Raw genomic sequence first — 57,671 nt, 5'->3', positions numbered from 1 at the left:
CAGATTTCTTTAAATCCTCAACTTCCAAAAAAATGGAAAAGAATGAAATTTTCTGTTCGTTATCGCGATATTTGGTTTAACATTGAGATTACACGCAAGAAAGTTGTTGTAAGGCCAGAGCTTTTAAAGAAAATTTCATTGCAGCGAGTATCAGAAGTTTTTATTGTTGTGAATAATAAAAAATATAAATTAACTCCAGGCGGAAAGACAGTCATTCTTTTAACTAAATGGCTTCCAATCAAATTTTAACTCCTATTTATATTATTGACGGTGCGCGCACTCCTATTGCGAGCACGTATAAAAGTCTAAAAACTTTTTTAGCGGCACAACTTGCCAGTTTTGTTATTGACGAAATTTGCAAAAGATATCCTCAAATTAAAGAAAAAATTAATCAAGTAATTTTAGGTAACACTGTTTCAGCTGGAACAGGCCAAAATATGGCGCGGCATGCTGTTTCATTGTCTATGCTGGATATCAGCACGCCTGCTTTTGTGATTAATAGTGTTTGTGGATCAGGATTGGAATCTGTTATTGTTGGAGCTCAGGCGATATTGAGCGGTCAAGCGGATTTGGTTTTAGCTGGTGGGACAGAAAGTGCGTCGCATAATCCTCAAATTATTAAGAATCAAGACGAGTTAATCGAGAGTCTTCTTTCAGATGGGCTTTGGTGCGTGATGTCAGATTTTCATATGGGTCAGTTGGCAGAAAATTTGGCTGAAGAATTTAATGTTTCAAGAGAGGCGCAAGATCAACTTGCACTTGAAAGTCATCAAAAAGCGTTTAAAGCACAAGAGCAAGGAAAATTTGATGAGGAAATCGTTCCAATTAAGAAAGAAAATGGTGAAATATTTTCAAGGGATGAGCGCATTAGAAAAAATATTAGCTTAGAAAGAATGACAAGACTCCCAAGTTCTTTTAAAGAATCTGGGACGGTAACGCCTGGTAACGCGTCATCAGCGGCGGATGCCGCAGCTCTTGTTTTGTTGGCAGGTGAGCAGGCAATGAAGAAATATGGATTTAACCCTAAGGCAAGAATTTTAGGATATTCATCTGTAGCGCTTGAGCCAAAGAATTCTTTTTTAGGTGCAATTAAAGCAGCCGAAGAATGTCTTAAAAAATGTAATTTAAAGAATGATGATATTGATCTTTTTGAGATCGGAGAATCTTTTGCTTCTCAAGCTGTTTTGACAAAAGAGAGACTAAATATTAAAGATTCAAAATTTAATATTTTTGGTGGAGATATCGCTCTGGGTCATCCTTTGGGATCGACAGCGACGAGAATCCTAGTGACATTGCTACATGCCTTAAAAGATCAAAATAAAAAGATTGGTTTGATGAGTATTTGTTTTGGTGGTGGTGGAGGGGTTTCGATGATTATTGAAAGATTATAAAAGGTCTTTTACCATTTCAGCGATTGCTAGGCACGATGTAAGACCTGGCGATTCAATTCCAAGTAAATTAACAAAACCTTCAAGTCCGTTATTTTTTTCATGTGCGATAACAAAGTCCCTAAATTTATCTGTTGGGGATTGGAGTTTTGCACGAATGCCACATGTGTCAGGAGCAAGATCTTCTTGGGATAAACCTTCAAGAAATCGAGAAACAGAGATCTGAAATTTTTCTTTATCTCGTTCGTTAATAGCGTAATCAATGCAATCAACAAATGCAGCATCTGGACCAAGGCGAAGACCACCGGCAAGATCAGGCGTGATATGAATACCTAGATCAGTTGCACTTGGTGGCGGATAAATAAGATGTTTGATATTAAATTTCTTAGGATTGTTAATACGAAAATACTGACCTTTGCTGTAATAAATTTTGTAGTTATTTTCTTCAATATCAATGCCAGCCATTGAAGCAATTTGATCAGCATAAAATCCTCCTGCATTGATAATAATGTTTGTCTCAAAAGAGAAGAGCTCCCCAGAAGGCTCTTTAACGGTGATTTTGTATTTTGAAGTTTTTTTCGTGATATTGACGACTTTTATGTTGTAAGCAAAATCAACGTTATTGCGCTTTGATTCTTCAGAAAAAAAGTGCATAAGCTTGTGTGAGTCGATGATTCCTGTGTCAGGACAAAGAAGCGCTTTTTTGGCTTTAATATCTGGTTCTAGAGTGTCAAGTTCTCCATCTTTTAGAAAACGAAGATTTGTAACACCGCTTTCAATTGCATTCTTTCGAATGTGCTCAATTGTTTTTTCTTCGTTATTATCACAGGCGATTAGAATCTTTCCAAGTTTTTTATGAGGGATATTATGTTTTTGGCATAAATCATAAAGCATTGTTTTCCCTTTAATGCAAAGTTTTGCTTTAAGGGAATTTTTTGGGTAATAAATGCCAGCATGGATAACTTCAGAATTGCGAGAAGATGTTTCGCGTCCAAAAGAATCATGTTGTTCAATGATAAGAATGTCTTTATATTTTTGTGACAATATAAAGCCTGTGGCAAGACCGCAAACACCGGCTCCAATAATTGTAATATTTGTTTTATCCATAACGGGTTTTATTTTACACTTGCCTTTCAAAAAGTCCAGAGGCAAATTAATGGATAGAAAACAGCTTTTTTTTATGATAGCATAAATACGTTATTCTTTTAATAGGGGGATGTATGATTGAAGAAAATGAAATAAAAGAACAATCACTCAAAGATATTGCACAAAAAATGATTATAGCGGCACGCACGGCTCCTAAGGGGAAAGGGGTTGATACGTTTGTTTTTAAGATCGCAGAATTTAAAGACATCAAGACTCTTTCTGATAAAACAAGAGAAATGGGCGAAAGGTATGATGCTCCGGGATTTTTAAGAGACGCGCAAAATATTCTAAATTCTTCTATTATGATTTTAGCTGGCACAATAATTAAGCCAATGGGTTTAAAGAAGTGCGGTATGTGTGGTTTTAAGGATTGCGCAGAAAAAGATAAGCATAAAAATATTCCATGCGTTTTTAATACAGGAGATTTAGGCATTGCGATTGGTTCTGCTGTGGGTGTGGCTATGGATCATCGCGTTGATAATCGTATTATGTATAGCGTTGGACAAGCAGCTCTTGAGATGGGGATTCTTGGAAAAGATGTCAAAGTTGCGTATGCAATCCCATTAAGCGCAACATCAAAGAGTCCGTTTTTTGATAGAAAATAAATAAAGGAAAAAAAGAAATGAAACATTCCATTCAAAAAGGTTTTAGCTTTGGACTTAGTTCAGGAATTATTACAACTTTGGGGTTAATTGTTGGTCTTTATTCAGGAACAGGATCTAAAATGGTTGTGATTGGCGGTATTATAACGATTGCGATTGCAGATGCTTTTTCAGATGCCCTTGGCATTCATCTTTCGGAAGAGGCTGAAGCTGTTCATACGGAAAGAGAAATTTGGGAAGCAACCATATCGACTTTTGTTGTTAAGTTTTGTTTTGCTATGATTTTTGTTATTCCGATTATTTTGATGGAAATGCTACCCGCTGTATTTGTAAGCGTTGCCTTTGGGTTGTTAGTTTTAGGTGTTTTTAGCTATTATATTGCTAAAAAAGATAAGACAAATCCTGTTAATGTTATTTCTGAGCATTTATTGATCGCTGTGATTGTTGTTATTGTGACGTATTATGTTGGAATATGGGTGTCGAAAGTTTTTAAATGAGCACGCAATCTTGCGGAGCAAGGCGAACGCAAGTTGCTGTGCGAATTTACCTCGCCCTTGAAACGTGTTGAGGGTAATGAGATTGTCTAGTTGTTTAGAAGTTCTTTTATTTTCTCTAGCAAGGAAGGAATGCTGACAGGTTTTATTAAGTAAGCATCTGCTCCGACATCGCGACCGATTTCGATATCTTTTTCTTTATCGCGGGATGTTAAAAGAATAATGGGAATATCTTTGTGTTTAGGGTCATTCTTAATAAGCTGACAAAGATTGTATCCATTTATAATAGGCATCATAACATCTAGAATAATTAAATCTGGATATTTGTCCATGGCCATTTGGAGACCCGTGGCCGCTTGAGTAGCTGACAAAACAGAGTATCCATTTTCTGGAAGCTTCGTCGCCAAAAGTTTTGTTTGAACAGGATCATCATCAACAATTAAAATCTTTTTTTCCATATTGATATTTTAGCGTGTTTCCAGAGAAAAGGGAAGTTTTGTTTTTTTGTGTTAAAATATTCTCTAAGCTATTTATAAAAAGACCCTCAAATTGATTATGATTGAAAGAACGAAAAAAACGCAACCTAAGAAATCAGTGATTACTCAATCTCAGCAGATAGAGATTTTGAGTAAAATTGTTGATTTGACAAGTTCGGACCTTGATTTAAGCTTTATTTTAGGTGAGGTTGTTAGAATTATCAATACAATCACAAGAGCAGATTCTGTTTTTGTGTATCTTTTTGACAGTAAAAAGAAGGTCTTGACTTTGCTGGCGTCAAAAACGCCGCACAAAAAAGAGCTTGGCGCTGTGACATTAAAAGCTGGAGAAGGAATCACTGGTTGGGTTGCCAAAGAGAGTAAAATAGTTCATATCAAGAAAAATGCCTACAAAGATTCTCGTTTTAAGAATTTTGATGTTTTGCCTGAAGATAAATACGAGGCCTTTCTTTCTATTCCTATTATTTTTAAGAAATCGACTATTGGCGTTATTAATGTTCAGCATAAAAAAGAAAGAGATTTTTCAAAGAGCATTGTGACTTTAATTTCTACCATCGCGAAACAGGTGAGTGGTGTTATTGAAAATTCTCGTCTTTATGCGGAAGCCAAGAAAAAGGCCGCGCAGTTTGATCAATTGATGAAAGTCAGCCAGTCGATTACATCAGAAAGTTATTTGGATGAAATTTTAAATTTAATTGTTGTGGTGACGGCTGAAATGTTGGATTCTAAGATTTGTTCGGTGATGCTGTTAGACGAGAAAAAGCAAGAGCTTTCGATTAAGGCAACGCAGTTTTTAAGTGAAGATTATAAGAAAAAGCCTAACATCAAGGTTGAAAAATCTTTATCCGGCGAGGCCGTGAAAGCAAAAAAAGCTAAGATGTATTTTGATGTTCGCATGGAAGAAAAGTATGCTTATCGTAACCTTGCAGATAAAGAGCAGTTGAGTTCGATGCTTTCAGTTCCAATGATTGTTAAGGACCGCGTGATTGGCGTTATTAATATTTATACCAAGAGGCCTCATGCCTTTTCGCAAGAAGAGGTGAGCGTTCTTCAAATGGTGTCTAACCAAGCCGCGATTGCGATTGAAAATACAAAATTAGTTGAAGAGACGGTGAAGGCCAAAGAAGCGCTTGAAACACGCAAGCTGATTGAACGGGCCAAAGGTGTTTTGATGCGGATTCAAGGGTTGGCAGAAGAAGAAGCTCATAAAGTGATTCATAAGAAAAGTATGAATTCTTGTAAGAGCATGAAAGAGGTGGCGGAGTCCATTATTTTGATGGATGAGCTACAAAAGAAGCTGTAAGAAAAAGAAGGGATAAGGATTACGCCCAAAATGCTTTTGCCGGTCATGTATCAAACGCTTGCTAAGTTTATCAAATGTGAAATAGCAAGCAGTCAAAAGAAAATTGAGCGCACCAAGATTGCTGCCTATTGGAAAATAGGTGAGGCGATTTCAAAGCATTTGCTTCATTACAGCGATCGCGCTGGATATGGCGATCATATTTTTGAGAAATTGGCAACGGACCTTGAAATCGCGGAGACGACCCTTCGAGATTCCGTACGATTTCATCAAATGTTTCCAATTCCGCACGCGCGTACGGAATTGGGGTGGAATCATTATCGGGCACTGCTCACCATTAAGGATAGCGACAAACGTCTTGAGTGGCAGCGCCGTTGCGCGCAGAAATACCTTTCTGCGCGCGAGCTTAAAAGACAACTCGCGCTTAGAATTCCAAAGACAAAAAAGAAGGCGCCGAATTCTTCGGCGCCCACCAACCCAGCAAAAATTTCGACACTTGTCTTTAGCAGAGGGGAGTTGGGCACCTTGGGGGTGGCTGAAAAAGTAGCCATCGAACCCAAGAAAGAATCAATCTTTGTTGATTTTGGTTTTAATATCTTACGAGAGCTGCCGCGCACACAAAAACTTTCAGGAATGATAAATAAAAAACCGCAATATACTTTCAAGGCTTATGTGGAAAAGATTATCGACGGCGACACGCTTTGGAGTCAGATTGATTGTGGCTTTGGTACGTTGACGCGTCAAAAATTACGCCTTCGCGGGATTGATTGCCCAGAGTTAAACACGAAAGAAGGCCAAAGGGCTAAATGTTTTGTAACAGATGCCTTTGTTGATTGCGCGTTTATTGTTGTGCAAACGCATAAGAGCGATAAATATGACCGCTATCTCGCGGATATTTTCTTTTTGCCTCACGCGACGGATGCCAATGGTGTTGCCAGAGAAGGGAAGCTGTTGAATCAGGCACTGCTTGACGCGGGGCTGGCAAAAGAATATGATTGAGGTCTAAACTTACAGAAAATAATGACGTAAGTTTGTAGGCCGAATTTATTTTGTTTTTCGTTTGGTGAAAAATTAGAATTTGTGGCGAGAAGATCTTTAGAGGGTAAATATTTAACAAAGGAGATTTTTATGTTTTTTAAGAAATTCTTAAATCTTACCATTTTTCTGTTTGCGTTTTTATTTCTTTTCCCCCCCCCTCACTTGTTTTTGCCAATGGTCTCGCCATTGCCAATTTCGGTCCATCAAAAATTGACACAACCAACGACACGCTCACGTTTACTTTTGATATTACCTGGAACAATAGCTGGCGCACGGATGAAAATTATGACGCGGCCTGGGTCTTTATGAAATATTATTATAGTGGTGAATGGCATCATGCCACCATGGCTAGTATAGGTGTTAATCCTGCGGGATTTGTTGTGCCTCAAGGCAGTGAGATTGTTTCTCCTGATGGCATGGGATTTTTTATTCAAAAGGCTGTTAAAGGTGCTGGAACAGTAACTTTTGCTTCTGCAAAATTTGTCTGGGATTATGGTGCCGATGGACTCACTGATGCCAATGTGCAAAGCTCATCAACAACTTTCAAACTCTTTGGCATTGAAATGGTGTATATTCCTACCGGAAGTTTTTATGTTGGTTCTGGAGGAACAGAAACAGGCAGTTTTACCGATGGCTCTTGGGTCTCAGGCGCCACCATTCCTTTATCTATAATTTCTGAAGCCGCGCTAACCGTAGCACAAACCGCTGGGAACCTTTGGTATACGGCTTCAGGTAATTCTGGCGATCAGGCAGGCCCTATCCCAGCCGCTTTTCCTAAAGGCTACAATGCCTTTTATCTTATGAAATATGAAATATCCCAAGGTCAATACCGTGATTTTTTAAACACACTTACCTATGATCAACAAGAAACCAGAACAGCTGAGGCTCCGAGTTCAGCCCCAGGAACAGGGGCTTTTAGCGCAATGAATGTTCTTCGTTCTGGTCTTGATATTAAAACCGCTGGGACAGATAATACAGTTCCGGCTGTTTACGGATGCAACTTAGATGCTGATGCAAATTATGATGAAACAGTTGACGGACAAGGAATTGCCTGCAACTATTTATCCTGGGCTGATGTGGCGGCTTATTTGGATTGGGCGGCTTTACGTCCCATGACTGAACTTGAATTTGAAAAGGCCTGCAGAGGCCCGCTGGTACCCGTTGCCAATGAATATGCCTGGGGTAACGCGACTCGTGCGGACGCCGCGTATACGTTAGCAAATTCTGGCGCGGCAAATGAGAATACTTCCGCGAATTATAAAACCGATGGTAAGGGTAATTGCTTATATGTAACGACAGAGAATGATTTTAGCGGGCCTTGTCGTGTGGGAATGTTTGCCGGGCATGCAAGCAATACAGGACGCGTTACAGCCGGTGCTGGGTATTACGGCATTATGGAGTTGAGCGGTAATTTAATTGAGGCAGCAATATCTGTAGGTAATACAACAGGAAGAGCGTTCGCAGGAACTCATGGCAATGGAGCATTAGATAACACGGGCAACGCAGATGCTACGAATTGGCCGGGTATAGACGCCGTTGGCGCTGGGATGAGAGGAGGCGCCTGGTCTTTAGGGACCTTTATGGAAAGTTCTAATCGTGGTGCTGGAGTCCTAGGTACTGTTAATCGCGCCTCTTCTTCTGGCGGGCGTGGGGCGCGCACAGCGCCGTAAGAGTTGGCGAATACTCTATAATGGGGCATAAAAATATCAAAAAATAAAATCGAATCAAAAGAAATAGAAACAGTTCATAAGTTGGCTATTTTTAAGGGCAAGCAGATACGCCGGTTAATCCATAACGATGAGTGGTGGTTTTCGGTTGTTGACGTGTGTGGAGCTTTGACCGGAAGCCCTGACTCTGGGGCATACTGGAGAAAGCTGAAGCAACGCTTAAAAAAGGAAGGTAGCGAGGTCGTGACAAATTGTCACGGACTGAAATTAGAGGCTCCGGATGAAAAAAATATAATATGGATTGTGCGAAGACCGAGGGTATTTTCCGTATAATTCAGTCAATCCCCTCTCTCAAAGCCGAACCTTTTAAGCGGTGGCTGGCAAGGGTTGGATATGAGCGGATTAAGGAAATTGAAGATCCTGAGCTTGCCACTAAACGCACAAGAGCCTTGTATAAAGCAAAAGGCTATTTAGACGTTTGGATTGAGAAGCGCATGCAAGGCATTGCCATCCGCGAGGAATTAACGGACAAACGGCAGAAACGAGGCATTCAGGAGCAAGGAGATTACGCTATTCTAACGGCTGAGATATCCAAAGCGACATTTATTTGATATGACGCCTGCTGAATACAAAAAGTATAAAAAACTAAAGCGTGAGAATTTGCGGGATCATATGAATGATTTGGAGCTTATCTTCTCTATGCTTGGCGAAGCCTCAACAACAGAAATTCCCCGCAATAAAGACGCTCAAGGGATGCATGAAAATAAAGAATCCGCAAGGCTTGGCGGAAGTGTTGCCGGAAAAGCCCGCAAAGATTTAGAGAATAAAAGTGGTAAAAAAGTTATAAGTAAGAAGAATTATCTCAAAGTCTCGCAGGATCAAAAATTGCTCAAGGGCAAGTGCTCAAGGGCAAGTGCTCAAGGGCAAGTGTCAAGGGCAAGAAATGATTTTGTTGACAAATTTTAGAAATGTTGTATATTTAGGTTAGTAGTAGGGCAATGAAGTCCTCTTGATCCGATGAAGGGTTGAGAGGTTTTTTTGTTTGGGCAAAGATGTCCGACATTTTTCCGACGAGAATCGAAAGGAAGAAGTCGGGCTTTTTTAATGACGTCTTAATTTATGGAACATGAATTATTGACGGAATTAATTCTGCGATGCGAGCAGGATAATGATTTGTTTTGGGCAATGACGTCCTTGTGAAAAGCCATTGGTGGCATCTTTAGGCTTTAACTTTGAGGATTTTCTTTTTTAAGAAAGAAAATCCTTTAAAAAAAGGAGGGCGAAATGAACCTAATTGATTTAGCAAGCATGCGTACAGGGATTGATACCTTGTGGGTGCTTATCGCGGCTTTTTTAGTGTTTTTTATGCAGGCAGGATTCGGCATGGTTGAGGCTGGTTTTATTAGGGCTAAAAATACCTGTAACATTTTGACTAAGAATTTTCTTGATTTTTGTATGGCATCTTTAGGATTTTTTATTTTTGGATATGCCATTATGTTTGGGGTTGGCAATGGGTTTATTGGATTAAAGGGCTGGTTTTTAGTTGGAGCTGAATCTGGAGCGGATGTTCCTTTGTACGCGTTTTGGTTGTTTCAGGCTGTTTTTTGTGGCGCGGCTGCAACAATCGTAGCAGGCGGCATGGCTGAGCGTATGAAGTTTCAGGCTTATTTGATATATTCGTTCTTGATTTCTGCTTTTATTTATCCGATTGTTGGTCATTGGGTCTGGGGTGGCGGCTGGTTAGCTGATTTTGGATTTTTAGATTTTGCTGGATCAACCGTTGTTCATGCTGTTGGTGGAACAGCTGCTTTAATCGGAACCATGATGTTAAAACCGCGTATTGGGAAATATAATCCAGATGGAAGCGCTAATGCTATTGCAGGTCACAACATTCCGCTGGCTTCTTTAGGTGTTTTTATTTTATGGTTTGGGTGGTTTGGATTTAACGCAGGATCGACGCTAGGTATAGGGGACGGCAGTTTAATTGCACGCGTTGCGATTAACACGAATTTAGCAGCCGCCGCTGGAGGCATTATAGCTATGTTGGTTGTCTGGAAAATGTTCGGAAAGCCAGATCTTTCTATGGCAATGAATGGCGCTTTAGCTGGTCTTGTTGCGGTCACTGCTCCTTGTGCTTTTATTGATCCTTGGGCAGCCATTGTGATTGGCAGCGTTGGAGGCGTTTTAGTTGTTTTTGGAGTTGTTCTTTTAGACAAGCTTCACATCGACGATCCGGTTGGCGCTTTTCCTGTTCATGGGATTAATGGCATTTGGGGAACTTTGTCGGTTGGGCTTTTTGGCAAAGCAGCTTTAGGTGTTTCTGCGGATGGGTTGTTTTATGGAGGCGGTGTAACTCAGCTTGGTATTCAAGCGTTGGGAGTTTTTGCCGCGGTTGGTTTTGTTGGTGTCGTGATGGGAATTATTTTTAAGTTGATTGACGCCGCGATTGGCTTGCGTGTTAGCGGAGAAGAAGAGCTTAAAGGTCTCGACATTGGCGAACACGGAATGGAATCTTATACAGGTTTTCAGATTTTTACAACACAATAAAACAACTTATATTGACGGAGGAAAATATCATGAAACTAATTATTGCGATGATTCAGCCACACAAGTTACCAGATGTTAAGAAGTCATTATTTGAAGAGGGCGTACATAAAATGACGGTTACGAATGTTCTTGGCTGCGGCCAGCAAAAAGGGTATAGTGAGACTTATCGTGGTGTTGTGCATGAGGTGAATCTTTTAAAAAAAATTCGCTTAGAAATTGCTGTTAATAAAGACTTTGTCGAGCCAACGGTTCAGGCGATTATTAAGGGAGCTAAAACTGGTAATATTGGAGATGGGAAAATTTTTATTTTAGATTTGCCACGCTGTGTTCGTATTCGAACTGAAGAGGAAGGGCCTGAGGCAATAGGATAGCGAAGTGAGTTGTTTTTATTAAAGAAGAACTTTTTGAAATAATGATTAGGAAAGCTTAAAGAGGAGGAAAAATGAAAAAAGAAAAAGAAGTGCAAACAGTTGCTGATTTTTTTGGTGAAAATGTTTTTAGTTTAAAAACAATGCGTAATTATCTTTCAGAGAAAGCGCATAAGTCTTTGAGTCAAACAATTAGGACAGGGGGAATGCTAGATCCTACTATTGCAGATGAGGTCGCTGATGCGATGAAGACGTGGGCTGTTTCAAAGGGAGCAACGCATTTTACGCATTGGTTTCAGCCTTTAACCGGAACTACAGCAGAAAAGCATGATTCTTTTATCTCTCCAGACGGAGAAGATGGAATTATTTTAAAGTTTTCTGGAAAAGAATTGATTCAAGGTGAACCGGACGCCTCTAGTTTTCCGTCAGGAGGCCTTCGCTTAACGTTTGAGGCTCGCGGTTATACAGGATGGGATCCGACAAGCCCTGCTTTTATTAAAGAGGGTCCTGAAAGCGCGACGCTTTGTATTCCAACCTATTTTATTGGATGGCATGGTGAGTCGTTAGACAAAAAGACACCGCTTTTGCGTTCAATCAAAGCATTGTCAAAACAAGTTTGTCGTCTAGGCGAGCTGTTTGGTATTCAGTCTAAAGGCAAACAAGCTTACGCGACATTAGGCGGGGAACAAGAATATTTTTTAATTGATAGAGATTATTATTATCAAAGAATTGATCTTATTCAGACAGGGCGCACTCTTTTTGGAAAAGCGCCAGCAAAGCATCAGCAGATGTCGGATCATTATTTTGGAGCGATTAAAACGCGTATTATGGGTTTTATGGAAGAATTTGATCGCGAGATGTGGAGATTGGGCATTCCCGCAAAAATACGACATAATGAAGTTGCTCCTTCGCAATATGAAGTAGCGCCAGTTTTTGAAAGTCTTAATTTGGCGGTTGATCACAATATGATTTGTATGGAAATTGCCCAAAAGGTTGCGGAAAAGCACGGACTTGTTTGTCTTTTACATGAAAAACCTTTTGCGGGCGTTAACGGTTCAGGGAAGCACAACAATTGGTCTGTGGTCGGTCCTGATGGGAAAAATTGGTTAGCTCCAGGAGACAACCCACATGAAAATGCAAAGTTCTTAGTCGTGCTTTGTGCTGTTATTCAGGCCGTTGACAAGTATGCGGAAATATTGCGTGTTTCGATTGCGTCAGCGGGAAATGACCACAGGCTTGGTTCTCATGAGGCGCCCCCCGCGATTATTTCTGTTTTCTTAGGCGATCAACTTGCTGATGTTATTGAGCAAATTGAAAAAGGGGGAGCAAAAGTATCTAAAAAAGGCGGCGTGTTAGAGGTTGGTGTGGATTCTTTGCCGACGTTGCCACGAGACGCAACGGATAGAAACAGGACATCCCCGTTCGCGTTTACAGGGACTAAGTTTGAATTTCGGGCCGTAGGATCAAGCGCAAATTTAGCAGGACCAAACATTGTTCTAAATACAATTGTCGCCGATGCCTTAGACGAGATGTGCGAAACATTAGAAAAAGATAAAAAGGCTAAAAAAGACTTTAATGGATCTGTTCAGAATCTTTTGAAGAGTATTATTAAAGAGCATAAAAGAATTATCTTTAATGGGGACAATTATACAGAAGAGTGGGTTAAGGAGGCTAAAAAAAGAGGTCTTCCGAACTTAAAGAATACCTCAGAGGCTTTAGAGATTCTAAAGAAACCTGAAATTTTAGCGTTATTCGAAAGACAAAAAGTTTTAACTAAAATAGAGTTAAATTCTCGCTATGAAGTTTATAAAGAGACCTATGAGACCATTCTTGATTTTGAAGGTCGACTTGCGGCGGACATGGCCAAAACGATGATTTTACCTGTTGTTATTGAGTATCAGAATCAACTTGCCGAAACAATTAAGAGCGTTGAATTTGTTAATAAGACAAAATCAACGGCAACGCGTAAGCTGCTTAAAGAAATCACAAAGCAAGCAGAATTAGCTTTAGGTTTGGTTGACAAGCTAGAGGCTGTTGTCAAAAAAAGAGATGGTGTAAAAACCAGACTCGCCATGGAAGACTTGCGCGCGCCGATTGATGCTTTAGAAGGATTGGTTCCGGCAGACATTTGGCCACTTCCGTCTTATGCGGAAATGTTGTTTATGCTTTAATGACAAGACGATGATTCTTTTTTTAAAGCATATTAATATTGAAGGTCCAGGCTTATTGAAAACGTTCTTTGAAGATGAAGGGCTAGAAACAAAGACCCTTGAAGTAGACAAGTTCAGCGCAATGTCCGAAGATTTTTCGGGCATTGACGCTGTTGTGATTTTGGGTGGGCCAATGAATGTGTACGAAGAGGAAAAATATCCTTTTCTTATCTGGGAAGATAAGTTTGTTCGTCAGTTGGCAGAGAAACGCATTTTTTGTTTAGGAATTTGTTTAGGGTCTCAGCTTTTGGCTAAAACTTTGGGAGCTAAAGTAACAAAAGCTGAAACTAAAGAAATTGGTTTTTACGATGTTTCTTTAACCCAAGATGGGCTAGAAAATCCACTTTTTGATCGACTAGGACGTTCGCTAAAAGTCTTTCAGTGGCACGAAGACATCTTTGATATTCCTAAGGGTGGAAAACTTTTGGCTAGCTCTAAGGAATGTACAAACCAGGCGTTTTATTTTGAGCCAAATATTTATGGACTTCAGTTTCACGTAGAAATTGATCGGCCAATGATTGAAAGCTGGATCAAGGCGTATTGGGGAATTATAGATATTTCTAAAGACAAGAAAGCCCAGGAAATTCTAGAGGGATATGACAAAATCAGAACTTTACTTAGCTCTCAGGCACGTATTATTTGTAAGAATTTTATAAGCATTATTAAGGAAAAATAATATTTTTTTTAAAATTTGTTGTATAGAAAATAGGTAAGATGAAGAAAATCAGAATTGCATTAGCACAGGGGAATACGACGGTTGGTGATTTTGAAGAAAACGCCAAGGAAATCTTAGGCTTTATAGAAACAGCCAAGCAGATGGATAGCGATATTGTTGTTTTCCCAGAGCTAAGCATTACAGGCTATCCACCGGAAGATTTGTTGCTAAAAAAACATTTTGTTGATGATAATATAAAAGCACTGCACCGCGTAGCTTCAAGAATAAAAAACATTACAGCAGTTGTTGGTTTTGTAAATTGTGGCCGTGATAAAAAACTTTATAACGCGGCCGCTGTTATTTCGGGAGGCGCCATTAAAGGCATTTATTCTAAAGAATGCCTTTTGAATTACGGGGTTTTCGATGAAAAACGTCATTTCTCAAAAGGAGAAAAGAATTCTATTTTTTCTTTAAACGGAGTTTTGTTCGGAGTCAGTATTTGTGAAGATATTTGGGAAGAAAAAGGGCCGTGCGTTCAACAGGTTAAAAAAGGCGCTCAAATACTTTTAAATCTTTCCGCTTCTCCGTACTGTCGAGGAAAAACTATCCAGCGTCAATCACTTCTTGTTAAGCGGGCAAAGCAAATGAAATCTTTTGTTTGCTATTGTAATCTTGTCGGTGGACAAGATGAGCTTGTTTTCGATGGGGCGAGCGTTGTTATTAGCCCCAAGGGTGAGATTTTAGCAACAGGCCGACCATTTGAAGAAGATTTGATTGTTGTTGATGTTGAGGTTAAGGAAAAGAAAAGAGCTAGTTCTGTTAGTGTGTGCGCGTTTAAGCAAAGCGTATCCGAAGAAAAAGTTTTTGTTAAACCAAAGAAGAATAAAAAATTAAGTGCTAATGAAGAAATTTATAATGCCCTTGTTTGTGGAACGCGCGATTATATTATTAAAAATGGGTTTAAAAAAATTGTTCTTGGTGTTAGTGGCGGGATTGATTCGGCTTTAGTGGCTGTGGTTGCCAGCGACGCTATTGGCAAAGAAAATGTATGGGGTGTCTCTATGCCGTCACAATATACATCAAAAGAAACAAAAAAAGATGCTCAAAGATTGGCTAAAAATCTCGGAATTAATTTTATGGAGATACCGATAGGTCCAGTTTATCAAAGCTACATTCAAGCGTTGAGAAATCAATTTATAGGACAAAAAGAAAATATTGCCGAAGAAAATTTGCAGGCACGTATTCGGGGAAATATTTTGATGGCTCTTTCTAATAAATTTGGACATCTTGTTTTGGCAACAGGAAACAAGAGTGAGATTTCTGTTGGGTATTGCACTCTTTATGGAGACATGGCAGGGGGTTTTGCCCCGATTAAAGATGTTCTTAAGACAAAAGTTTATGAGTTGGTTGATTATCGCAATCACAAAGAAGGCTTTGATTTGATTCCGCAGAGCATTATCCTGAGGGCTCCTACAGCAGAGCTTAAAAAAGGACAAAAAGACCAAGACAGTCTTCCACCCTATGATATTTTAGATGCATTTTTAGAGTCTTATGTCGAGGGAGATCATGGTTTGAAGCTTTTAAAGCGAAAAAAAGGTGATGTTGCGTTGGGCAAGAAGATTATTAAGCTTGTTGATCAAATGGAATATAAGCGCAGACAGGCACCTTTGGGGGTTAGAATTACGCCAAAAGCTTTTGGTAGAGATCGTCGATTACCTGTTGTGAATAAATATGTGGAGAAATAAAAAAGGGATTTAATTTATGAGTGATAATTTTGTTATGAAAAAACAGGGAATGTATGATCCTTGTTTTGAACATGATAGCTGTGGCGTGGGATTTCTTGTTAATATTGATGGCAGAAAGTCTCATGATATCGTTGTTCGTTCAATCAAAGTTTTAGAAAATCTCCTTCATCGCGGCGCGACTGGGGGGGATGGTAAGACTGGTGATGGAGCAGGAATTTTGATACAGATTCCGGATGATTTTTTTCAAAAAGAATGTCAGGCGCTTAAGATTTCTCTGCCGCGGCAAGGTTGTTATGGGGTCGCGATGATGTTTTTGCCTCAGGCAAATGATTTACGTGGTATTTGTCAAGAAATGACGGAAGACATCACAAAACAAGAAGGTTTAAAATTTCTAGGTTGGCGAGTTGTTCCTGTTGACAGTGATGTTCTCGGTGAGAAAGCCAGACAAGAACAGCCTTTTATCGCGCAATGTTTTATTTCTGGAAAGAATCTTACTGCTGAAACTTTTGAACGGAAATTATATGTTTTGCGCAAAGAGATCGAGCATAAAGTTCAAGAAAAAATATCTAGGGGGGATCAATTTTATATTCCAAGCTTTTCTTGTCAAACAATTGTTTATAAGGGATTGATGATGGCAACACAGGTTTCTGATTTTTATAGAGACCTTGAAGATCCATTGTTTACGAGCGCTCTAGCCGTTGTCCATCAGCGTTATAGTACCAACACATTTCCTTCGTGGCAATTGGCGCAACCGTTTCGTTATTTAGCACATAATGGTGAGATTAATACTTTGCGTGGAAATTTGAAGCAGATGCAATCTCGAGAAAAATCTTTATCATCGGATCTTTTTGGTGAAGACATTAAAAAGATATTACCAATCATTGATTTTGGTGGCAGCGATTCGGCTTGCTTAGACAATGCTTTGGAGCTGTTAGCTAATGGGGGACGAGATTTGCCTCATGCCATGATGATGATGATTCCTCAGGCGTGGGGTGTTAGATATCCTATTGGTCCAGACTTGAGAGGATTCTTTGAATATCATGCGGGACTTATGGAGCCTTGGGATGGACCTTCAGCTGTTGCTTTTAGTAATGGTCATGTTGTTGGGGCTTTGTTAGATCGTAACGGACTTCGTCCTTGTCGATATACGATGACTAAAGATGGGTTTATGGTGCTGGCTTCTGAGGCTGGAGTTTTGGCGATTGACTCTAAGGATGTTGTTGAAAAAGGATCTTTGCGTCCGGGAGAAATTATTTTAGTTGATTTAAAGAAAAAACGCGTTTTAAAGAATACAGAAGTTAAGACTTTTTATGCTCGCTGTCAACCGTATCGAAGATGGGTTCAAGAGAACAAAGTTGGATTGCATGGATTTTTTAGTGACATTAGTCCTCTTCGGGTTGATCAGTCAACTTTGATATTGCGTCAGCGTATGTTTGGCTATTCGCGCGAGGATCTTAAGGTTATTCTTGGGCCTATGGCAGTCAGGGGGGAAGAGCCTGTGGGATCTATGGGATGTGATACGCCGCTAGCGATCTTATCTGAAAAACCGCAACTTCTTTATTATTATTTTAAGCAACTTTTTGCGCAAATTACAAATCCCGCGATTGATCCTATTCGCGAGGAGCTTGTTATGTCTTTGATGACGTTTATGGGAAGCTGTGGAAATATTTTAACGGAGGTTCCTCAAAACGCGCGTTTAATTAAATTGACGCATCCGATTCTTTCTAATGAAGATCTGGAGCGCGTAAGTTCGCTAAAATTAAAAGATTTTTGGGCAACGACTTTGCAAATGGGTTTTCCCCGTAAAGGAACCGGGGAGGATCTTAAAGAAGCGTTGGATCAATTGCGACACACCGCCGAGACCTCTGTGCGCAATGGATGTTCATTGATTATTTTAAGTGATCGTCATCTGCCGAAAGATGTGATGCCCATTCCGGCTTTATTGGCGCTTTCAGCAATCCACCAGCATTTGACTAATGAAGGGTTGCGTACTCATGTTGGCATTATTATGGAAACAGCAGAGGCGCGAGAAGTTCAGCACATAGCGCTTTTGTTAGGCTATGGAGCCACGGCGATTAATCCCTATTTGGCTTTCGAAACAGTAGCCGATATGGCACAACAAAAGATGTTAGAAAAAGAAGTCAGGACTACGAGGGCTTTAGAAAATTATATTCATGCGCTTTGCAAAGGACTTTTAAAAATTATGTCGAAGATGGGAATTTCGACTTTGCGTAGTTATCGAGGAGCGCAAGTTTTTGAAGCCGTGGGTTTAAATCGCGATATTATTGAGAAATATTTTACTGGCACGGTTTCTAACATTGAAGGCATTGGGCTTGATGAAATTGCCAAGGAGATAAGCACGCGTTATGAGCAAGCTATGCATGATTCTTTGGTCCTTGGTGATACGCTAGCCAATGGGGGTCAGTACGCGTTTCGCAAAGATGGGGAAAGACATTTGTGGACACCAGAAGCGATCTATAAATTACAAACAGCGACGCGTAATAATGACGAGAAAGTTTATAGAGAGTATGCCCAGCTTATCAATGATCAGACGAAAAAACAATACACGTTGCGCGGGCTTTTTAAATTTAAGGAAACAAAAGCTATTTCGATTGATGAGGTTGAGCCAATTTCTTCTATTATGAAAAGGTTTGTGACATCGGCTATGTCATTTGGGTCTATTAGTCGTGAAGCCCATGAAACATTGGCGATTGCCATGAATCGTATCGGCGCTAGGAGTAACAGCGGTGAAGGGGGAGAAGATCCTGCTCGTTATCAATTGCTTCCTAATGGTGACGATCGGTGTAGTGCCGTTAAGCAGATCGCGAGTGGTCGTTTTGGTGTTACGGCTGAGTATCTGGTTAATGCTAAAGAGCTTCAAATTAAAATCGCGCAAGGAGCTAAACCAGGGGAAGGGGGACAGCTTCCGGGTCATAAAGTTAATGAAGAAATCGCGCGAGTTCGACATTCAACTCCTGGCGTTACTTTGATTTCTCCGCCACCACATCATGATATTTATTCAATTGAGGATATTAAACAATTAATTTTTGATTTAAGGAATGTGAATCCGCAGGCACGCATTTCTGTTAAATTAGTTTCTGAAGCCGGTGTCGGCACGATTGCCGCTGGCGTAGCTAAGGCTCATGCCGATATGGTGCTCATTAGTGGTTATGATGGAGGAACAGGTGCTTCCCCTCTGACTTCTATGAAGCACGCGGGTGTTCCGTGGGAGCTGGGTCTTGCAGAAACTCAGCAGACACTTGTTTTAAATAATTTGCGCGGTTGTGTTCGTCTTCAGGCTGATGGTCAAATGAAGACTGGCCGGGATGTTGTGATTGCCACGTTGTTAGGCGCGGAAGAATTTGGATTCGCGACAGCGTCTTTAGTGGTTTGTGGATGCGTGATGATGCGCAAGTGTCATTTGAATACTTGTTCCGTGGGTGTTGCAACACAGGATCCGCAATTACGCAAAAATTTTAGTGGTAAGCCAGAGTATGTGGTAAATTTCTTTTCATTGATTGCTCAAGAAGTTCGAGAATACCTGGCCCAGCTTGGCATTAAGACTATGGATGAAATTGTTGGGCGTAGTGATCTTTTGGAAGTAAATGAGGCGATTGATTTTTGGAAAGCTAAAGGATTAGATTTCTCAAGAATTTTCGCTCAAATTTCTCATGAAAAGAATGTGGCTGTGCGCTGTCTGGAGTCTCAAGACCATGATATCGGAAATGTGCTAGATCACAAGCTTATTGAGCTATCACGGGAAGCTCTTGAAAAGAAAAAATCTGTTTTGATTGAGCTACCCATTGCGAATACTAATTTAACAACAGGGGCGATGCTCTCTGGAGAAATTGCAAAGCGTTATGGCCATGAAGGCTTATTCGAGGACACCATTGTTTGTCGCTTTAAAGGAGCCGCGGGACAAAGCTTCGGCGCTTTTGCCTCTCAGGGAATGACTCTTATTTTGGAAGGCGAAGCTAATGATTATTTGGGCAAAGGTTTGTGCGGTGGCAAGATCATTGTTAAGCCGTATTCAGAATCTACCTATAATCCTAGCGAAAACATTATTTGTGGCAATGTTCTTTTGTATGGGGCAACTTCGGGAGAGGTCTATATTCATGGTTGTGTTGGCGAGCGATTTGCTATTCGCAACAGTGGTGTTCATGTCGTTGTCGAAGGCATTGGGGATCATGGCTGTGAATATATGACAGGAGGGCGCGTTGTTATTTTAGGAGAGACTGGCATTAATTTTGCTGCTGGGATGAGCGGAGGACTTGCCTATATTTATGATCCTGAGAGCAGGCTCGATGGTCGATGCAATTTGAGTATGGTTGATTTAGAGCTTTTGAATGATAACAAAGACATTGAAGAACTTAAAAGTATGATTGAAAAACATTTCTTTTACACCCAAAGTCAAAAGGCTAAATACATTTTGGATCATTGGGAAAAAGAGGTTCCCTGTTTTGTCAAAGTTTTCCCAATGGAATATCGACGGGTTTTAGGAAAAATGATGAAAGAAGATGAAATAACAGAGCGCGAAGAACAGGTATTTAAATAAATCATGGGCGATATTACTGGTTTCTTAAAATATGATCGAAAAGATTTTTCTAAGGATTCTGTTGAGACGCGAAAGCGACATTGGAGGGAGTTTTTTCATCCTTTTTCAGATAGAGATTTGAGCCAACAGGCAGCGCGTTGTATGGATTGTGGAACGCCTTTTTGTCATTGGGGTTGTCCTCTGGCAAATTTAATTCCTGATTGGAATGATCTTGTGTATCGTGGTTGCTGGAAAGAAGCGTATGAACGTTTGGTGGAAACAAATAATTTTCCTGAAATGACTGGCCGCATTTGTCCTGCGCCATGCGAAAATTCTTGCGTTTTATCAATTACAAAAGATGCGGTCACCATTCGCAATGTAGAGCTTTTAATTATTGAAAAGGCTTTTGAAGAAGGCTGGGTCAAGCCTCGTCCGCCACTTAAACGTACGGGAAAATTGGTTGCTATTGTTGGCTCGGGACCTGCTGGATTAGCCTGTGCGGATCAGTTGAATAAGGCGGGTCATCGTGTTACCGTTTTTGAAAAAAATGAAAATATTGGCGGAATTTTATCTTTGGGAATTCCAGATTTTAAGCTTGAAAAAAAGATCATTGAAAGACGTATCAGCGTTTTACGAGACGAAGGGATTGTTTTTAAAACACGATGCCATATTGGTGTCGACATTTCGATTCATTATGTTCAAAAAGAATTTGATGCGATTGTTTTAGCTGGCGGATCACAAGAAGCGCGCGATCTTAAAATTCCTGGGCGAGAGTTAAAAGGAGTTTGTCAGGCGATGGATTATTTGTGTCAGCAAAACCGTATTAATGGGGGCGTGCTCATTAATCCGAAAGAGCAAATTAATGCTAAAGATAAGAGTGTTATTATTTTAGGCGGAGGAGATACGGGTGCTGATTGCATTGGTACGGCAAATCGTCAAGGGGCAAAAAGCGTAAAACAGTTTGAAATTCTTCCTTGTCCTTCATTGACAAGGACGACGGATAATCCGTGGCCTGAGTGGGCGCTCATCTATCGCAAAGGGAGTTCTCACGAAGAAGGTGTTGCTCAAGATTATTGTATTTTGACAAAAAGTTTAAGCGGGGAAAAAGGAAATCTTAAAAAGCTTCATGGCATAAGATTGGAATATGGTCCCAAAGATCCGATGACATCAAGGTCCTTGATGAAAGAAATTTCGGATTCTGAGTTTGAAGTAGATTGCGATTTGCTGATTTTGGCGATGGGCTTTATTGGTTCTTTAAAAAAAGGGCTCGTCGAGGATTTAAATATTCCGCTTGATTCAAGAGGCAATGTTAAAACAGATGTCAATTATATGACGAGCGTTAATGGTGTTTTTTCGGCGGGAGATATGCGCCGAGGTCAATCGTTGATTGTTTGGGCCATTCATGAGGGGCGCGGTGCGGCTGAATGCGTTGATCGATATTTGCGAAAATAATGCAGAGCAAATATGTTTTGACTGACCCCAAATTGATGGTATATTATCACTAGTTTTACTAGCCTTTTTGTTATCTATTTCATATGAAAAAAGCAATTATATATTTGGAGGATGGAACGATTTTTCAAGGACGTTCTATCTTTTCTTCCGGAGAAAGTGCAGGCGAGATGGTCTTTAATACCTCGATGAGCGGGTATCAAGAAATCTTGACTGATCCTTCCTATGCTGGTCAAATTGTCACCATGACATATCCTTTGATTGGAAATTACGGTGTGAATGAAGAAGATGTTGAGTCTAGCAAAATTCATGTTAAGGGTTTTGTTGTTAAAGAGTTTGCTCGTAGATTTTCTAATTTTCGTGCTACAAAATGTTTAATGGAATATTTAAAAGAAAATAACATCATCGCAATTGAGAATGTTGACACCAGAGCTCTGACGCGACATCTAAGAGTTTGTGGAGCTATGAAGGGTATCATTTCAACAAAAGATTTTGATTCTCAAAGTTTAGCGGATAAGCTTAAGAAAGTGCCAGATATGGAAGGTAGCGATTGGGTTAAGGAAGTTACGACTAAGGAAAAATATATCTGGAACAAAGAAGAAAAACATTCATTAAAAGTTGCTGTGATTGATTGCGGTGTTAAATTTAATATTTTAAGAATTCTCGCAAAGCTTGGATGCGAAGTTCATGTATTTCCCTCGACGGTTACGTCAGAAGAAATTCAAGCGATCAATCCTGATGGACTTTTTATTTCAAATGGTCCAGGTGATCCTGCGGCTGTGCCATATGTTGTTAAAACTGCAAAAGCCTTCTTAGGTAAGCTTCCTATTTTTGGTATTTGTTTAGGTAACCAGATTTTAGGTCTTGCGCTAGGCGGAAAAACATACAAGCTGAAGTTTGGTCATAGAGGGGCTAATCATCCAGTTAAAGATTTAAAAGAAAACAAGATTTCTATTACATCCCAAAATCATGGCTTTTGTGTTGATATGAAAAGTTTAAATAGTGATGATGTTGAAGTGACACATATTAATTTGAATGATAAAACTGTTGAAGGTATTGAACATAAAAAGTATCCACTTTTTTCTGTTCAATATCATCCGGAAGCTTCTCCTGGTCCGCATGACGCACAGTATTTATTTGATAAATTTATTAAAATGATGAAGGATTTTCATGCCAAAGCGTAACGATATAAAGAAAATTTTGCTTATTGGTTCTGGTCCCATTGTTATTGGTCAGGCGTGCGAGTTTGATTATTCTGGAACCCAGGCTTGTAAGGCGCTTAAAGAGGAAGGTTACGAGGTTGTCTTGATTAATTCAAATCCAGCGACGATCATGACAGATCCTGAGATTTCGGATGCGACATATATTGAGCCTTTGACGTTGGAGTTTTTAGAGCGCGTTATTGAAAAAGAGAGGCCAGACGCACTTTTGCCAACGTTAGGTGGGCAAACAGGATTAAATTTGGCAATGCAAGCTTTCGAGCAAGGTATTTTGGAGAAATATAATGTTGAGCTTATTGGTGCGCCTCATGAAGTTATCAAGAAAGCAGAAGATCGTGAATGTTTTAAAGCGGCTGTTTTGAAAGTTGGCCTTGAGGTTCCTCGCAGTACGTTTGCTTATACGATACAGGAGGCAAGAGAGGCAGGAAAGGAAATTGGATTTCCTTTGATTGTTCGGGCGAGCTATACATTAGGCGGTTCCGGCGGTGGGATTGCGCATAATGCAGAAGAGCTTGAAAAAATAGCGTTTTTAGGTCTCGAATGCAGTAGGAATAATGAAGTTTTGATTGAAGAGTCTATTGAAGGATGGAAAGAATATGAGCTTGAAGTCATGCGGGATTGCAAAGATAATGTTGTTATTGTTTGTTCTATTGAAAATTTAGATCCTTTGGGTGTTCACACGGGAGACAGTATTACCGTTGCTCCGGCACAAACTTTGACAGATAAAGAATATCAAAGAATGCGGAACCAAACCATTGCGTTGATTCGAGAAATTGGCGTTGAAACAGGAGGTTGTAACGTTCATTTTGCTGTTGATCCAACAAATGGCCGCATTGTCGTTATCGAGGTTAACCCGCGTGTATCACGCAGTTCGGCATTAGCTAGTAAGGCTACAGGCTTTCCGATTGCAAAGTTTGCAGCGAAATTAGCGGTGGGATATTCATTGGATGAAATTCGAAACGATATCACAAGAGAAACGCCAGCTTCATTTGAACCGACTATTGATTATTGCGTGACAAAAATCCCAAGATTTACATTTGAGAAGTTTCCAGAGGCAGGCGACACTTTGGGTGTTTCGATGAAATCTGTTGGCGAAACAATGGCAATCGGGCGCACGTTTAAAGAGTCTTTGCAGAAAGGGTTGCGTGGTCTTGAAATAGGACATGTTGGCCTGGACAATAAGCTCAAGTTTCAAGATATTTCTGATGAGAAATTGATACATCGACTTAAGAACCCGAATGCATCTCGTATTTTTTACATTAAATATGCGCTTCAAAAAGGAATGAGTGTCGATGAAATTTTTGAGATTACAAAGATTGATCCATGGTTTCTTTCTAATATTTCAGAATTAGTTGAGTTTGAAAATAATTTAAAAAAAGAATTCGAAGAAAATAAATCGGTTAGCAAAGATTCTTTAAGGCAAGCAAAGCAATGGGGTTTTGGTGACGCACAGCTGGCTCAGATTTTTTCAATAAGCGAAAAGGGAGTGCGAGCTTTAAGAAAAGAAAAGGGGATTCGAGCTGTGTTTAAATTGGTCGACACGTGTGCAGCTGAGTTTGAAGCCTATACGCCATATTATTACTCAACATATGAAGACGAAGACGAAAGTAAGGCTACGGAAAAAGAAAAGAGTCAGAAGAAAAAAATTATGATTTTAGGTGGCGGGCCTAATCGTATTGGTCAGGGAATTGAGTTTGATTATTGTTGCTGTCATGCTTCTTTTGCATTAAAAGAGATGGGTTGCGAAACTATTATGGTTAATTCAAATCCTGAGACAGTTTCGACAGATTATGACACATCTGACCGACTTTATTTTGAGCCTTTGACGTTTGAAGATGTTATGAATATTATTGAGGTTGAAAATCCTGATGGTGTTATCGTTCAGTTTGGTGGGCAGACGCCGCTTAATTTAGCGCGTGCCTTAAATGAAGCTGGAGTGCCGATTATTGGGACGACAGTTGAGTCTATTGATTTGGCAGAAAATAGAGAAAAGTTCTCAGAGTTTATTACAACGCTTGGACTTTCTCAGCCTGAAAATGGTTCTGCATTTTCTGCAGAGGAAGCGATTAAAATCGCAAAAAGAATTGGATATCCGGTTTTAGCAAGACCGTCATATGTTTTAGGCGGAAGAGCCATGAAGATTGTGTATGATCAAGAGGCATTGCTTGATTTTATTGAAGAGGCTAAAGATGTTTCCCAGGGGCATCCTGTTTTGATTGATCAATTTATTGAAGATGCGATTGAAGTTGATGTCGATGGTATTTCAGATGGAGAAGATGCTGTTGTTGCGGGCATGATGGAGCATATTGAAAATGCTGGAATTCATTCAGGAGACTCAGCCTGTGTTTTGCCACCTCATACATTGAGCTTGACTTTGATTAAAAGAATTGAGAAATATACTTGCGACATTGCAAGGGGATTAAAAGTTATTGGTCTTCTTAATATTCAGTTTGCCATTAAAGGAGATCGTATTTATGTCTTAGAGGTTAATCCGAGGGCGTCTCGTACGGTGCCTTTTGTTAGCAAGGCAACAGGTGTGCCTTTGGCAAAGATTGCCTCTCAGATTATGGCTGGCAAGAAAATGTCTGATTTTAAGTTTGTTAATATTGAGGAGCTTAAGAATATCTCGGTTAAAGAATCTGTTTTGCCTTTTTCTCGTTTTTCCGGCGTGGACATTGTCTTGGGTCCTGAGATGAAGTCAACAGGAGAAGTTATGGGGATTGATGAAACTTTTGGCGCTGCTTTTGCTAAATCGCAGGCGGCGGCGGGTCAATCTTTGCCTCAAGAGGGAAAGATTTTTTTAAGTGTCAATGAAACTGATAAGCGCAATATTGCATTTTTAGCAAAAAAACTAACGGACATGAAGTTTGAACTTCTTTCAACAAAAGGAACAGCGCGAGCACTTAAAACAAATGGAATTAAGGTTGAGGTTGTTAATAAGGTTGGAGAAGGTAAAAGTAATTTATTAAAATTAATTAAGAATAATGAAATTAATCTGATCATCAATACTCCTTCTGGGCAAAAGAGTCAGTCGGATATGCGATCTATTCGTGCGGCTGCTATTTTGCAAAATGTGCCATGTATCACAACGATACAAGCGGCGTGGGCAGCTATTAATGGAATTGAAGCGAGTAAAGAAAAAGATTTTAATGTAAAATCTTTGCAAGAATATTACCGTAAGGGAGTTTAGTTATGTGTGGCATTGTTGGGGTTTCCAATCATAAAGAAGCAGCAAAAATTGTTTTTCTAAGTTTATATGCGTTGCAGCACAGAGGGGAAGAGTCGTGCGGTATTCTTTCTTTTGACGGGAAGAGAATCCATTCAAAGAAAGCGCGTGGCCTTGTTGCAGATTGCTTTGATGAAAGTTCTGTTGAAAGCCTTAAGGGAAATTTTGCTATAGGCCATACTCGTTATTCAACAACAGGATCAAGTAATTCTAAGAATATCCAACCATTTTTGGCAACACATAAAAACAAGACTATTGTTATTGCACATAATGGAAATTTAACAAACACAGAAGAGCTTTGCAATGAACTTGAAGAGCAGGGATCTATATTTCAGACGACAATGGACTCTGAGGTGATTGTTCATCTTTTAGCAAGAACAAAGAACGGAGATGTTAAGAATTGGGTTAAGCAAGCTTTGATGCGTCTTCAAGGGGCTTTTTCGCTTGTTTTTATGATTGAAGATGTTTTAGTTGGAGCGCGTGATCCTTTTGGGTTTCGTCCATTATGTTTAGGTAAGAAAGACGACTCTTATATTCTAGCAAGCGAAACATGTGCCTTAGATTTAATTAATGCAGAACTAGTTCGAGAGATTGAACCTGGGGAAATTGTTTTTATAAGTGGCGGAAAAATTGAAAGTGTTTTCTTAGAAAGAAAAGAAAAGAACGCTCATTGTATTTTTGAGAATATCTATTTTGCTCGTCCTGACAGCCATATTTTTGATGACAATATTTATTTAGTGCGAAAACGTTTAGGCGAACAGCTTGCGCGAGAGAACTCGATTGATGCTGATTTTGTTATGTCGATTCCTGATTCTGGAAATTATGCAGCAGTTGGCTATGCGAAAGAATCTGGTCTTCCTTTGGAGATCGGCATGATTCGAAATCATTATATTGGACGTACGTTTATTCAGCCGAGTCAGTTTTTGCGGGAATTTCGTGTGCGTGTAAAGCTTAATCCCATTAGCGATGTTTTGAAAGGAAAGCGTGTTGTGGTTGTTGAGGACTCTATTGTGCGAGGCACGACCAGTAGAAGCCGTGTTGAGGAAATTAGAAAAGCAGGAGCTAAAGAGATTCATTTCCGAGTGACTTGTCCTCCGATTACGTTTCCATGTTTCTATGGCATTGATTTTCCAAGCAAGGATGAGTTGATTGCCTCTAATAAGAAAATCAAAGAAATTGCTGATTTTATTAAGGTCGATTCACTTGAATACTTAAGTTTAGAGGGAATGCTTAAAGTCATGAAAGACTCTAAGGCGTTTTGTCACGCATGTTTTGACGGTGTTTATCCGGAACAGATCCCTAAAAACCAGAGCAAGTATTTATTAGAAAAGAATTGCTAAAGTTTTAAGTGATAATTTTAAGAGGGTTATTATAATATTAAAAACTTTAAAGATCGGAAGTATTTATGAGTAAATTTATTTTTGTTACAGGTGGTGTTGTTTCAAGCCTTGGAAAAGGCATTGCTGCTGCTTCGATTGGAAAAATGCTCGAGGAGAGAGGTCTTTCTACAACGACAATTAAATGTGATCCTTATTTGAATGTTGATCCTGGAACCATGAGTCCATTTCAACATGGAGAAGTGTACGTGACTGATGATGGCGCTGAAACGGATTTAGATCTCGGCCATTATGAGCGTTTTACTAATGCGCGCGTTGGCAAGGATAGCAATATTACAACAGGGAAGGTTTATTTCTCTGTTATTTCAAAAGAACGTAAGGGCGAATATTTAGGAAAAACGGTCCAGATCATTCCTCACATCACGGATGAAATAAAAAATAGAATAAAAGGAGTTGCGAAAGCGCGTGATGTGGATGTTACTATTGTTGAAATTGGCGGAACTGTTGGTGATATTGAAAGCCTGCCGTTTTTAGAAGCTATTCGTCAGATGAAGTGGGAGACAGGTCCAAGTTATTGTATCAACGTGCATGTTACGCTTTTGCCTTTTATTAAGTCTGCAGGAGAACATAAAACAAAACCAACACAGCATAGCGTTGGGCGTTTACGTGAGATCGGGATTTCTCCTGACATTCTTTTATGCCGAACAGAAAAACATATGAATAAAGAGCAGAGAGAAAAAATTGCTCTTTTTTGTAGTGTTGATCGTGAGGCTGTTGTTGAAGCTGTGGATGTTAAGAATATTTATGAAGTTCCTCTTTGCTTTAAGAAAGAAGGGCTAGATGATTTAATTCTAAGAAAACTAAACATTAAAAGACCAGACAGTGATCTTAAAAAGTGGGAAGATTATGTTGTAAAACGGTTAAGAAATCCTTCGAAGGAAGTCAAGATTTCTGTTGTTGGAAAATATATTTCTCTTCCAGATGCATATAAGTCAATTTATGAAGCGTTGGTGCATGGTGGCATTGCAAACGATGCTCGTGTTGTTATTAATAGAGTAGATTCTGAAGATATTGAGAAGCTTGGTGCAAAGAAATACCTTCAAGATTCTGATGGCATTCTTATTCCTGGGGGATTTGGAACAAGAGGGATCGAAGGAAAGATTAAAGCTGTTGAATATGCGCGAGAGCAAGGGATTCCTTTTTTTGGAATTTGCTTAGGAATGCAGATTGCGTCTATTGAATTTGCAAGAAATGTTTGTGGGCTTAAAGGGGCTAATTCAACAGAATTTGAGAAATTAACAAAGTATCCTGTGATTAGTCTTTTGGAAGAACAAAAGAAAGTAAAGAATATGGGAGCGACCATGCGCTTGGGAGCCTATCCTTGCAAGCTGCAGAAAAAAACAAAAAGCTTTCAGGCATATAAAAAAGAAAATATTTCGGAGAGGCATCGTCATCGTTATGAGTTTAATGATGAATATCGGAAAGCTTTTGAGAAAAAAGGTGTTATTTTTTCAGGGATTAATGTAAAAAAGAAACTTGTGGAGATTCTTGAGCTTAAGAGTCACCCATGGTTTGTTGCATGCCAGTTTCATCCCGAGTTTAAATCAAAGCCAGATAAGGCGCATCCTTTGTTTCAGAGTTTTGTTGCTGCTTCTTTGGCAAAAAAGTCTTAACCCTCTATGATTAAGAAAAAAGTTTTTTATAAGCCTGTTGTTTTTTTTCTTTTTTTAATTTCTTTATGTATTGCTTTTTGGCCTGCCATTGCATCGCACTATGTTTATCATGACGATGTTATTTTCTTTCTGAAAACCCCGACTAGACTAGAAACACCAGGAGTTGTTTATAATTTATCCATTGGACGTTTTATCGGCGCACATTTATTTTTGGCGATGGGACTTTTGATTAATTCTATTAAAGATCTTAATCTTGTTCGTTTTTTAGGTGTTATCAATCTTGCTCTTTGCGCATCAATCTTCTTTTTTTGGATTCGAAAGAAATTCTTCTCACCGATCAACGCTTTTTTGCTATCTCTAACTATTTTTACTTTGCCTTCTTTTCAAGTGGCTGTCTCTCAAACGGCAATGGCGTATCAACCGGTTTCGATTCTGTTTGTGATGGGCGCTTTTTTAGCTAGTGACCGCATTTCTTTGACAGATAAGATTCTTCGGCGGATAGTTAGCGGCCGATTTGCTTTATCTGTTTTTTTGTTGTTTTGCGCACTATCAATATACAAGCCAACATCAATGTTTTATTGGACTATGGTTGGAGTGGTGATTTTATTCTCTGAATTTTCAAATGTTTCTGAAATTAAGAATCGGATGATTAATTTATTTTCGCCGGCGGTATTCTCTATGGTGCTTTCTTTAATTGTTCTTCATGTGGTTAAACCTTATTTTGCTCGATTTAATTTATTTGGATACAACCCGTATGAAGTCACAGCAGACTATTTTGGAAAAATAGCATGGTTTTTTCGAGAGCCGCTATTTAATGCCTTAAATTTGTGGAATATTTTTCCCCACAAGATGTTTGCGAGTATTGTTGTTTTTTTTATTGGTTCTGCTATTGTTTTAGAAATTGTTCGACAGCCAAAAGAAAAAAGAGCTAAATCTTTTACAAATGGTTTTGTTCGGTCTTTGATCTTGATTGTTTTGATGTTTTTAAGTTTTTTGCCTAATCTTGTTTCCACTCAAAATGCTTTTTATTATCGATGTTTGGGGCCGTTGACAATCCTTGTTTTCTTTGTTGTGATATGGGCCGCAAGAGCATGGACTCAGTTTCTTGCTAAGGGCCGGAAACTCATATTTTCCGTCGTGCTTTTATTGTTAAGTTTTTACGGTATGGCGCAAGCATATCAGACGATATTAAAGTATCGAGTTATTCCAAGTCAAAAAGAAATTCAATTTGTTAAAGATCAAATAACAAAGGCAGACCTGAATCAATATAAAAGAATTTATTTTATTCAACCTCAAGAAAAATATTTAAAACATAGAGGTGATGAATTTGGTAACTTAACAACTTCCTATAGTCACAACATGGTTGGATTGACCTCTTTTGTCTTAAGGGAGATTGCGCAAGGAAAAATGGAAATATTTAATATTAGTTTTGATCCGAAGACAAAAACGGTTTTATATATTTTTAGAGATATTGTTAATAAAAGAAAAATGTTTCGCTATGAGATTAAAGTTGATTCAGGGACTATTCTTGATAAGCCGTTGCGTTTTCAAGAGAAAACGTTTGTTGTTGACATGAGACGTTTTGAAAATAGATAAAAGATGGCAAGGTAAGTTCTTTGGTTGAAAAAAATCAAAGAGAGGCTATAATGCTAGCTTGCGCGCGGGTGGCGGAATGGTATACGCGCACGTTTGAGGGGCGTGTGGGGTAACCCGTGTGGGTTCAAGTCCCACCCCGCGCATTAAAAGGCTTAGATAAGATCTAGGCCTTTTTTATCCACTATGTTCATAGAAGTTTCAAGTCTATTTTTGGATAAACATAAAGGCAGTGGCGATTTTTCTTTTGATAAGGTATAATATTTTATCAAATCAATATTTATTTAATTCTTTGAAAAGGAGATAATATGGAAGAGAATTTTGGAGTGATTTTTAAGAAAAGTTATGATTTACTTCTAAAGAATATTAAGGCATTTTCTATTGTTTATGCTATTTTCTTTGTTCCGACGACTGTCCTTGTTTTGTTGGGGGTTGGAAGCTTTAAACTTTTACAGACAGCTGATGCTGGCCCATCAGGCCTTTCTGTTTTAATTTCAGCAATAATTTTTATTCTTACAATTTTGATTTCTTTATTTTATTCGATAGCGCTCATTAAAACAGTTCACAATGTGGCACAAGATCAATCGGTTAATGCGGTGGAAATGTATAAACAAGCAAAGGATATTTTTAGTCCTTTTGCAATTGTATCTATTCTTGTTTTTGTGAAGGTTATTTTGTGGTCCTTGCTTTTGATTGTTCCAGGCATTATTTTTTCTGTTTTGTATGGGTTTTCTAGTTATTCGGTGATTATTGACGATAAAAGAGGAAATGAAGCTTTGGCTTTTAGTAAATCTGTTATTAAATCAAATTTAAAAGAGTTTTTGCTTAAAATGTTTGCGTTAATGGGTGCTATGATTTTAGCGGCAATTTTGATTAGCCTTGTATCTGCTTTTTTTATTTTGATTCCATTTATTGGAGTCGCGGTTGGAACTATTGCTAGTGAAGTTGTCAAGGCAGCGCTCGGCATTTATGCTTTAATTTTTAGTTATTATTTGTATCAGGATTTAAAAAATAAAACAGTTGCACAAATTTAGGATTTATTGGGGAGATTAATGGATAAAAAAATTAAAGTTAGTGTTAGTATTTTGTGTGCAGATTTTACAAATTTAGCGAGTGAAATTAAGATGTGCGAAGAAGCCGGTGTCGACATGCTTCATATTGATGTGATGGATGGCCATTTTGTTCCAAACATTACGGTCGGAGCTCTTATTGTAGAGGCTATTCGTCCTATTACGAAGCTTCCTATTGAAGCACATTTTATGATTGAAAACCCAAGCGCATATATTGATTCTTTTTTAAAAGCTGGTGCCGATTCTATTTCTTTGCATGCGGAGTGTTATGCTTTAGAAGGTCATTTGTTCAAAGAAGCAGATGGGTATACTCGTCGAGTGGATGCTGTTAACACAATAAAGCTCAAAAAGGATATTCAAAGAATTCAGGATAATGGGAAAAAAGCTTTTGTTGTCTTGAATCCATCTAGCCCTATTTGCATTCAAGGTGTTCTAGATCAGACTGATGGTTTCTTGGTGATGTCCGTTAATCCAGGGTTTGCAAAACAGAAATTTATGCCAGTCGCTCTTCCTAAGATTCAGGGGCTAAGAGACATTTTTGATAAAGACATCGCTGTTGATGGTGGCATTAATGAATTAACAGCACCAGAAGCTGTAAAGGCAGGAGCTAATATTCTTGCTACAGCTAGCTATTTCTTTGGTTCCTCAAAGCCTAAAGAAGTGGTCAAGTATCTTAAAAGTTTAAAAATATGATATACTTAAGAGCGGAGGATGTCTCACCATGAAGAATAAAATTTTTAAAGGACAGATTGCTATCGAATATCTTTTGCTGCTGACGATTTGTGCTTTGGTGGCTTTTTTGGGTTTTAAAACTTTTTTTGGAGAAGACGGACAGGTTAGGGATGCGGCAACAAATTATTTTGTTAAGGTCCAGAATGCAATTGTGGGGGATCCAGTTGACGGAACGGCTTTGAGCAGTGTAATACCTCAATCTGAGTGGGAACTTTGTGAGGGATTAAGCTATGATGAATGCGGGATATTGCCTTTATGTCTTTGGGCATGGGGATTCGCCTTTGATGATGGTGGGCATTGTAAGATTGACGGTAGTTACGCTGGATTATGTATGCATAAAGATTATGCCAGCTGTGGAAGCGGTTTTGAAGTTGCTTGTTGGCCCTGCGACAGATTTTTGGGTTGTTGCGATACAGTCCCAGACCCTGATGTGCCTAACGGGAAATGTTATTTTTGTTCAGGCATGCCTATTTTAAATATACCATAAAGATATCCTTAAATATTCCTTTGATCCCTTACAAAAGAACTTCCTTCGATACTTTTTGCATATTTCTTTAATTCCGCTCCGATTTCAGCCACTTGAGCGATATGTGTAATAGCTTGTTTGCGGCTGCTAACAATTCCAATGGAGATCGCTAGAAGCCCGATAGTGATTTGTTCGCCTTGGCGATTTTTTGCAACAATATAGCCTTTTTTACGGTCTTTCTCGTTATAAAAAAACGGTGCTTTCGTATCAAATTGTTTGATTATTTCTTGAGCAATATCATCGGCAATGGCATCTTCGCAGATAAAAACAAAGTCATCGCCGCCAATGTGCCCTACAAAAGTTTCGTTGTTGCCTTTTTCTTGGGATGCATTGATAATGATGCGAGCTGTTTCTTTAATAATTTCATCGCCTTTTTCAAAGCCATAAATATCATTATAGGCTTTAAATTTATCTAAATCTGCATAGCCGACGGCAAAAGGCTCCTTGGTTTGAATGCGATATTGAAGTTCATCCATGATTGAGTTGTTCCCGGGAAGGCGCGTTAGAGGATTGGCATCTAGGCTACGTTTGGTTCGTCTCAAGATCATACGGATTCTAGCCAAAAGTTCATTTGGCTCAAACGGTTTTACAAGATAGTCGTCTGCGCCAGCTTCAAGTCCGCCAACTTTATCTTTGACTTCGCCTTTTCCTGTGAGCATGATGATAGGCGTATGTTGCAATAAAATATCCTTTTTTATGATGCGACAAAATTGACGACCATCCATGATTGGCATTTTATAGTCTGTGATGATTAAATCTGGGGAGCAAGCTTTAGCGAGTCTGACGCCTTCTTCTCCGTTTGATCCTTGAAAAACAATGTAGTCTCCTGATAGGGTTAATTCTAAAACATCGAGAATATCTGGATCATCGTCAAGCGTTAAGATTTTTAATTGATTCATTTGTTTTCTTTCAATCCTTTTTTATGGGCTTAAAGTTTCTTGCGCATCAGGTTTTTCTTCTTTTCGGGTAATAGGGATTGTAAAATGAAATGTTGTTCCGACGTTGATTTCGCTGGTAGCCCATATTTCCCCTTGATGTGCTGTGATGATGTGTTTAACTAAAGAAAGCCCTAACCCTGTCCCTTTGATGCTTTGATTAAGGTCGTTCTCAACTCGATAAAACTCATCAAATAGGCGAGGAAGGTCTTCTGCTTTGATACCAGATCCAGTGTCTTGAATTTCAAAAAGGACTTCTTTTTCGTTGTAAGAGGCTTTGATATTAATTTTCCCATTTGGTGTGTATTTAATAGCATTGCTTAAAAGGTTGATAAAAACACGTTCAATATGTTTTTGATCGATTAAAATATCTGGAATTTGTTCGGGTATGTCGCAAGAAAATGTGATTTGTTTTTCTTTCATCTGAGGCATCAAAAGGTCGCGGGTGTTTTCAATGAGATTTTTTATAGGAACTTTTTCAAAATTCATATCGATACGTCCAGATTCAATGCGAGAAATATCTAAAAGTTCATTGATGAGTTCGACAAGATTATTCGAATGTTTATTAATTTTTTCTAACCGCTCTTTGACTTTGTCTGGAATTTCGCCAAGTTTCCCTGACATCAAAATTGAGGCGTATCCTTTAATAGACGTCAATGGAGTTCTTAACTCATGGGAGACTGCGGAAACAAATTCGGTTTTTGTTCGACTAATTTTTTGTACTTTTTCTAAGGCGGAAGCAAGTTGTTTGGTTCGCTCCTGAATCTTTGATTCAAGCTCTTGTCGGGAGGTGTATACTTGTTCAAAAAGTTGTGCGTTTTCAAGAGATTGACCAATTTGATTTGTGAGAATAGAAACCATTTCTTCATCAGCTTCTGATACTGTTTGCATTTCATTTTGATTTCCTACGAAAATAACACCAATGGTTCCATCTTGAGTTAGGATGGGAGATAAAATAAAATTATTGGATCCAAAAACATTGATAATTCTTTCTTTTTTTGCTTTGGATGCTGTTGCAGAAGATAGAGCGTAGCCTTCTTTAAATAAAGAAGAAAATACGGGGTCTTTTGTAAGGTGACTAGAAATTTCTTGAGTTTTAGAGTCTGAAAATCCAGAATTGACACGAGTAATTAGATTCCTTTCTTTATCAAAAGTAAGGATGAGGATTTGTTCAAATCCAAGTTGAAGCATGAGTGCTTTATCTAGTCTTCGAAAGATTTCAGATTCATCTAAAGTAGTGCTAATAAGCCGAGATGTTCTTTGAAGGGCGTCAAGGCTAGAGAGACGCTTGTCTAATTCTTCTTGCGCACGGTTAAGCTCAAGATCAGTTTTTAAAATAAGCTTTGCTTGTTCATCCAAGTTGTTAAACGATAGTTTAAGTTTTTTTAAGGCAGAGTGAAGCTCTTTGATTTGATCAATTTTATTAATCAGAATAAAAACGAGTGTTGCGATTATTGTTAGAATTGTAATTCCAACAATCGCAAAAAAAGTAATATCAACAGAAGAGCTTGTAATGTTTAGCATAGGTAATGTCGTTAATTTGAAGCTTTAGTTAATCTCTTGATTTAATATACTAATAAACCTTGTGGTGTTCAATAGCTAAGATAGATATCGTTTCGTTTTGTAAAAAAGATTGTCCAGCTTGTCCCGCTGTTCCTAAGGGGGCAAATTCTCCGTAAGCATACATTCCAAAAATAGGAACGTTTTCTCCTAGAACTTCTTTGATAATCTGAATTTCTTGAAAAACGTTACGGCCTAATAATTTCTGCCTTGAAACAGACTCAAAAACAATAATAACATCGGGAGTTCTTCCAAAAAGAGATTCTTTTACTTCACAAGCAGCCGCAAGTGTAGAATCCCGACAAGAGTCTTTGTTTCCAATCATAATATGAACTTCTGTTCCTTCTGGAATTTCACCTTGGCAGATGAGGTCGCCCTCATGGGTTACGTTTACAACTTGTTGTAAGAGATATTTTTTTTCACCTTCTATCAGCATGCCTAAAGGATAAAAGTCTCTCATGCGATTTAAACGATTTGAAAAAAGAGAAGCGGCTTGATCTGCGAAGAATTCTTCATAAATGGAAATGGCTTTTTTATTGTTAATTTTCTTAATAATATTTTTTTCTGCTTTTGTAATGATGCGCGGTTTTCCTAGAGGTTTCCACCCGTGTTGACTAGAAAACCCAGCTGTCATCCGTCCACCCATAATGATGACAGCAGCAGAGTCTGTTAAGATTTCATTCTCAAAATATTGATATGTCTTTTTTGATTGGAAGTCATCGCTGCTGCCGGCCCCAAGGATAGGGGAGAGGAGACCTAGAGATTCTTGAATTCCTTTAAGAAGCATAGAATTGTTTTGGGAAAGGCCGTCGGTTAAAAGAAGCGATATTTGCCGACGATTTAGACCAAAGTCTTTGAGTGTTTTTTTTGCAATTTCACTAGAATCTAAATTAATTTTGTCTCTGCTGATATTTTTAATACAGCTAACACCAAAATGAATTTCTTGGGATCCGATGGCTAAAATAGAGACGCCCCATGTTTCAATGGTTTTCGAAAGAATAAGACCGCTTGTTGAGCACCCTACGATCTTAGCGTCAGGAAAAGTTTCCCTGACAACCCGTATTGTTTCGATTCGGCTGTAATGGATTGTTGAAAAAATAATGACAAGGTGGACAGGATTTTCTTTTGTTTGGATTTTAGCTTGCGCAGCAGCATTTTGTGCTGCACGGAAGGGATTTTCATCTTTACTAAAACCGACACCAATGTGTATAGACATAAAGTAATAATATTAGTATTAATAGGTTAATTATATCTTCTATAGTATAAGGTAGATTTTTGAGTGTCAACCTTAATTCCGTTTTAGAGAAATTATTATTTTTGGAAAAGGATTTGTTTAAAAGAGTAAATTAAAATTAGGGCCAATAATTTTTGTTGACCATACTGATAGATGTGATATTATTTTACTCGCCTACTGTTTTTTTTCTAGAGAAGGCGATTAGATAATCTTTTTTAAAGGTTTTTAGAATAGAATATATGGCCCCATCGTCTAGCCTGGTTAGGACAGGTGATTCTCAGTCATCAGACACGGGTTCGAATCCCGTTGGGGCTACCAAATAAAAGGGAAGGCTTTTGCCTTCCCTTTCTTCATTTTTTCAAGCTATATTGATGTTAATCGAAGCATTTTTATCTCTGCCAGAGAATTGGCGGTGGATAGACCGCAGTATTTTTTCGGGAAACGGTTTTAGATATATTTCGATTATCGAAATAAATATTTCGATAATACTTGACAAATATTTCGAAAAGTTGTATATTTAGATTAGTTAAAAAGGAAAGTGGTCATGGCATCAAAGAAAATAAAAAATAGTGAGGATTTTGAAGAGGTTTATATTGAGCCTGATGTTCCTATTTATACGACGGGAATTGTATGTAAAATTTTAAAAATTCCTATTTGGGTTTTAAAACAATTAGATAAAGAGGGTATTGTTTCTCCTGCTCGTAAGAATGAGGGGGAGTCGAGATTGTATTCAAAGCGTGAATTAAAAGAAGCTCAGCGGTGCTGGTTTTTTATGGAGAAGCATAGCGTAAAGATACCTGGACTTAAGGTGATACTTGAAATGGAAAAAGGAACATTTAAGATTAAAAAAAAGAGATAAAATTTTTTACCTAGGAATTGGCACTCCTTATGGTAGAGTGCCAATCGATAGATTGGTTAAGTTGAAAGGAGGTGAAGGAAATGGAGATTTTTTGAGAAATTCATCGTTCAGGTGAACTTTGGGTGATTTAATCAAGGAAAAATTTAAAAAAATAGGAATAAAGCTTTGAATTAAGGAGGCGGTTACAATGACACTTGTACCTTATAGAAAAGATAATTGGTGGGTGGATCCTTTCTCTGAATTAGAGGGAATCCAAAAGCAAATGAATCAACTTTTTGATTTTTCTTTAGCGCGAAATCCTTTAGGGGACACAACATTGTTGGGTGGACAATGGGCTCCAGCTGTGGATGTATATGATTCAAAAGATAGTCTTTTGGTTAAGGCTGATTTGCCAGGCTTAACTAAAGATGAAATTGAAGTTTCTATACATGACGGCAGCCTTATTTTAAAGGGTGAGAAAAAAAAGGATACAGAAGTAAAGGAAGAAAAATATTTTAAAACAGAGCGGTTTTATGGAAGTTTTTTCAGGACGATTCCTTTACCAGCTTCTGTTGATGTTAATAAAGTTGATGCAAAATATCAAGATGGGGTGCTTACGCTGACATTACCAAAAAAAGAGGAAGCAAAGCCAAAACAAATTAGTATAGATGTTAAATAACCCAGTGCGAACTTCTCATTTTTCGGAGGTTAAAATAGGAGGTGATTAAGATGTTAGAAAAGTTTAGAAAAAATAAAGATGAAGAGGAGACGACTGTTGCTCCATTTGTCAATATATATGAGAAGGATAAAGAAATTATTATTGCTGTAGAAATGCCGGGTGTCGACAAAAATTCACTTGATCTTAATCTGGATGGCAATCAGCTTATTATTCAAGGAAAGAAGCAGAAAGAGGAAATTGGTAAGGAATATACGCTTCTTCATAGAGAAAGAAGGCCTGTTTCTTTTGAGCGCCGATTTGAAATTAATACACAAATCGATAGAGAAAAGATTAAGGCTGAGTATACGGATGGGGTTCTAAAAGTTTCATTATCAAAATCTGAAGAAGCGCAGCCTCAGAAAATAGTTATTAAAACATAATGATGGGGGGGGTGTTTCCCCCTATCATTATGGCATTATAGGAGGAAAGGTAAAGAGTATATTTGTAGGAGGTGCAATATGAGAAACAAAAGAATCTTAATAACAGTGGGGATATTTATTGTTGTTGGAATTTTTTTGTATAATATTCCGCTTTTTGCTCAGGAAACAAAAGATATTATAGAGCTGAAGAAACAGATTTTGGTATTGCAAAAACGTGTTGATGAATTAGAAGCAGAAAAACAGAAACAATATACTGACTCTACAATGCACCCGCGGGTTAAAAGCGGATTTGTTTGGGACCCGTTTGAGGAAATGGATCGGATGCAGGCAGCGATGGATTTAATGTTTCAGGATTCATTTGGGCGTTCTGGGTTAGCAAGGGGAGCTTTTGTCAATAATATGAGTTTTGATTCTGCGGTTAATATTAATAAGACTCTTGATGGGTATACGATTGAATTTGACATGACAGGCATGGATCAAGACAAAGTTGATATTCAGATTAATCAGCATTCGGTTACAGTGAAAGGGGAGTACTCTACGCAAGAGAAACAAGAGGGACTTAATCAGTCCCTTCAGATAAAAAGTTTTGGTTCTTTTATGAAAACTATACCTTTGCCGCAGGACGCGGATACAGCTAAGATGAAAACGGAGAAACAAGATAATAAGTTAATTATCTATTTGCCAAAAAAGAAATAGCGGTGAGCAATATTGATTTGTTTGATCAGTATAGGGTTTGATAAATTTACGTAAAAGAGCTGAGAGACGATGTGGTATGTGTTTGAGCTGGCGATGGAGTAGATAGTGTTAAATAAAGATTATTATAAAATTTTAGGAGTGACGCAGAACGCCAGTCTTGCGGAGATCAAAAAGGCTTACCGGAGGCTTGCGCTTAAATATCATCCGGATCGCGTGGTTGCAGGTAAAAAGGTAAAAGCCGAGGAGAAATTTAAAGAAATTTCTGAGGCATACTATGTTTTGAATGATAAAAAACGTCGACAGGAATATGATTCGTATCAACATGGGTCATCTACGGGGGTTCAAGGAGATTTTGCTTATTCGCAGGGGTTTGATTTTGATGAAATTCTTAGGCATCTTCGAGGATTCTCCGCGGCATCAAAAAAAACATCCGACGGAGAATATTATTCTAGATCTTTTGAAGAGGATGGATTTTTTGATATCTTTGAGCATATAGGAGGCGTTCAGGGTCATTCGCATCATTATTCTTTCGGAGCAGGTGGAAATTTCCAGAAAAACCATTCTGTTCGGCAGGAAATAACAGATATTATTGCAAGGATTCAGATTCCGCAAAATTTGCTTATGAATGGCGGCGAGGCTAAGTTTAATCATAATGGCAAAGAGATATCCCTTAAAATTAAGCCAGGAACGCGCCATGGGCAAAAACTTCGCCTGCGCGGACAGGGGAATATGTGCTCCTGTTGTCATCATTTAGGGGATTTAATTGTAGAAGTTGAATAATTCTTTAATTGTTTTGATGGTCATTTGATTGTGAAAAACATAAAAAGCATAAGCAGCATCGAGAGACATATGAAGGCTGCGGGGCTTTTCTTTGCTTTATTGCTTTTGCGCAGAATCTTGTAGAATAAACCTGAAAAAAAGTTCATCTTTTAGGCGGACTTTTTTATTTCTTATATTATTGAAATAACAGGACAGCGAATTGATATTTTAAAAAAGGGGGCGAAGATGATTGTGCTCTTCGCGATTCCGGATTTCGCCCCCTAGGGAGTATTAGATATCCCTTTTTGTCCAGAATACAAATGCGAACTTTAGAGCTAATTTAATTATAGAACATATTTTGTGAAAAAACTAGGGGCAATAAAAGAAAAAACCGCTATGGTGAGAGTTGCTGGGATTAAAGATTAGTTTTAGTTAATTTTCTCTTATATGAAGACTGAAATAATTGTTAGAATTCCAAAGAAAAGAATAAAATATCCAAAGTTTACTTTTTCAGCAATTTTAAAAAGAAGGTGGATTGTTAGAAGTCCAAAAATAAAAGAAAATAGAAATCCGGCTAGAGCCTCAAAGCTAAATTCAAAATATTTTATCCCTAAGAAAATATTTCCAATTAGAACGATTGGAAGGCTCATTAAAAAACTTAGTTTTAGCGCTACTGTTTTATCAAATTTCTTAAGAAGCAATGCGGCGACGGTTGTTCCAGACCGAGATAATCCTGGAAGAACAGCAAAGCCTTGAATGAATCCTAAGATAATGGCATCGGTTTTTTTTAAGTCTGAAATATTTCTTGAACCTGTTTTTTTGGTTCTAATTTGTAACAAAGCGGTTAAAAGAAGAAGGATTCCTACGCCAGCTGTGATAATTTTTCCAGATAGACGTATTTGATTTTCTATTTGAGAGAGAAGAGTAATGAGCCCAAAACCTAGCAGGCCACTGATGGTCGTTGAAATAATTAAGAAGGTTAGTAATTTTTTGTTCTTTTCTTCTGCTGTTTTATAAAAAAAGAGTGCTTTTAAAAGGGAAAGGACATCTTTTCTGAAATAGACAAAAGCTGCGCAAAAGGTCCCTAGGTGTAGAAAAAGAGCAAGTTTAATAATAGAAAAAAGGTTTTCGCCAGAGAAGAAGTTTATTTTAATAAGAGCAATGAGCCCTTCAGAACTTATGGGAAGCCATTCTCCAATGCCTTGAGCGATGCCCAATATAATATTTTCAATCCACATAACAACCTTTCTTTTTATTTTCTGCTAGCATCATAACAAAAAAAACTTTTTCTGTCTCTTAAGAATTGTAAAATTAATATTATTGGCTTTGAAGCTATGGTATAATTCAGAAAAGATCAAATGATAAAAATGAGACGAGAAAAAATAATAATTAATTTATCTGAAATTTCTGAAGAGAAGCTTTTAGCTTCACGTATTTGTGACCTTCCCCTCGCGATTGCTGGGACGTGGATTGAGGAATGCATTAGTGAAGTTTGTGCCGAGCTTGAAAGTAAAAATCTTAAATTTAAACCAGAATTTTATTTAGCGGAAGAATGGTTGACGCCGGAAGATGAGCCTGTTATTGGTATTCCGTTTTATTTGGCACATCCGGCTTTGATGAAGCTTGAGCAGAAGATGATGCTGGATGTGGAAGGTGGAACAAAAAAAACATGTTTACAGCTTTTGCGTCATGAATTAGGTCATGCGATAAGCTATGCGTATCGCTTGCATAAGAAACGCAGTTGGCAAGAAATGTTTGGTCATTCGTCGGAAGAGTATGATGATACATATCGTTATCGACCGCATAGCAAAAATTTTGTTCGTCATTTAGATGGATTTTACGCGCAGTATCATCCAGATGAAGATTTTTCAGAGACTTTTGCGATTTGGCTTACACCGAATGCGGATTGGCAAAATCAATACAAGAAATGGAAGGCTATTAAAAAGCTTGAATATGTTGAATCGTTGATGAAAAAAATTCAACATAAAGATCCTTCTGTTAAAAAAGGAAAAAAGTATTGGCAGGCATCGACACTGAAAATAACGCTAGAAAATCATTACAAAAAAAAGAAACGTTTCCATGCCGAAGATTTTCCTCATTTTCATGACGAGAATCTAAAAAGAATTTTTTTAGAACGAACAGAGGAAAATAAAAGTATGCCACTGGCTGTCAAGAGCATATCGAAGTATCGTCGAGAAATATTGAATAATGTTTCTATGTGGACGGGAGAAAAAAAGTATATTATCAATGATCTTTTTAAAGGGATTTGTGTTCGATGTCGCGCGCTTAACCTTGTGATCAAAGATTCTGAAAGTGTGGCAATTTTAAAGGTATCAACATATATCACGGCGCTGACTCTTAATTATGTTTATACCGGATGGTTTCGAGGAGATAAAAAATAAAATATTATGAAGAAGCTTAAAGTTCTTTTAGTTTTCGATAGTCCGCATGCAAAACCAAGAGGCTATGATTTTAATGAAGAATTTAAGGACGAGGATAATTGGTATACAGAAAGCGATGTTTATCGTGCTCTTTTAGAAAATGGGCATACAGTGCGCGTGCTAGGACTTTGTAATGATATTGGTGTGTTGCTTGACGAGGTTAAAGAATTCTCTCCTGATGTTATTTTTAATTTAGCTGAAGTGTTTAATCAAAAATCTCATCTGGATAAGAATGTGGCGGGGCTTTTTGAGATGTTAGATATCCCCTATACAGGGTCTTCTGCAGAAAGCCTTTTTATTTGTAATGATAAAGCCTTAGCAAAAAAAATACTTCGTTTTCATCGTATTCGTGTTCCGCGATTTCATACATTTTATCGAAAACATAAAGTGTGGCTTCCGAAATATATAAAGCTTCCAGTGATTGTTAAGCCGTTAAGCGAAGAGGCTTCTCGAGGGATATCGCTGGCATCTGTTGTCGATAAAGAGGAGGCGCTTATTGAGCGTGTTCGTTTTATTCATGAGAACATGAACGCTGATGCTATTGCAGAAGAATATATTGAAGGCCGAGAAATGTATGTCAGTATTTTTGGAACTAGGAGATTAAAAGTATTACCTCTAAGAGAAATGAAATTTGGAAAAATGTCTGAAGATGAGCCGCGCATTGCCACATATAAGGCAAAATGGGACGATAAATATCGAGAAAAATGGGATATCAAAAGTGTTTTTATCGGAAAGCTTTCTGGAGATCTAGAAGAGCGAATCAAAGAAACATGTAAACGTGCGTATAGAGCTTTGAATATTCAAAGTTATGCACGTTTTGATATTAGGGTAACAGAAAACGGGCGCATTTATATTATCGAGCCGAATGCAAATCCTTGCATCGCTCGGTGTGACGAGGTGGCCCAGTCAGCCGAGAAAATAGGTATTCAGTATAACGCTCTTATTCAAAAAATAATTTCTTTAGCATTCCAGCAGTTAAAATAAAAATTATGTTGATAAATTTTCTGAAAGTTAAAAAATTTCATGTTAGCTTTATATTGTTTTTTGTTCTTTTTTTAGGTGTATCTGAAAAAAGCGAAGCTGCCAAAAAGTATCGTGTTTCTGCTAATTCTGCCATTTTTTCTAATAGCACAAAAGTTAAAAGGCTTTATGGCAAAAGTGTACATAAAAAAGTTTTGCCGGCGAGCACGGTTAAGGTAATGACGGCGTTGCTTGTTCTGGAGAAGCTTCCGTTGAGTCGTATGGTTAAAATTAGTAAAAATGCTACGTATCCTGAACCGAGCAAGATTTATGCTAAACCGGGGGATCGATATAAAGCGTCAGATCTTCTTTTTGCGATTTTACTTTCATCTGCCAATGATGGTAGCGTTGCTTTAGCTGAGGCGGTTGCTGGAACAGAAAAAGATTTTGTTGTTATGATGAACAAGCGAGCAAAGCAGTTAGGGTGTCGGCATACAAAGTTTGCGAATTCTAACGGACTTCCAACGAAGTCAGGAACGCAATATACAACGGCTTATGATATGTATTTGATTTTTAGGGCGGCGCTTAAACATTCTTTTTTTCGTAAAGCAATTACATATAAACATAAAACGATTTATTCAGAAAATGGGCGAAAAACAATATTGAAGAGTCATAATAAGATTTTGTTTTTTGATTGGAAACAAAAGCTTTTTGGAAAAACGGGATATACTAGAAAAGCAAAGTCTTGTTTTGTTGGATATACTAAGCAAGGCAATGATGACCTTATTATTGCAATTTTTGGTTGCAAATCTGGGCGCCGATGGAACGATATTAAGCATATCGTATCTTATTATGGAGGGATTTCACTGTAGAGCTTCGCAAGAGGGCAAGAGGTAGAATTTGTTTGCCAAATAAGACTTTATAGGGTAAAATCGTTTATTCTGTCACAATAAATTGGATGAAAAATGAAGAAAATACAATATTTTTGATCTTAATTTGTGAAATTAAAAAATAAATCAGTAGGTATATTGAAAGGAAAACAAATATGTTAAGAAGAGTAATATTGTTTGCTGCTGTTGTTCTTTTTCTTTTCGCACTGTTTGCGCTAAAGATGAATGAGTATAAAAGAAACTTTATTTATCAGAAAAATATAGAGGAGCAGCTGACGATTATTCAAAATAATCAAAAGCAAATAGTCAAAGTGTTGACGTCTCAAGGGTTTGCACGTCAGAAAGGTGCACAAAAGAACGAACGACCTCAGATCGATCCTAACAAAGTTTACGATATTGATACTAGCGGTTCAATGGTTAAGGGAAACCCAGAAGCAAAAGTAACCATTGTGGAATTTTCTGACTTTCAGTGTCCGTATTCTCAAAAGTTTCATCCAATTATAGCGGATGTTGTAAGTGTTTATCCTGAGGATGTGAATTATGTTTTTATGAGCTTTCCTCTTTCTTATCACAAGCAAGCAAAACCGGCGACAAAAGCGCTTTTGGTTGCTAAGCAGTATGGGAAATATTGGGAAATGTTGGATTTAATTTTTCAAAATGCTAAAGATTTAAGTGAAGACAAGTATGGGGAGTTAGCTGGACAGCTTGGAATTAACAAAGATGAATTTGTTCAAAAGATGCAAGAGCAAGATGCACAGCTAGAGCAAATGATTCAAAAAGATCTTGCGATTGCTGGAAAAGCTGACGTAGGAGGTACGCCAACGTTTTTTATAAATGGCAAAAGAACAAACGCGAGAACGAGCGAAGATCTCAAGAAACAAGTCAACGAGATTTTAAAGTAAAATAAGAGTAATATTTATTAACAGCATTAATCCTGCTTGCGTGGGATAAATTCGCTCCTGCTGCTTCGTTTTACAAGCAAAAGCGAAGCAAAACGGCAGGGGCTCATTCGGGGAGGCAATTCATGGCAAAAGTCGGTGGTTTATCAAAAATTAATTACAAGGAAACGCGAGGCATTAAAGTTGCTGGTGGATCTAAAGTTAAGGCAGGAACCGTTTTAACTCGCCAGGGGGACAAGTGGAAGCCAGGCATTAACGTTGCAGGACGTATGCATTTGACGGCTGCTTGCGATGGTGAAGTTTATTTTGAGAAAAAAAGAGGGACATATAAAAAGACTGTAACATTTGTTAATATTCGTCCGGTTGAGAAAACGGAAAAAAAGAAGACTGTAAAAAAAGTTGCTTCAAAGTAATTTAAACTTAGAAATAATTTTATGTGTGGAATCGTAGGATATATTGGCGACAAGAATGCACAGCCCATTTTGTTAAGCGCATTAAAGCGCCTAGAATATCGGGGGTACGATTCATGTGGCATTGGTGTTGTAGCGAATCAAAATCATAAAATCAATCTTTGTAAAACGCAGGGAAAGATTCAGAATCTTTCTGACCTCCTTGAAGCCCATCCTATTGCTGAGGGTTGCTTAGGGATCTCACATACACGCTGGGCAACGCACGGCAAGCCTACAAAAATAAATGCTCATCCTCACTTTGATTCATCTGGAAAGTTTTTGATTGTTCATAATGGAATTGTTGAGAATTATCAAGAGATTAAAGATTTCCTAAAAAGTAAGGGCTATAAATTTTTATCCGAAACAGACTCTGAAGTTATTGCGCATTTGATTTCTTTTTCGTACAAAGGCAATCTTCTCGAGGCTGTTCGAAAGACTGTGCGCAAGCTTAAAGGATCGTTTGCCATCGGTGTTATTAGCTCTAATCATCCAGATCAATTGATTGCCGCTCGCCTTGGTTCTCCGCTTATTATTGGAATGGGTAAGAATGAAAATTTTATTGCCTCGGATGTTCCTGCCATTTTAGATAAGACGCGCAAGATCGTTTATCTTAAAGACGGAGAGATTGCTGATATGACCAGAAAAGGCATCTCTATTTTTAATTTAGCTGGAAAGAAAGTAAAATATAAAGTTCATCAAGTCTCGCTTAAGATTGATTCTGTTCAAAAAGAAGGTTTTGCGCATTTCATGCTGAAAGAAATTTATGAGCAGCCTAAAGTTTTAGCGCGCATGTTTTCAAGCCGTATTAAGGGAAACAAGGTTGTTTTAGAGGGAATTTCTTTAAAAGATAGTGATCTTCAAAGAATTAATAATATTGTGATTGTTGCCTGCGGAACAGCGTATCATGCTGGCCTTGTTGGAAAATATATTATTGAGCAGTTAGCACGCGTGCCTGTTTTGATTGATGTTTCAAGCGAGTTTCGATATCGGACACCTATTATTGATAAAAAAACTCTTGTGATTGCGATCAGCCAGTCTGGCGAAACAGCCGATACTTTGGCAGCTGTTCGAGAGGCAAGTTCCAAGGGTGCAAAAGTAATTTCCATATGCAATGTTGTTGGATCTTCTCTTGCGCGTGAATCAGATGGTGTTTTGTATACGCATGCAGGCCCGGAAATTGGTGTTGCATCTACAAAAGCGTATACAGCGCAGCTTGGCATGCTGTATCTTTTTGCGTTGAAATTAAGCCTTATAAAGAAGAAAATTACACCTCTCAAGGCTGCAGAAATAATCAAAGGTCTTAAAAAAGCGCCAGCCGCAATTTTAAAGATTTTGAAACTTAGGACAAAGATTGCGAAAGTAGCTAAAGCTAATTCGCATTTTGGGTGCTTTTTATTTTTAGGCCGAAATATTAATTTTCCTTCAGCACTCGAGGGAGCCTTAAAGTTAAAAGAAATTTCTTATATTCCGGCTGAAGGCTATGCTGCAGGAGAAATGAAGCACGGACCGATTGCATTGATTGATGAATATCGCGCGGTTGTTTGCATTGTTCCTGAGTCAGATACGTATGAAAAAATGATTTCTAATATTCAAGAAATTCGTGCACGTAAAGGAAAAATTATTGCTATTGCAAGCGAAGGCGATCGCGTTATTAGTCAACATGCAAACAATGTGATTTATATTCCTTTGATTCATAAAATGCTTACCCCCATTCTTACGGTTGTGCCACTACAATTGATTGCGTATTATATTTCTGTTGCACGAGGTAATGACGTTGATCAGCCAAGAAATTTGGCTAAATCGGTAACCGTAGAATAATTTGAAAGATAGCTCATAGCGGATAGCGCATAGAAAAAGCAGATGAATTAAGGTTTTGATTTTCTAAACGCTAATCCCTATACGCTATATGCTAATTTATGTTATATATCGTCTCCACCCCCATCGGTAATCTTAAAGATATTACATTGCGTGCTATTGAAACATTGAAAAATGTTGATTTAATCGCCGCTGAAGATACGCGCCATACCAGAATTCTTCTCAACGCTTACGAAATCAAAACGCCGCTTACAAGTTATTATGAGCATAATAAATTATCAAAGTCTTCGTATATTTTAAAATTGCTGATGGAGGGCAAAGATATCGCGCTTGTTTCTGACGCAGGAACTCCTGGCATTAGTGATCCGGGCTATGTGCTTATTAAGCTTGCTAAAGAAAACGATATTCTTGTAACAGCTATTCCAGGTGCAACCGCTTTTGTGATGGCGCTAACTCTTTCTGGGATGCCTGCCAATAGTTTTAGTTTTGAAGGTTTCTTGCCGGTTAAATCTGTTGCACGACAAAAAAAGCTTGAAACTTTTAAAGATCAAAAAAAGACTGTTATTTTTTATGAAGCGCCTCATCGTGTCATCAAATCGCTTGAAGACATCAAGGATGTCTTGAAAGATCCTGTGGTTGTTTGCGCAAGAGAGCTTACCAAGAAGTTTGAAGAAGTCAAACAAGGTAAAGCCAGCGAGCTTATCACGCACTTTTCCCAAAAGCCTCCCAAAGGTGAGTTTGTGTTACTGTTAAATTTAGAAAATTGTAATGAATGAAAAGATTTAAATTTTTAGGTGAATTGAAAATATCTTAATAAAATTTGGATTTCTTAACATAGGACGGATTTGTGAAAAGAAGATATGGATTTTCTTTAATTTTGATTCTTTTTTCAGTTATTCTTTTAGGTTTTTTCTATGACATTGTGTTTTTAGGAAAAACCTTTAAGATTTCAACTATGTATGCTCAGGCGTTACCGTATGGCCCGTATGGACAAGGAGGGAATTTTCATAATTTCTTTTCTATGATTTTTTGTGATACGGCTTCACTGGAAGAATCGTTTTTTCAATTTCTAAAAATAAATTTTCAAAACGGCATTTTCCCGTTGTGGAATCCCCATCAACTCTGCGGAGTTCCGATGAGTCTCATGATGGAAGGAGGAATTTTCTTTCCGTTAAACGCACTTCTTTATGTCCTTCCAAATACAATTAGTTTTGATGTTTTGATTCTTGCTCGAATATTGGTTGCTGGATTGCTAATGTATTGGCTTATGAATGTTTGGAAATTTTCTTTCTTCCCGAGGATTGCAGCGGCACTAACTTTTATGTTCACTGGCCCTATGGTCGTAAATCAGCTGTGGACGGTTAATGCAGAGATTTTTCTTCCTTTATTGTTCATTGTTTCCTATAAAGTCTTTAAAGAGCCTTCGATCAAACATTACGTATTTTTTAGTTTGGCAATTGGATTAAATGTGTTTTCTGGACATGTGGAGCATATTTTCTTAACACAATTTTTGACAGCTCTATATGTTATGTTTTTGTTTTGGCAAGATGTCAAAAACAAGAATCCTAATAAAGTAAAAAAAATATTAATCCTTTTGAGTTTTTATATTCTTGGAATAGGGATTTCTGCTGTTGTTCTTTTTCCTTTTATTGCTGATTTTCTTAGAGCCTGGACATCTCATACAAATTTAACTGGACTAGAAAATCTAGAGCCAAAAAGCAAGATTCTTACTATGTTGGTTCCTGGTTTTTTTTCGGAAGGTCTTGCTACCGATAGTATCCGCTATACATGGGTAGGAGGCTATCTGGGAGTTATTGTTGTTTTGCTTGCTTTCTTAGGTTTTTGGCTAAAAGAAAGAAGATCGCTTGTTTGGTTTCTTGGCGGAATTGCGATATTTGTTTTTGGCAAGATGTTTGGTTTTATTTACGCTCAATGGATTGGATATTTGCCAGTTTTTAATATAATTCTGCTGGTATGGCATTTGTCTCATATTTTTGCGTTTTTAATTGCTTTCTTAGTCGGATTTGGGGTTCAAGAGCTTCTTAACAACCCAGCACAATCGCTTAAAAGACTTATTGCCATAGGAATTGTTTTGATTTTTTCTATTTTAGGATGTCTTTGGATTTATCGGCAAGAGCCTTTTTTTGATCAAGCTGTAAAAGCTTCAAGTTTTTCTCTATTAATTTTGTTTGTGGCATGTGTTGGTCTTTTTCTTTTGATTATTACAAGAAAAAAGAAAGCAGGATGGATAGCCGTTAGTGGTTTAATGGTGTTAATGCTTTTAGAGCTTTTTGTTTTAAATCCGAGATATCGTGTTAAGAGATTTGATTCTTTTCCTCGTGTTCCGTATATTGAATTCTTAAAAAATAAGCAAAAGGAATCTTCTTTTAGGTCTAACGGAATGTTTTTAGCTTTTTATAAGAATACAGCTATGGCTTACGGATTGGATAGTTTTGGCGGTCATCAATCGATTTATCCTTATCGCTATACTCAATTTGTGAAGAACTTAATTGACCCTGAGAGTTATGCAAAGATAGATGCCGGTCAGCTTGCTTCGGCGAACAATCAACATTTTGACAACACCGCTTTCTTAAGCATTGCCAATGTCAGATATATTATTATGGGCAAAGACATTAATTCTAAAGCAGCTGTTTATAACAAAGAGGTTCAGATTATCCCTTTGCCCGTAACGGCTCCTCGAGCGTATCTTGCTTATAATTGGGATTTTAAGAAAAAAGAAGAGGTCTTAAGCGTTATAAAAGAAAGGGGAGCAAGAATTGTTTCTCGCGTTATCATTGAAAAAGGCCCGCAAGAAGTTTTTCCTAAGGCAAGTGTTCTTGGCCAGGAGATTATTACCCCGATAAAAATCGAGAAAGTCTGGGCGAATGGTGTTGTCTTAAAAGCTGACGCAGAAAGAAGTTGCTTTTTAGTATTGTTAGATGCTTATCATCCTGGGTGGAAAGTTTGGGTAGATGGCAAGCCGTCTAAGGTTTATCCTGCCAATTATTTGTTTAGAGCTGTCTTTTTAGAACCTGGAAAACATGTGATTGAATTTCGCTTTGTTCCTTTTTGGTTTTATTTTGGTTTAGGCGTAAGTTTATTTAGCCTTGGTATTTGTTTCTTTTTGTGGATAGTTTCCCGTAGAAGAAAAATTTCGTAATTTTATTGTATTGATTTTTAGAAGGGCCCTGCAAAATTTATTTGCAGGGCCCTTTTTGATAGACACAGACCAGCCTGTGCTACCTCCAAGAGGAATCTTTGGTTTGGTAACCAATTCAACCTACCTGTGCCCGTTAGGGTGCGAGGTTGAGCGCGGTTGTTGATATTAAACTCTATTCCAACAAGTTGATTCTTTGTTTCTTTGGCTATGAAAGTTTGGAGCTTGTTTGTAATTTGTACCTTGTTTATTGGTTATTCTTTTTGCCTTGTGCAAAAAGCAAGCGCTTTCCCAAAACACCCCAAATCCCCTTTAAAACGCATATAGATAGGCTATACTTTTATATGTCAGGATAGCGGTATTGCAAGAAATAAGAATGTTTTTCTGTGCCACGGAGGAAGCATTGAAAATTTTAAATAAAAGTATATGTATTATTATAATGGTCTGTTTTCTTTCTATGACCATTATTCCTTCTCAAGCTTTGGCTCAAGGCGTATTTAGTATTCCGATTCCTGGTAGTGTGGTTCCTTTGAGCTCTGGCTTTGTACCTGTCATGCTCAAAGGTCTTAAGGTTTATCCTGATAATCCCTTTAAATTTGATTTTATTATTGATAGCGGTAACTCTGGGCTTGCTGGCGATGAGCTTAAAAGCGAGAGTGAAAAGCTTGCCCGATATTTCCTAGCTACGCTGACTACCCCAGAAGAAGACCTTTGGGTCAACCTTTCTCCTTATGAAGAAGATCGCATTATTCCCGATGCTTTAGGGGAAACAGAAATGGGCCAAGAACTCTTAGCTCAAGACTATATCCTAAAGCAAGTTACAGCCTCTTTGATGTTACCAGATAGCGAAACCGGAAAAGAATTCTGGGCTCAAGTTTACAAAAAAGCTTATGAAGAATATGGAACCACGAATATTCCTGTTGATACTTTTAACAAGGTTTGGATTGTTCCTGAAAATGCTGTTGTGTATGAAGACATTGATAAAGCATTTGTTACAGAGAGTCATCTTAAAGTGATGTTGGAAGAAGATTTTGTTGCAAGAGAGAAAAGTAAAGAAGATAGAAGGGAGAAGGATGTTCCGATTTTGACTGCTGGGCCGCAGTCAAAACGGAATGAATTCGCACAGGCTGACTTGACGTCGACTGAAAGTCTCCGTAAGTCAGGAGCTCATTCAAAAACGCCGACAGATGACAACAAATTAGCCTCTAGCGTTGTTCGCGAAATCCTTATTCCTCTTTTAGAAAAAGAAGTCAATGAGGGCAAGAATTTTGCTCAGCTTAGACAAATGTTTCATGCCATGGTTTTGGCCACTTGGTATAAGCAAGCTCTTAAAGAATCGATTCTTAATAAGGTTTATGTGGATAAAAGGAAAGTTGAGGGGCTAAATAAAGAAAATAGAAGGGAGAAGATAGAAGATAGAAAAAGTAAGAAAACAGCGGATAGCGTAGAGCGTATAGCGGATAGCAAGAATGAGGATCTAAGCGCTAAACCCTATACGCTAAACGCTAACAATAATTCTTCTGATCCTGATTCTCTTCCAACTTCTAACCTCCAACCTCTAACTTCTGAAGTCGATTATATCTACCAGCAATACCTTGCTGCCTACAAAAAAGGTGTGTGCAATATTCTAAAAGTTGAGTACGACCCTTATGCCAAAAAAAATATTCCAAGAAAGTATTTCTCCGGTGGTTTTGGAAGTCCTGGAGGAGCGGCGATTTCATCCTCGATTGTTAAGAAATCTTTAAAGACTTTGAAAACAATTGCCTTAGGTTTTACTGTGGGAGCCATGGTTTTGGTCGGTGTGGCGCTAACAAGCCTGGAGGCGCAAGCGCAAATACTCAACGATTTAACATCTATAAACAATTCTAACAAGTTAAATATAAAATCTGAAAGCACCGCACACATAATTGATCAAATAGAAAAAGAAGTGTATTTGCAATTGGCGGATTACATAAAAGAGCATCTTAACGCAACAGGTGGAAAGAGTGCGTTAAATATAGAATGGGATATAAAAACACAAGGGGGTATGACCACAGTCAATACAACTATTACTTCTGGTTCTGACTCAGGCGATATTCCTGAATATAGCACGGATGGATTACTAACAACATTACCAAGAAATGGCTATGCGATTGATGGGGATAACGTGACCATTTATTACCCAATAATGGTTGAACCAACTAAAACACAAGAAATAGCCCTTGCTCCACGAATTGATGTCTCCAGAAACGATAATCAGCAGGAAGCGTCCCAGGATAAAACTGATCATAAGCTATCACAAGAGTTTGAGGAGACCCTATCTCGCTTACAGAATGATTGGCTAGAGTCAGTAAGGGCATTATCTGAACCAGAACGATACGCGCACTTTAGTGCTGAGGAAAGGAGCGAACTGCTTCGTATCGCGGCTTATAAGCATATGCCTACTGCAATAGAGAATTATCACAAGATAGCGCATTATGATTGGGCTGGATATGACTTTGTTATGACTCTTGTACAAAAACACGTTGGAGCTGCAGAGTGGATCTGTATAGATCCACGCATTTTTAATGATATATTTACTTACGAACAAAGGAGTGCGATATACTTTGCTGCTGCGAAAAGTTTTAAACGGCTTGCTTCTCGATATCTTCCTGTAACATTGCGTTATCCAGATTGGGCATTTGAAGTCATAAAAGAATCTTTAGAAGAGTATCCTAACTCTAAAAGTAGGGCAGAAAAGGTCTTGATTAATGAGGATAAGCTTGATGTGCTTACAGAGTATGAAAAAAACGAACTGCTATATATGGCAGGGCAGATGAATCCTGGTGCGGCGATACAATCACTAGCAATTGAAAACTATGAGTGGATAGACTGTCCCTTTGTCGAAAATGCTATTGAAAATTTTGGAGCAGATTCTGAAGTTATCAGAGCTATGCATAAACTAGACAAATTTTCTTCTGAAGAAAAAAACAACCTTCTCTCCTTATCACTGCAAACATCATTGAATAAAACAAAACTAACGCTGATTCGAGATTGGTATCCGGTTCTTTCTCTATATTTATCAGATGAGTATACTGAGGAAGAAAAGGAAAATCGTCTTATGTTGGCTACAGATGAGAATTCTGCATTATTGATTAGGTATTTTCCATTATTTACAAATTATGACTGGGCAGCGCAAAAGGCATATGCGGCGATACAGCATAATGACGTAGCACTTTATTATGCTCTTGAGGATCCCTCGCGGTTAAAGGCATTGGAAATGACAAAGAGAAATGAACTGCTGCTTGGCGCTGCAGAGCGTGTGCCTGAATGCGCGTGTTATTTCAAAAAGCGATTATTGAAATTGCAAGACTCTCCTTTTAATGAGGCCTATTTTGATGCGTTGATTGAAGAGAATCTTGATAGTTATTTATCTGTTGGTCTAAGTGAATTTGCTAATAATGTTGAAGATGTAACAGGCGTGAATTCTAGTTTTGTTATTAAACTTAAAAATACTGATTTAATGACGTCAATAAATAAAAAAATAGAGATTCGCGATATAAGCGAAGCACAGAAAACATCGATTGCGGTCGCATCTATACGTTTGTGTGAGGCCTTAGGCATTCCGTACACTGATGTCGAATATTTTGAAAGAAGCCTCGATGTCATTCTTGATTTGCATGACACATATTTGAGTGAGATCGTTTTTGGCGAAAGAGACAGTAAGGGCAGAGAAATACACGTCATCAACTTGCTTGGTAAACCAAATAAAAGAAGCCCGAATATTAAATTCAGCGTAACTGAACAAGAAGAATTTGTGTTATCCACAGGAGTATTAAGAGACAATATGCAGTCATTTAAAGATGGGACTCACTCGATTAAAGATGTTGTTTCAGCGATTGAGACCTCGAGGGGACCTCTTAGGATCTACTTTGATACTCATGGAAACAAGTCAGGGTATGAGGCATGGGACATGAGCTACGAGATGCTCGCAAAGGCGCTTATAAATAGAGGAAATGTGGAAGATGTACTGATAATAAGTAATGCGTGTCTTGCCAAAAATATACATCTGAGTCTTACATCTTACTTGAATCAGAGCGAAAATCGAACGCCCTTTATACGTTATTCGCCAGCGAATACAGATGATTTAGCCTTTGGATCGGCATATGATTTGATTGAAAATATTCAGAATCATAGAAAAGAGCGCAATAGAATGAATAAGCCGCTAACAGTGTGGGATTTGTTTATGGTGGAAACTCAAAGTCTGGTGTTGGCGCAAGATCCATCGGCCATATTATCGGTGTCTTCTCAGGAGTTTCGAGACTTAATTAGAGAGCATTTTAGTGATGTTCTATCTCAAGAGATGCTCAATGATGTATTTGCTAAAACGAAAGAAGTACCAGATGTATCAGTTGAGTTGTTTGATATGTTCGGTGGTCTAACGCAGGGTAAAAAAGAAAGAGAGTTGTTAGCGCTACTCTTTTTTCTTGGGCTTGTGCCTGGAATGTTAAAGTTTAAAACAGAACAAGAATTCTTAAACCGTTTGCAAATGGAGATTGTTGAGAATGCTGTAGTAAAAGGAAAAGTCACTGGAATAAAACATAAAGGAAACGTTACTGGCTTGCCAACTCAAACGCCAGAACAAAAGCATTTAGCATGGGAAGTTATTAAAAATTCTCTTAACGTAGGGCAAGAGTTAGAAGTCATCGTAGATAACGGGGAAGGCAAAGAGCCTGAGATTATTTCATTAAGCGCAACATTGCCTGCAAGTTTGCCAGCTGATAACCCGATGGCAGCCTCAGCAATCGGGGCAGGGCAGAAGGGTAGCGCGCAAGCTTCGAGCGGATTGATTAAGAAAGCTGTCAAAGTAGTCGCCGCTGCAGTTATGATCGGATTGATGAGCTTGGCCACGCCGGTGTTTGGGCAAGGGCAAGCAACACCACAGACTTCTTTGGCTCAGCAATCTGTTGCTGACACAATCAAGATTAACGATACATTATCTTATCAGATTAATTATGAAATCATAGGAGGCAACCTAGACGGCACATCAGGCACAGCACCAGGGGAGTTTGATTGGCCGAATGATCCAATTTTTGGTCCAGATGGGAATCTTTATGTAGTTGACCAGAAAAACAACCGAATTCAAATGCTAAACAACAACACAGGTCAATGGGAAATCATAGGAGGCAACCCAAACGGCACATCAGGCACAGCACCAGGGGAGATTAATTGGCCGAAGGATCCAATTTTTGGTCCAGATGGGAATCTTTATGTAGATGACAAGAAAAACAACCGAATTCAAATGCTAAACAACAACACAGGTCAATGGGAAATCATAGGAGGCAACCCAAACGGCACATCAGGCACAGCACCAGGGGAGTTTAATTTGCCGTATGATCCAATTTTTGGTCCAGATGGGAATCTTTATGTAGCTGACATGGATAACAACCGAATTCAACGTATCACGATTGAAGAAATTATAACCCAACCTAATGCTCCAGTCGTCCAACCTGTTTTAGAACTAACTAAGCCTGTCGTTCAATCTGCTAAGAGCCCATGGCCTTCTCAAGATGTTTTAAAATTACCAAGCGTATCATTGACTCAGAGCAAGATCGCTGAGCTTCATCCTAGTGATATTGATAACTGGCGGTTTAATCGTATAACTGGAGATTTTACCTTTGACCATATCCCTCAAGAGACGCGAACACTGCATATTGAATATCATTATGAGAATGGAAAAATGATTCCTTCAGCCTCTTGGGGCAAAGATGATCCTTCAATCCCAAAGCGCAATGCACGCGGTTGGCTCATCGAAGCCAACCTAGGCGATTATTCCTTGGATGAAAAAGGACGGATTGTCTGGCATGTTGACCTTGATGAGTCTAGTACTGTTGAGAAAGAAATTCAGCAGGCCTTTGAGCAGGCAGAACAGGATTATGACCAGGCCTTTGGATCTCTCGAACAGAATAATACAGATAAGGCGCGCAAACATCTTATCCAAACAAAAGATATCATCCAAAAGCTCTTAGATAAGTATCCTGATGATTCATCGTTAAAAGATATTGTCTCTTATAAGAAATTCCAAACAGATCTTAATGTTGTTCTTCAGCAAATAGACGAACTTATCATGACGATAAGACAAAATACAGAGGACCAAAGACGTGTTGAAAATATTATGCAGTCATTAGAGAAGGCTTATGATAAAAAAGATATACCTACGCTTGATCAAACGCTTAAAGAACTTCAGAAAAATACACAATACAAAATGATCATTGAAAACTATGGAGAGCTGATCGAAAAGATAAAATCAGACATCAAGACATTATCTGCTCAAGCCCAAACGAAGTCTATCGATGATATTCAATTAAAATCATTATCTTGGAAATCTATTGCCGATAACCCAGCGAATCATCATTCTGAGCGCACTTACGCAAAAATGAAATACGCCTTAGCTCAAGAGCTAGCAGGCAATCCACAGATAGGTGTGATTATCGATAAGGCTACTCGACTTTTAGATGATACACCGTATCGCAATCGGGAAGAAGGCAAACTTGAGAGAACAGCTCAAGCTATTACTCGGCGGCTGTTAGCTGAAAATAGAGTTACAACGCCCGCCCAAGCTGGCCAGTCAACCCAGGTAGATGCAGCGATGATATCATCAGGCGTTCAAGCATCTTCGGCCAATAGACGTTCTGCTTCTGATGAGGTCGGCGGGATCGATTTTAACGCAAAGAATCTTGAGCTTAAGCGCACGGGTTCTTCGCCGATTCAATTTAATTTACCGCCCGAGTGGCAAGGGGTGGATTTGGAAAATATCCCAGGTTTTGTTCCAATGATTATTAATATTACACCTGTGACAGATTTTTCAGGTTTCTTAGGTTTCAATGAGGATAAATCTGCAGAGAGAAAAGAAGTTAGAAGTTAGAAGAGAGAAAAGAGATAAAAGAATGGAAAAAAGAAGACTA

Annotated in this window: 42 protein-coding genes, 2 tRNA genes and 1 pseudogene (1 of these 45 running past the window's edge); 39 read left to right on the top strand and 6 right to left on the bottom strand. The window is 38.3% G+C overall.

All coding sequences use genetic code 11. The features are described from left to right. Together PHY73_00225 and PHY73_00220 are read left to right on the top strand one after the other, a co-directional pair. Window positions 1-249 carry the final stretch of a glycosyl hydrolase family 65 protein gene (locus tag PHY73_00225; GenBank protein ID MDD3374139.1) on the top strand. It extends 2,190 nt beyond the left edge of the window, so the window shows 249 of its 2,439 coding nt (coding positions 2,191-2,439); the start codon falls outside the window, past its left edge; its stop codon occupies window positions 247-249. Further along, window positions 228-1,391: a thiolase family protein gene (locus PHY73_00220; GenBank protein ID MDD3374138.1), complete on the top strand. Its 1,164-nt coding sequence runs from the start codon at window positions 228-230 to the stop codon at window positions 1,389-1,391. Before PHY73_00225 ends, PHY73_00220 begins: the two co-directional genes overlap by 22 nt. On the opposite strand, the gene PHY73_00215 is transcribed toward PHY73_00220, so the two are convergent. After that, window positions 1,386-2,495 (bottom strand): NAD(P)/FAD-dependent oxidoreductase, encoded by a 1,110-nt coding sequence (locus PHY73_00215; GenBank protein MDD3374137.1) that lies wholly within the window; start codon window positions 2,493-2,495, stop codon window positions 1,386-1,388. The two genes, PHY73_00220 and PHY73_00215, sit on opposite strands and share 6 nt — an antisense overlap. 113 nt (window positions 2,496-2,608) lie before the next feature. On the opposite strand from PHY73_00215, the gene PHY73_00210 reads away from it, so the two are divergent. After that, on the top strand, window positions 2,609-3,139 hold the full coding sequence (locus tag PHY73_00210; protein MDD3374136.1) for a DUF2148 domain-containing protein: 531 nt from the start codon (window positions 2,609-2,611) through the stop codon (window positions 3,137-3,139). 17 nt (window positions 3,140-3,156) lie between these two features. Next, window positions 3,157-3,633, top strand: a complete 477-nt coding sequence (locus PHY73_00205; protein MDD3374135.1) for a hypothetical protein — start codon at window positions 3,157-3,159, stop codon at window positions 3,631-3,633. Between the two features lie 86 nt (window positions 3,634-3,719). Here the strand turns inward: PHY73_00205 and PHY73_00200 are convergent, their stop codons facing one another. Further along, the gene (locus PHY73_00200; GenBank protein ID MDD3374134.1) at window positions 3,720-4,088 is read right to left on the bottom strand and encodes a response regulator; all 369 of its coding nucleotides are present in this window, start codon (window positions 4,086-4,088) and stop codon (window positions 3,720-3,722) included. A gap of 97 nt (window positions 4,089-4,185) precedes the next feature. On the opposite strand from PHY73_00200, the gene PHY73_00195 reads away from it, so the two are divergent. From PHY73_00195 to PHY73_00100, 20 genes and pseudogenes are all read left to right on the top strand, one after another. Next, window positions 4,186-5,430 (top strand): GAF domain-containing protein, encoded by a 1,245-nt coding sequence (locus PHY73_00195; GenBank protein MDD3374133.1) that lies wholly within the window; start codon window positions 4,186-4,188, stop codon window positions 5,428-5,430. A gap of 30 nt (window positions 5,431-5,460) precedes the next feature. After that, entirely contained in the window at window positions 5,461-6,426 is a 966-nt protein-coding gene (locus PHY73_00190; protein ID MDD3374132.1) for a DUF1016 N-terminal domain-containing protein, read from the top strand. A 344-nt stretch (window positions 6,427-6,770) separates the two neighbouring features. After that, a complete protein-coding gene (locus tag PHY73_00185) occupies window positions 6,771-8,135 on the top strand; it encodes an SUMF1/EgtB/PvdO family nonheme iron enzyme (protein ID MDD3374131.1) in 1,365 nt (454 codons plus the stop codon). 63 nt (window positions 8,136-8,198) lie between these two features. Next, window positions 8,199-9,098, top strand: a pseudogene (locus PHY73_00180) (Bro-N domain-containing protein). Between the two features lie 318 nt (window positions 9,099-9,416). Then, complete coding sequence (locus PHY73_00175; GenBank protein MDD3374130.1) at window positions 9,417-10,679, top strand: ammonium transporter; 1,263 nt, start codon at window positions 9,417-9,419, stop codon at window positions 10,677-10,679. 29 nt (window positions 10,680-10,708) lie between these two features. After that, complete coding sequence (locus PHY73_00170) at window positions 10,709-11,050, top strand: P-II family nitrogen regulator (GenBank protein MDD3374129.1); 342 nt, start codon at window positions 10,709-10,711, stop codon at window positions 11,048-11,050. A gap of 71 nt (window positions 11,051-11,121) precedes the next feature. Further along, window positions 11,122-13,218, top strand: a complete 2,097-nt coding sequence (locus PHY73_00165; protein ID MDD3374128.1) for a glutamine synthetase III — start codon at window positions 11,122-11,124, stop codon at window positions 13,216-13,218. A gap of 10 nt (window positions 13,219-13,228) precedes the next feature. Then, complete coding sequence (locus tag PHY73_00160) at window positions 13,229-13,933, top strand: type 1 glutamine amidotransferase (protein ID MDD3374127.1); 705 nt, start codon at window positions 13,229-13,231, stop codon at window positions 13,931-13,933. A gap of 38 nt (window positions 13,934-13,971) precedes the next feature. After that, window positions 13,972-15,657 carry an NAD+ synthase gene (locus tag PHY73_00155; GenBank protein MDD3374126.1) on the top strand — a complete coding sequence of 562 codons (1,686 nt, stop codon included), beginning with the start codon at window positions 13,972-13,974 and terminating at the stop codon, window positions 15,655-15,657. A gap of 16 nt (window positions 15,658-15,673) precedes the next feature. Then, the gene (gene gltB / locus PHY73_00150) at window positions 15,674-20,212 is read left to right on the top strand and encodes a glutamate synthase large subunit (protein ID MDD3374125.1); all 4,539 of its coding nucleotides are present in this window, start codon (window positions 15,674-15,676) and stop codon (window positions 20,210-20,212) included. Between the two features lie 3 nt (window positions 20,213-20,215). Beyond that, window positions 20,216-21,643: a glutamate synthase subunit beta gene (locus tag PHY73_00145; GenBank protein ID MDD3374124.1), complete on the top strand. Its 1,428-nt coding sequence runs from the start codon at window positions 20,216-20,218 to the stop codon at window positions 21,641-21,643. 83 nt (window positions 21,644-21,726) lie between these two features. Further along, entirely contained in the window at window positions 21,727-22,824 is a 1,098-nt protein-coding gene (gene carA, locus PHY73_00140) for a glutamine-hydrolyzing carbamoyl-phosphate synthase small subunit (protein ID MDD3374123.1), read from the top strand. Then, the gene (gene carB / locus PHY73_00135) at window positions 22,811-26,050 is read left to right on the top strand and encodes a carbamoyl-phosphate synthase large subunit (protein MDD3374122.1); all 3,240 of its coding nucleotides are present in this window, start codon (window positions 22,811-22,813) and stop codon (window positions 26,048-26,050) included. The genes carA and carB overlap by 14 nt, the downstream gene beginning before the upstream one ends. Window positions 26,051-26,052: 2 nt before the next feature. After that, window positions 26,053-27,426: an amidophosphoribosyltransferase gene (gene purF, locus PHY73_00130; protein ID MDD3374121.1), complete on the top strand. Its 1,374-nt coding sequence runs from the start codon at window positions 26,053-26,055 to the stop codon at window positions 27,424-27,426. A 65-nt stretch (window positions 27,427-27,491) separates the two neighbouring features. Further along, complete coding sequence (locus PHY73_00125; protein ID MDD3374120.1) at window positions 27,492-29,096, top strand: CTP synthase; 1,605 nt, start codon at window positions 27,492-27,494, stop codon at window positions 29,094-29,096. A 6-nt stretch (window positions 29,097-29,102) separates the two neighbouring features. After that, on the top strand, window positions 29,103-30,692 hold the full coding sequence (locus PHY73_00120; protein ID MDD3374119.1) for a hypothetical protein: 1,590 nt from the start codon (window positions 29,103-29,105) through the stop codon (window positions 30,690-30,692). 62 nt (window positions 30,693-30,754) lie between these two features. Further along, window positions 30,755-30,835, top strand: a tRNA-Leu gene (locus tag PHY73_00115). Window positions 30,836-30,997: 162 nt separating this feature from the next. Beyond that, window positions 30,998-31,723, top strand: a complete 726-nt coding sequence (locus PHY73_00110) for a hypothetical protein (protein ID MDD3374118.1) — start codon at window positions 30,998-31,000, stop codon at window positions 31,721-31,723. An 18-nt stretch (window positions 31,724-31,741) separates the two neighbouring features. Beyond that, window positions 31,742-32,452 carry a ribulose-phosphate 3-epimerase gene (locus PHY73_00105; GenBank protein ID MDD3374117.1) on the top strand — a complete coding sequence of 237 codons (711 nt, stop codon included), beginning with the start codon at window positions 31,742-31,744 and terminating at the stop codon, window positions 32,450-32,452. A gap of 28 nt (window positions 32,453-32,480) precedes the next feature. Beyond that, window positions 32,481-32,978: a hypothetical protein gene (locus tag PHY73_00100; GenBank protein MDD3374116.1), complete on the top strand. Its 498-nt coding sequence runs from the start codon at window positions 32,481-32,483 to the stop codon at window positions 32,976-32,978. 8 nt (window positions 32,979-32,986) lie between these two features. On the opposite strand, the gene PHY73_00095 is transcribed toward PHY73_00100, so the two are convergent. Genes PHY73_00095 through PHY73_00085 form a run of 3 tightly spaced genes read right to left on the bottom strand, consistent with a single transcriptional unit; the run spans window position 32,987 to window position 36,728 of the window. Further along, on the bottom strand, window positions 32,987-33,916 hold the full coding sequence (locus PHY73_00095; GenBank protein MDD3374115.1) for a response regulator: 930 nt from the start codon (window positions 33,914-33,916) through the stop codon (window positions 32,987-32,989). Window positions 33,917-33,937: 21 nt separating this feature from the next. Then, window positions 33,938-35,476 carry an ATP-binding protein gene (locus PHY73_00090; protein MDD3374114.1) on the bottom strand — a complete coding sequence of 513 codons (1,539 nt, stop codon included), beginning with the start codon at window positions 35,474-35,476 and terminating at the stop codon, window positions 33,938-33,940. A 49-nt stretch (window positions 35,477-35,525) separates the two neighbouring features. Beyond that, entirely contained in the window at window positions 35,526-36,728 is a 1,203-nt protein-coding gene (locus PHY73_00085) for an FIST N-terminal domain-containing protein (GenBank protein MDD3374113.1), read from the bottom strand. 259 nt (window positions 36,729-36,987) lie between these two features. Between PHY73_00085 and PHY73_00080 the strand changes: the two genes are divergently transcribed. From PHY73_00080 to PHY73_00055, 6 genes are all read left to right on the top strand, one after another. Further along, window positions 36,988-37,064, top strand: a tRNA-Glu gene (locus PHY73_00080). 226 nt (window positions 37,065-37,290) lie between these two features. Then, window positions 37,291-37,605: a MerR family transcriptional regulator gene (locus tag PHY73_00075; protein ID MDD3374112.1), complete on the top strand. Its 315-nt coding sequence runs from the start codon at window positions 37,291-37,293 to the stop codon at window positions 37,603-37,605. Between the two features lie 187 nt (window positions 37,606-37,792). Then, window positions 37,793-38,263: an Hsp20/alpha crystallin family protein gene (locus tag PHY73_00070; protein MDD3374111.1), complete on the top strand. Its 471-nt coding sequence runs from the start codon at window positions 37,793-37,795 to the stop codon at window positions 38,261-38,263. Between the two features lie 50 nt (window positions 38,264-38,313). Then, window positions 38,314-38,682, top strand: coding sequence for an Hsp20/alpha crystallin family protein (locus PHY73_00065; protein MDD3374110.1), 369 nt, complete (start codon window positions 38,314-38,316; stop codon window positions 38,680-38,682). A 78-nt stretch (window positions 38,683-38,760) separates the two neighbouring features. Next, entirely contained in the window at window positions 38,761-39,378 is a 618-nt protein-coding gene (locus PHY73_00060; protein ID MDD3374109.1) for an Hsp20/alpha crystallin family protein, read from the top strand. Window positions 39,379-39,483: 105 nt separating this feature from the next. Beyond that, a complete protein-coding gene (locus PHY73_00055; protein ID MDD3374108.1) occupies window positions 39,484-40,158 on the top strand; it encodes a DnaJ domain-containing protein in 675 nt (224 codons plus the stop codon). 422 nt (window positions 40,159-40,580) lie between these two features. On the opposite strand, the gene PHY73_00050 is transcribed toward PHY73_00055, so the two are convergent. After that, window positions 40,581-41,375: an undecaprenyl-diphosphate phosphatase gene (locus PHY73_00050; GenBank protein ID MDD3374107.1), complete on the bottom strand. Its 795-nt coding sequence runs from the start codon at window positions 41,373-41,375 to the stop codon at window positions 40,581-40,583. A 120-nt stretch (window positions 41,376-41,495) separates the two neighbouring features. Here PHY73_00050 and PHY73_00045 point away from each other — a divergent pair, with 120 nt between their 5' ends. From PHY73_00045 to PHY73_00005, 9 genes are all read left to right on the top strand, one after another. Next, on the top strand, window positions 41,496-42,539 hold the full coding sequence (locus PHY73_00045; GenBank protein ID MDD3374106.1) for a putative zinc-binding metallopeptidase: 1,044 nt from the start codon (window positions 41,496-41,498) through the stop codon (window positions 42,537-42,539). Window positions 42,540-42,545: 6 nt separating this feature from the next. Further along, on the top strand, window positions 42,546-43,562 hold the full coding sequence (locus PHY73_00040) for an ATP-grasp domain-containing protein (protein MDD3374105.1): 1,017 nt from the start codon (window positions 42,546-42,548) through the stop codon (window positions 43,560-43,562). A gap of 5 nt (window positions 43,563-43,567) precedes the next feature. Then, window positions 43,568-44,410, top strand: a complete 843-nt coding sequence (locus tag PHY73_00035; protein ID MDD3374104.1) for a serine hydrolase — start codon at window positions 43,568-43,570, stop codon at window positions 44,408-44,410. Between the two features lie 173 nt (window positions 44,411-44,583). After that, the gene (locus PHY73_00030) at window positions 44,584-45,330 is read left to right on the top strand and encodes a thioredoxin domain-containing protein (protein MDD3374103.1); all 747 of its coding nucleotides are present in this window, start codon (window positions 44,584-44,586) and stop codon (window positions 45,328-45,330) included. Window positions 45,331-45,452: 122 nt separating this feature from the next. After that, the gene (locus PHY73_00025) at window positions 45,453-45,740 is read left to right on the top strand and encodes a 50S ribosomal protein L27 (GenBank protein MDD3374102.1); all 288 of its coding nucleotides are present in this window, start codon (window positions 45,453-45,455) and stop codon (window positions 45,738-45,740) included. A gap of 21 nt (window positions 45,741-45,761) precedes the next feature. Continuing rightward, window positions 45,762-47,594: a glutamine--fructose-6-phosphate transaminase (isomerizing) gene (gene glmS / locus PHY73_00020; protein ID MDD3374101.1), complete on the top strand. Its 1,833-nt coding sequence runs from the start codon at window positions 45,762-45,764 to the stop codon at window positions 47,592-47,594. 98 nt (window positions 47,595-47,692) lie between these two features. Further along, window positions 47,693-48,367, top strand: a complete 675-nt coding sequence (gene rsmI, locus PHY73_00015; protein ID MDD3374100.1) for a 16S rRNA (cytidine(1402)-2'-O)-methyltransferase — start codon at window positions 47,693-47,695, stop codon at window positions 48,365-48,367. Window positions 48,368-48,438: 71 nt separating this feature from the next. Continuing rightward, window positions 48,439-50,751, top strand: coding sequence for a YfhO family protein (locus tag PHY73_00010; GenBank protein ID MDD3374099.1), 2,313 nt, complete (start codon window positions 48,439-48,441; stop codon window positions 50,749-50,751). Between the two features lie 436 nt (window positions 50,752-51,187). Beyond that, complete coding sequence (locus PHY73_00005; GenBank protein MDD3374098.1) at window positions 51,188-57,631, top strand: hypothetical protein; 6,444 nt, start codon at window positions 51,188-51,190, stop codon at window positions 57,629-57,631. Window positions 57,632-57,671: the final 40 nt, after the last annotated feature.

The organism is Candidatus Omnitrophota bacterium (genome assembly GCA_028693815.1).
GTDB lineage: Bacteria > Omnitrophota > Gorgyraeia > Zapsychrales > Aceulaceae > Aceula.
The sequence above is the reverse complement of the archived record's forward strand: the minus strand, read 5'-3'. Positions and strand labels throughout refer to the sequence as shown.

Excerpts from the sequence above, each read along its gene's own strand:
- PHY73_00215 (MDD3374137.1), bottom strand. The coding sequence starts at position 2,495 with ATGGATAAAACAAATATTACAATTATTGGAGCCGGTGTTTGCGGTCTT.
- gltB (MDD3374125.1), top strand. The coding sequence starts at position 15,674 with ATGAGTGATAATTTTGTTATGAAAAAACAGGGAATGTATGATCCTTGT.
- PHY73_00075 (MDD3374112.1), top strand. The coding sequence starts at position 37,291 with ATGGCATCAAAGAAAATAAAAAATAGTGAGGATTTTGAAGAGGTTTAT.
- carA (MDD3374123.1), top strand. The coding sequence starts at position 21,727 with ATGAAAAAAGCAATTATATATTTGGAGGATGGAACGATTTTTCAAGGA.
- glmS (MDD3374101.1), top strand. The coding sequence starts at position 45,762 with ATGTGTGGAATCGTAGGATATATTGGCGACAAGAATGCACAGCCCATT.
- PHY73_00145 (MDD3374124.1), top strand. The coding sequence starts at position 20,216 with ATGGGCGATATTACTGGTTTCTTAAAATATGATCGAAAAGATTTTTCT.
- PHY73_00155 (MDD3374126.1), top strand. The coding sequence starts at position 13,972 with ATGAAGAAAATCAGAATTGCATTAGCACAGGGGAATACGACGGTTGGT.
- carB (MDD3374122.1), top strand. The coding sequence starts at position 22,811 with ATGCCAAAGCGTAACGATATAAAGAAAATTTTGCTTATTGGTTCTGGT.
- PHY73_00185 (MDD3374131.1), top strand. The coding sequence starts at position 6,771 with ATGAAATATTATTATAGTGGTGAATGGCATCATGCCACCATGGCTAGT.
- PHY73_00170 (MDD3374129.1), top strand. The coding sequence starts at position 10,709 with ATGAAACTAATTATTGCGATGATTCAGCCACACAAGTTACCAGATGTT.
- PHY73_00070 (MDD3374111.1), top strand. The coding sequence starts at position 37,793 with ATGACACTTGTACCTTATAGAAAAGATAATTGGTGGGTGGATCCTTTC.
- PHY73_00210 (MDD3374136.1), top strand. The coding sequence starts at position 2,609 with ATGATTGAAGAAAATGAAATAAAAGAACAATCACTCAAAGATATTGCA.
- PHY73_00060 (MDD3374109.1), top strand. The coding sequence starts at position 38,761 with ATGAGAAACAAAAGAATCTTAATAACAGTGGGGATATTTATTGTTGTT.
- PHY73_00090 (MDD3374114.1), bottom strand. The coding sequence starts at position 35,476 with ATGCTAAACATTACAAGCTCTTCTGTTGATATTACTTTTTTTGCGATT.
- PHY73_00040 (MDD3374105.1), top strand. The coding sequence starts at position 42,546 with ATGAAGAAGCTTAAAGTTCTTTTAGTTTTCGATAGTCCGCATGCAAAA.
- PHY73_00100 (MDD3374116.1), top strand. The coding sequence starts at position 32,481 with ATGAAGAATAAAATTTTTAAAGGACAGATTGCTATCGAATATCTTTTG.
- purF (MDD3374121.1), top strand. The coding sequence starts at position 26,053 with ATGTGTGGCATTGTTGGGGTTTCCAATCATAAAGAAGCAGCAAAAATT.
- PHY73_00005 (MDD3374098.1), top strand. The coding sequence starts at position 51,188 with ATGGTCTGTTTTCTTTCTATGACCATTATTCCTTCTCAAGCTTTGGCT.
- PHY73_00095 (MDD3374115.1), bottom strand. The coding sequence starts at position 33,916 with ATGAATCAATTAAAAATCTTAACGCTTGACGATGATCCAGATATTCTC.
- PHY73_00045 (MDD3374106.1), top strand. The coding sequence starts at position 41,496 with ATGATAAAAATGAGACGAGAAAAAATAATAATTAATTTATCTGAAATT.
- PHY73_00025 (MDD3374102.1), top strand. The coding sequence starts at position 45,453 with ATGGCAAAAGTCGGTGGTTTATCAAAAATTAATTACAAGGAAACGCGA.
- PHY73_00110 (MDD3374118.1), top strand. The coding sequence starts at position 30,998 with ATGGAAGAGAATTTTGGAGTGATTTTTAAGAAAAGTTATGATTTACTT.
- PHY73_00160 (MDD3374127.1), top strand. The coding sequence starts at position 13,229 with ATGATTCTTTTTTTAAAGCATATTAATATTGAAGGTCCAGGCTTATTG.
- PHY73_00175 (MDD3374130.1), top strand. The coding sequence starts at position 9,417 with ATGAACCTAATTGATTTAGCAAGCATGCGTACAGGGATTGATACCTTG.
- PHY73_00035 (MDD3374104.1), top strand. The coding sequence starts at position 43,568 with ATGTTGATAAATTTTCTGAAAGTTAAAAAATTTCATGTTAGCTTTATA.
- PHY73_00220 (MDD3374138.1), top strand. The coding sequence starts at position 228 with ATGGCTTCCAATCAAATTTTAACTCCTATTTATATTATTGACGGTGCG.
- PHY73_00065 (MDD3374110.1), top strand. The coding sequence starts at position 38,314 with ATGTTAGAAAAGTTTAGAAAAAATAAAGATGAAGAGGAGACGACTGTT.
- PHY73_00195 (MDD3374133.1), top strand. The coding sequence starts at position 4,186 with ATGATTGAAAGAACGAAAAAAACGCAACCTAAGAAATCAGTGATTACT.
- PHY73_00050 (MDD3374107.1), bottom strand. The coding sequence starts at position 41,375 with ATGTGGATTGAAAATATTATATTGGGCATCGCTCAAGGCATTGGAGAA.
- PHY73_00030 (MDD3374103.1), top strand. The coding sequence starts at position 44,584 with ATGTTAAGAAGAGTAATATTGTTTGCTGCTGTTGTTCTTTTTCTTTTC.
- PHY73_00205 (MDD3374135.1), top strand. The coding sequence starts at position 3,157 with ATGAAACATTCCATTCAAAAAGGTTTTAGCTTTGGACTTAGTTCAGGA.
- rsmI (MDD3374100.1), top strand. The coding sequence starts at position 47,693 with ATGTTATATATCGTCTCCACCCCCATCGGTAATCTTAAAGATATTACA.
- PHY73_00120 (MDD3374119.1), top strand. The coding sequence starts at position 29,103 with ATGATTAAGAAAAAAGTTTTTTATAAGCCTGTTGTTTTTTTTCTTTTT.
- PHY73_00200 (MDD3374134.1), bottom strand. The coding sequence starts at position 4,088 with ATGGAAAAAAAGATTTTAATTGTTGATGATGATCCTGTTCAAACAAAA.
- PHY73_00165 (MDD3374128.1), top strand. The coding sequence starts at position 11,122 with ATGAAAAAAGAAAAAGAAGTGCAAACAGTTGCTGATTTTTTTGGTGAA.
- PHY73_00085 (MDD3374113.1), bottom strand. The coding sequence starts at position 36,728 with ATGTCTATACACATTGGTGTCGGTTTTAGTAAAGATGAAAATCCCTTC.
- PHY73_00190 (MDD3374132.1), top strand. The coding sequence starts at position 5,461 with ATGCTTTTGCCGGTCATGTATCAAACGCTTGCTAAGTTTATCAAATGT.
- PHY73_00105 (MDD3374117.1), top strand. The coding sequence starts at position 31,742 with ATGGATAAAAAAATTAAAGTTAGTGTTAGTATTTTGTGTGCAGATTTT.
- PHY73_00125 (MDD3374120.1), top strand. The coding sequence starts at position 27,492 with ATGAGTAAATTTATTTTTGTTACAGGTGGTGTTGTTTCAAGCCTTGGA.